The 57,671-nt window shown below is 46.3% G+C and carries 48 protein-coding genes (2 of these 48 only partly in view); 33 read left to right on the forward strand and 15 right to left on the reverse strand.

Going from position 1 to position 57,671, the window contains the following annotated elements; translation table 11 throughout:
• Nucleotides 1-1,116, forward strand: partial view of a beta-glucoside-specific PTS transporter subunit IIABC gene (locus tag ACUTVW_RS10330; protein ID WP_445645708.1) — the 3' portion only. 792 nt of this gene lie to the left of the window's left edge; only the last 1,116 of its 1,908 coding nucleotides appear in the window; its start codon lies beyond the left edge, outside the window; it ends in the stop codon at nucleotides 1,114-1,116.
• 162 nt (nucleotides 1,117-1,278) lie between these two features.
• Here ACUTVW_RS10330 and ACUTVW_RS10335 read toward each other — a convergent pair whose 3' ends face one another.
• Complete coding sequence (locus tag ACUTVW_RS10335) at nucleotides 1,279-1,656, reverse strand: PilZ domain-containing protein (RefSeq protein ID WP_445645709.1); 378 nt, start codon at nucleotides 1,654-1,656, stop codon at nucleotides 1,279-1,281.
• A 153-nt stretch (nucleotides 1,657-1,809) separates the two neighbouring features.
• Between ACUTVW_RS10335 and ACUTVW_RS10340 the strand changes: the two genes are divergently transcribed.
• From ACUTVW_RS10340 to ACUTVW_RS10385, 10 genes are all read left to right on the forward strand, one after another.
• Nucleotides 1,810-2,274, forward strand: a complete 465-nt coding sequence (locus tag ACUTVW_RS10340; protein WP_445645710.1) for a DUF6386 family protein — start codon at nucleotides 1,810-1,812, stop codon at nucleotides 2,272-2,274.
• Between the two features lie 48 nt (nucleotides 2,275-2,322).
• The gene (locus tag ACUTVW_RS10345; RefSeq protein WP_445645711.1) at nucleotides 2,323-3,015 is read left to right on the forward strand and encodes a hypothetical protein; all 693 of its coding nucleotides are present in this window, start codon (nucleotides 2,323-2,325) and stop codon (nucleotides 3,013-3,015) included.
• Between the two features lie 23 nt (nucleotides 3,016-3,038).
• Nucleotides 3,039-3,368: a hypothetical protein gene (locus tag ACUTVW_RS10350; RefSeq protein ID WP_445645712.1), complete on the forward strand. Its 330-nt coding sequence runs from the start codon at nucleotides 3,039-3,041 to the stop codon at nucleotides 3,366-3,368.
• 199 nt (nucleotides 3,369-3,567) lie between these two features.
• Nucleotides 3,568-4,041, forward strand: coding sequence for a sigma-70 family RNA polymerase sigma factor (locus ACUTVW_RS10355; protein ID WP_445645873.1), 474 nt, complete (start codon nucleotides 3,568-3,570; stop codon nucleotides 4,039-4,041).
• A complete protein-coding gene (locus ACUTVW_RS10360; RefSeq protein ID WP_445645713.1) occupies nucleotides 4,031-5,209 on the forward strand; it encodes a DUF4179 domain-containing protein in 1,179 nt (392 codons plus the stop codon). The genes ACUTVW_RS10355 and ACUTVW_RS10360 overlap by 11 nt, the downstream gene beginning before the upstream one ends.
• Nucleotides 5,210-5,404: 195 nt before the next feature.
• Nucleotides 5,405-6,448 carry a pectate lyase family protein gene (locus ACUTVW_RS10365; RefSeq protein WP_445645714.1) on the forward strand — a complete coding sequence of 348 codons (1,044 nt, stop codon included), beginning with the start codon at nucleotides 5,405-5,407 and terminating at the stop codon, nucleotides 6,446-6,448.
• A gap of 314 nt (nucleotides 6,449-6,762) precedes the next feature.
• Complete coding sequence (locus ACUTVW_RS10370; protein WP_445645715.1) at nucleotides 6,763-8,241, forward strand: methyl-accepting chemotaxis protein; 1,479 nt, start codon at nucleotides 6,763-6,765, stop codon at nucleotides 8,239-8,241.
• A 291-nt stretch (nucleotides 8,242-8,532) separates the two neighbouring features.
• Nucleotides 8,533-9,231 (forward strand): DUF4274 domain-containing protein, encoded by a 699-nt coding sequence (locus ACUTVW_RS10375; protein ID WP_445645716.1) that lies wholly within the window; start codon nucleotides 8,533-8,535, stop codon nucleotides 9,229-9,231.
• Nucleotides 9,232-9,237: 6 nt separating this feature from the next.
• The gene (locus ACUTVW_RS10380) at nucleotides 9,238-9,705 is read left to right on the forward strand and encodes a hypothetical protein (protein ID WP_445645717.1); all 468 of its coding nucleotides are present in this window, start codon (nucleotides 9,238-9,240) and stop codon (nucleotides 9,703-9,705) included.
• 35 nt (nucleotides 9,706-9,740) lie between these two features.
• Nucleotides 9,741-10,967, forward strand: coding sequence for a GNAT family N-acetyltransferase (locus tag ACUTVW_RS10385; protein WP_445645718.1), 1,227 nt, complete (start codon nucleotides 9,741-9,743; stop codon nucleotides 10,965-10,967).
• Nucleotides 10,968-10,976: 9 nt separating this feature from the next.
• Here ACUTVW_RS10385 and ACUTVW_RS10390 read toward each other — a convergent pair whose 3' ends face one another.
• On the reverse strand, nucleotides 10,977-11,351 hold the full coding sequence (locus ACUTVW_RS10390; protein ID WP_445645719.1) for a VOC family protein: 375 nt from the start codon (nucleotides 11,349-11,351) through the stop codon (nucleotides 10,977-10,979).
• Nucleotides 11,352-11,508: 157 nt separating this feature from the next.
• Between ACUTVW_RS10390 and ACUTVW_RS10395 the strand changes: the two genes are divergently transcribed.
• Nucleotides 11,509-14,196 carry an endo-1,4-beta-xylanase gene (locus ACUTVW_RS10395; protein ID WP_445645720.1) on the forward strand — a complete coding sequence of 896 codons (2,688 nt, stop codon included), beginning with the start codon at nucleotides 11,509-11,511 and terminating at the stop codon, nucleotides 14,194-14,196.
• 147 nt (nucleotides 14,197-14,343) lie between these two features.
• On the opposite strand, the gene ACUTVW_RS10400 is transcribed toward ACUTVW_RS10395, so the two are convergent.
• Nucleotides 14,344-15,963 (reverse strand): alkaline phosphatase, encoded by a 1,620-nt coding sequence (locus ACUTVW_RS10400; protein WP_445645874.1) that lies wholly within the window; start codon nucleotides 15,961-15,963, stop codon nucleotides 14,344-14,346.
• Between the two features lie 254 nt (nucleotides 15,964-16,217).
• Between ACUTVW_RS10400 and ACUTVW_RS10405 the strand changes: the two genes are divergently transcribed.
• The 5 genes from ACUTVW_RS10405 to ACUTVW_RS10425 all read left to right on the forward strand — a co-directional run bounded on the left by ACUTVW_RS10405 (nucleotide 16,218) and on the right by ACUTVW_RS10425 (nucleotide 23,840).
• On the forward strand, nucleotides 16,218-18,131 hold the full coding sequence (locus ACUTVW_RS10405) for an AraC family transcriptional regulator (protein ID WP_445645721.1): 1,914 nt from the start codon (nucleotides 16,218-16,220) through the stop codon (nucleotides 18,129-18,131).
• 589 nt (nucleotides 18,132-18,720) lie between these two features.
• A complete protein-coding gene (locus tag ACUTVW_RS10410; protein WP_445645722.1) occupies nucleotides 18,721-20,964 on the forward strand; it encodes a carboxylesterase/lipase family protein in 2,244 nt (747 codons plus the stop codon).
• A gap of 161 nt (nucleotides 20,965-21,125) precedes the next feature.
• Entirely contained in the window at nucleotides 21,126-21,947 is an 822-nt protein-coding gene (locus tag ACUTVW_RS10415; protein WP_445645723.1) for a MerR family transcriptional regulator, read from the forward strand.
• 45 nt (nucleotides 21,948-21,992) lie between these two features.
• A complete protein-coding gene (locus ACUTVW_RS10420; protein WP_445645724.1) occupies nucleotides 21,993-23,180 on the forward strand; it encodes an MFS transporter in 1,188 nt (395 codons plus the stop codon).
• Nucleotides 23,181-23,396: 216 nt separating this feature from the next.
• The gene (locus tag ACUTVW_RS10425) at nucleotides 23,397-23,840 is read left to right on the forward strand and encodes an Hsp20/alpha crystallin family protein (protein ID WP_445645725.1); all 444 of its coding nucleotides are present in this window, start codon (nucleotides 23,397-23,399) and stop codon (nucleotides 23,838-23,840) included.
• Between the two features lie 102 nt (nucleotides 23,841-23,942).
• Here ACUTVW_RS10425 and ACUTVW_RS10430 read toward each other — a convergent pair whose 3' ends face one another.
• Nucleotides 23,943-24,500: a DUF1697 domain-containing protein gene (locus ACUTVW_RS10430; protein WP_445645726.1), complete on the reverse strand. Its 558-nt coding sequence runs from the start codon at nucleotides 24,498-24,500 to the stop codon at nucleotides 23,943-23,945.
• 194 nt (nucleotides 24,501-24,694) lie between these two features.
• Here ACUTVW_RS10430 and ACUTVW_RS10435 point away from each other — a divergent pair, with 194 nt between their 5' ends.
• Complete coding sequence (locus tag ACUTVW_RS10435) at nucleotides 24,695-25,063, forward strand: VOC family protein (RefSeq protein WP_445645727.1); 369 nt, start codon at nucleotides 24,695-24,697, stop codon at nucleotides 25,061-25,063.
• Between the two features lie 106 nt (nucleotides 25,064-25,169).
• On the opposite strand, the gene ACUTVW_RS10440 is transcribed toward ACUTVW_RS10435, so the two are convergent.
• Nucleotides 25,170-25,817 carry a hypothetical protein gene (locus ACUTVW_RS10440; RefSeq protein WP_445645728.1) on the reverse strand — a complete coding sequence of 216 codons (648 nt, stop codon included), beginning with the start codon at nucleotides 25,815-25,817 and terminating at the stop codon, nucleotides 25,170-25,172.
• A 214-nt stretch (nucleotides 25,818-26,031) separates the two neighbouring features.
• Between ACUTVW_RS10440 and ACUTVW_RS10445 the strand changes: the two genes are divergently transcribed.
• Both ACUTVW_RS10445 and ACUTVW_RS10450 read left to right on the forward strand, forming a co-directional pair.
• Nucleotides 26,032-26,838 (forward strand): alpha/beta fold hydrolase, encoded by an 807-nt coding sequence (locus tag ACUTVW_RS10445; RefSeq protein ID WP_445645729.1) that lies wholly within the window; start codon nucleotides 26,032-26,034, stop codon nucleotides 26,836-26,838.
• 24 nt (nucleotides 26,839-26,862) lie between these two features.
• Nucleotides 26,863-27,846: a sensor domain-containing diguanylate cyclase gene (locus ACUTVW_RS10450; RefSeq protein WP_445645730.1), complete on the forward strand. Its 984-nt coding sequence runs from the start codon at nucleotides 26,863-26,865 to the stop codon at nucleotides 27,844-27,846.
• A 264-nt stretch (nucleotides 27,847-28,110) separates the two neighbouring features.
• Here the strand turns inward: ACUTVW_RS10450 and ACUTVW_RS10455 are convergent, their stop codons facing one another.
• On the reverse strand, nucleotides 28,111-29,604 hold the full coding sequence (locus tag ACUTVW_RS10455; protein WP_445645731.1) for a DUF5123 domain-containing protein: 1,494 nt from the start codon (nucleotides 29,602-29,604) through the stop codon (nucleotides 28,111-28,113).
• 113 nt (nucleotides 29,605-29,717) lie between these two features.
• On the opposite strand from ACUTVW_RS10455, the gene ACUTVW_RS10460 reads away from it, so the two are divergent.
• On the forward strand, nucleotides 29,718-30,374 hold the full coding sequence (locus ACUTVW_RS10460) for a DUF2625 family protein (protein WP_445645732.1): 657 nt from the start codon (nucleotides 29,718-29,720) through the stop codon (nucleotides 30,372-30,374).
• A 58-nt stretch (nucleotides 30,375-30,432) separates the two neighbouring features.
• Nucleotides 30,433-30,903, forward strand: coding sequence for an SMI1/KNR4 family protein (locus ACUTVW_RS10465; RefSeq protein ID WP_445645733.1), 471 nt, complete (start codon nucleotides 30,433-30,435; stop codon nucleotides 30,901-30,903).
• A 111-nt stretch (nucleotides 30,904-31,014) separates the two neighbouring features.
• Here ACUTVW_RS10465 and ACUTVW_RS10470 read toward each other — a convergent pair whose 3' ends face one another.
• Complete coding sequence (locus tag ACUTVW_RS10470) at nucleotides 31,015-32,364, reverse strand: MFS transporter (protein ID WP_445645734.1); 1,350 nt, start codon at nucleotides 32,362-32,364, stop codon at nucleotides 31,015-31,017.
• 253 nt (nucleotides 32,365-32,617) lie between these two features.
• Between ACUTVW_RS10470 and ACUTVW_RS10475 the strand changes: the two genes are divergently transcribed.
• Complete coding sequence (locus ACUTVW_RS10475; protein WP_445645735.1) at nucleotides 32,618-33,004, forward strand: VOC family protein; 387 nt, start codon at nucleotides 32,618-32,620, stop codon at nucleotides 33,002-33,004.
• Nucleotides 33,005-33,159: 155 nt separating this feature from the next.
• Here the strand turns inward: ACUTVW_RS10475 and ACUTVW_RS10480 are convergent, their stop codons facing one another.
• Nucleotides 33,160-35,811 (reverse strand): cation-translocating P-type ATPase, encoded by a 2,652-nt coding sequence (locus tag ACUTVW_RS10480; protein ID WP_445645736.1) that lies wholly within the window; start codon nucleotides 35,809-35,811, stop codon nucleotides 33,160-33,162.
• A gap of 379 nt (nucleotides 35,812-36,190) precedes the next feature.
• Here ACUTVW_RS10480 and hcp point away from each other — a divergent pair, with 379 nt between their 5' ends.
• The 5 genes from hcp (at nucleotide 36,191) to ACUTVW_RS10505 (ending at nucleotide 42,210) form a co-directional block, all read left to right on the forward strand.
• Nucleotides 36,191-37,483: a hydroxylamine reductase gene (gene hcp, locus ACUTVW_RS10485; RefSeq protein ID WP_434749969.1), complete on the forward strand. Its 1,293-nt coding sequence runs from the start codon at nucleotides 36,191-36,193 to the stop codon at nucleotides 37,481-37,483.
• 327 nt (nucleotides 37,484-37,810) lie between these two features.
• Nucleotides 37,811-38,260, forward strand: coding sequence for a V4R domain-containing protein (locus ACUTVW_RS10490; RefSeq protein ID WP_445645737.1), 450 nt, complete (start codon nucleotides 37,811-37,813; stop codon nucleotides 38,258-38,260).
• A 135-nt stretch (nucleotides 38,261-38,395) separates the two neighbouring features.
• The gene (locus tag ACUTVW_RS10495) at nucleotides 38,396-38,938 is read left to right on the forward strand and encodes a CueP family metal-binding protein (protein ID WP_445645738.1); all 543 of its coding nucleotides are present in this window, start codon (nucleotides 38,396-38,398) and stop codon (nucleotides 38,936-38,938) included.
• Nucleotides 38,939-39,157: 219 nt separating this feature from the next.
• Nucleotides 39,158-40,159 (forward strand): ABC transporter substrate-binding protein, encoded by a 1,002-nt coding sequence (locus tag ACUTVW_RS10500; RefSeq protein WP_445645739.1) that lies wholly within the window; start codon nucleotides 39,158-39,160, stop codon nucleotides 40,157-40,159.
• Nucleotides 40,156-42,210 (forward strand): iron ABC transporter permease, encoded by a 2,055-nt coding sequence (locus tag ACUTVW_RS10505; RefSeq protein WP_445645740.1) that lies wholly within the window; start codon nucleotides 40,156-40,158, stop codon nucleotides 42,208-42,210. Before ACUTVW_RS10500 ends, ACUTVW_RS10505 begins: the two co-directional genes overlap by 4 nt.
• A 115-nt stretch (nucleotides 42,211-42,325) precedes the next feature.
• On the opposite strand, the gene ACUTVW_RS10510 is transcribed toward ACUTVW_RS10505, so the two are convergent.
• A complete protein-coding gene (locus tag ACUTVW_RS10510; RefSeq protein ID WP_445645741.1) occupies nucleotides 42,326-43,501 on the reverse strand; it encodes an aminotransferase class I/II-fold pyridoxal phosphate-dependent enzyme in 1,176 nt (391 codons plus the stop codon).
• Between the two features lie 103 nt (nucleotides 43,502-43,604).
• A complete protein-coding gene (locus ACUTVW_RS10515) occupies nucleotides 43,605-45,677 on the reverse strand; it encodes a methyl-accepting chemotaxis protein (RefSeq protein WP_445645742.1) in 2,073 nt (690 codons plus the stop codon).
• 181 nt (nucleotides 45,678-45,858) lie between these two features.
• On the opposite strand from ACUTVW_RS10515, the gene ACUTVW_RS10520 reads away from it, so the two are divergent.
• Complete coding sequence (locus ACUTVW_RS10520) at nucleotides 45,859-46,887, forward strand: hypothetical protein (RefSeq protein WP_445645743.1); 1,029 nt, start codon at nucleotides 45,859-45,861, stop codon at nucleotides 46,885-46,887.
• Between the two features lie 46 nt (nucleotides 46,888-46,933).
• Here the strand turns inward: ACUTVW_RS10520 and ACUTVW_RS10525 are convergent, their stop codons facing one another.
• Together ACUTVW_RS10525 and ACUTVW_RS10530 are read right to left on the reverse strand one after the other, a co-directional pair.
• On the reverse strand, nucleotides 46,934-47,653 hold the full coding sequence (locus ACUTVW_RS10525) for an SDR family oxidoreductase (RefSeq protein WP_445645744.1): 720 nt from the start codon (nucleotides 47,651-47,653) through the stop codon (nucleotides 46,934-46,936).
• 238 nt (nucleotides 47,654-47,891) lie between these two features.
• Nucleotides 47,892-48,263 carry a winged helix-turn-helix transcriptional regulator gene (locus ACUTVW_RS10530; RefSeq protein ID WP_445645745.1) on the reverse strand — a complete coding sequence of 124 codons (372 nt, stop codon included), beginning with the start codon at nucleotides 48,261-48,263 and terminating at the stop codon, nucleotides 47,892-47,894.
• 202 nt (nucleotides 48,264-48,465) lie between these two features.
• On the opposite strand from ACUTVW_RS10530, the gene ACUTVW_RS10535 reads away from it, so the two are divergent.
• Nucleotides 48,466-48,996: an NAD(P)H-dependent oxidoreductase gene (locus tag ACUTVW_RS10535; RefSeq protein ID WP_445645746.1), complete on the forward strand. Its 531-nt coding sequence runs from the start codon at nucleotides 48,466-48,468 to the stop codon at nucleotides 48,994-48,996.
• A gap of 126 nt (nucleotides 48,997-49,122) precedes the next feature.
• Here the strand turns inward: ACUTVW_RS10535 and ACUTVW_RS10540 are convergent, their stop codons facing one another.
• Both ACUTVW_RS10540 and ACUTVW_RS10545 read right to left on the reverse strand, forming a co-directional pair.
• Nucleotides 49,123-50,688, reverse strand: coding sequence for a glycoside hydrolase family 43 protein (locus ACUTVW_RS10540; RefSeq protein WP_445645747.1), 1,566 nt, complete (start codon nucleotides 50,686-50,688; stop codon nucleotides 49,123-49,125).
• Nucleotides 50,689-50,734: 46 nt separating this feature from the next.
• A complete protein-coding gene (locus tag ACUTVW_RS10545; protein WP_445645748.1) occupies nucleotides 50,735-52,672 on the reverse strand; it encodes a carbohydrate-binding protein in 1,938 nt (645 codons plus the stop codon).
• Between the two features lie 865 nt (nucleotides 52,673-53,537).
• Between ACUTVW_RS10545 and ACUTVW_RS10550 the strand changes: the two genes are divergently transcribed.
• The 3 genes from ACUTVW_RS10550 to ACUTVW_RS10560 all read left to right on the forward strand — a co-directional run bounded on the left by ACUTVW_RS10550 (nucleotide 53,538) and on the right by ACUTVW_RS10560 (nucleotide 57,074).
• Nucleotides 53,538-53,897, forward strand: a complete 360-nt coding sequence (locus ACUTVW_RS10550; protein WP_445645749.1) for a hypothetical protein — start codon at nucleotides 53,538-53,540, stop codon at nucleotides 53,895-53,897.
• 114 nt (nucleotides 53,898-54,011) lie between these two features.
• A complete protein-coding gene (locus tag ACUTVW_RS10555; RefSeq protein WP_445645750.1) occupies nucleotides 54,012-55,862 on the forward strand; it encodes an exosporium glycoprotein BclB-related protein in 1,851 nt (616 codons plus the stop codon).
• A gap of 261 nt (nucleotides 55,863-56,123) precedes the next feature.
• A complete protein-coding gene (locus ACUTVW_RS10560; RefSeq protein WP_445645751.1) occupies nucleotides 56,124-57,074 on the forward strand; it encodes a DUF5050 domain-containing protein in 951 nt (316 codons plus the stop codon).
• 98 nt (nucleotides 57,075-57,172) lie between these two features.
• On the opposite strand, the gene ACUTVW_RS10565 is transcribed toward ACUTVW_RS10560, so the two are convergent.
• Nucleotides 57,173-57,671, reverse strand: the end of a protein-coding gene (locus ACUTVW_RS10565) for a discoidin domain-containing protein (RefSeq protein ID WP_445645752.1). 4,472 nt of this gene lie beyond the right edge of the window; the window shows 499 of its 4,971 coding nt (coding positions 4,473-4,971); its start codon lies beyond the right edge, outside the window; its stop codon occupies nucleotides 57,173-57,175.

Here is a 57,671-nt window from a genome sequence, read left to right on the forward strand (position 1 = left end):
CCGTTGGGTACAGTACTTGGTAATGGCTTGTCCGGTGGTATCTCATGGTTGTTCGAGAACATGTCCATCTTTGCGAGTATTCTGATTGGCGGTACAATGTCACTGTTAATCATTACGGGTATGCACTATGCTTTGTTACCAATCGTAGTTGGTTCTATGACAACATTGGGTTACGACTTTATCATTCCGCTGATGTTTGCAGCTAACCTTGCACAAGGCGGCGCAGCATTTGGTGTAGGTTTAAGATCGAAAAACAGTAAAACAAAATCTTTGGCCTATTCCACAGGTCTTACAGCAGTAATGGGTATTACAGAACCAGCCATGTACGGGATTAACATGAAGTTCAAAAAACCATTTATTGCAGCCCTTATTGGGGGAGCTGTTGCTGGTGCGTTTATGGGTATCTTTAATGTAAGATCATATGTAATTACAGGACTTGCAGGTCTACCAAGCATTGCAGCATTTATTAGTCCAGCAATCAGTACACTACTGTTTGCACTGGTGGGCGGCGTGATTGCTATCGTAGCTGCAGCGGTGCTGACTTATATCCTTGGATTCCAAGAAGAGGATGCTCCACAAGCGGCTGCAACTTCAGCTTCTACAGAAACTGCAGAGCCAGCAACAACGACGGCTCCAGTTGTAACGGAAGAAACGAAAGCACAGGACGAGCAAGTATTCAGCCCGATCACGGGTGAAGTGAGACCACTTAGTGATGTTCCTGACCCTGCGTTTTCTGAGGAAATTATGGGTAAAGGTTTTGCAATTCAGCCGACTGAAGGTCGTGCAGTATCTCCAATCAACGGTACCGTGTTCTCCCTCTCGAAGAGTGGACATGCGATCGGACTCGTAAGTGATACGGGTGCAGAAATGCTGATTCACATCGGGATTGATACGGTGAAGCTGAAAGGTCAATTCTTCTCTCCTAAAGTTCAGGCAGGAACCAAAGTTTCCGTAGGTGATGTCTTGATGGAGTTTGACCGCGAAGAGATCGAAAAAGCCGGATATACTACAATCACACCGGTAATCATAACCAATATGCATCAATATGCTTCTATTGAGTCTGCTGGTCGCACAACGGTTAAGGAACAAGAACTGTTGTTCACGGCAAAAGCATAATCAATATAAAAAAAGCAGCCGCTTTCCTGGAATGTCTCAAGGAAAGCGGCTGCTTTTTTGGTTTTTACTGAAGAATATGCATTAATTCCTGATGTACATTCTACCGGTCTGTAACAATTTTAATTAAATTATCTTCTATTCTGAGCAATATAAGATTTAGCGTTATTTGACGATAATTTTGCCTTGTCCTGCGAGCATGCGCATTTCCCGGGACAGGCGATCCTGAGCTTCTTTTTCAACTTCCAGTTGCACGCCATAACGCCATACCGTGTTATGTTCCATCCCCCAGCGAAGTGTGCCTTCAATATATAACAAGTCTTCAAACAGCTTCAGGTTGATGCCGATGCGTATATCGTTATATTCTACAGGCAGGGACAGTGGGAAAGCAAGCTGACAGCCGGAGCGGCTGATATCACGCAATTCGGCTTGAATGGGCTTAGGAGGGCCATCCATGCCATTAATGCTCAAAATGTATATTTCGAAGTGCATAGGTTCCTTCAGGGTATAACGAAAAGGTTCTTTCCTATTATTAATTGGCATAGATTCCTCCATCAAATTCAAAAAAATTCCGTTATCGTTATATCGTCAGTTATGAACCAGAAATGAAGAGTACCGCAGCGGAGATGGTTCGAGAGTTCGATTTTATGTGTGGACTGTGCTTGTTATAATGTAAGAAAGAGAGGATGGATGAGCATGCAAGGAACATTTCGAATGGATACAGATACAGCCACAATGTGCTGTTATGATCTGGCGTCACTGGAACATCGTCTTCAGGACACGCCTGACTGGTGGTCGATTCCGGAGGATGAATTGGAGGAGGTCAATGCAGGCCATTGTCTGTTTCTGAATCTGGGCGAGGACGGAACGTATGATGTGCAATGGATTGTGAGAGAAGCTGCTTACGACGAAACAGAGGCACGAGCGGAGAAAAGTATGACTTATTATCTGCAAGTCCCTTCGGGCAAAGTGTATTTGGGTGCTGCTGATAATGTCAGTGGCGGTGAACTGGAGCCGGATGAATTATCTCAAGGGATCTTTTTACAACTAAACTCTGGAAATTATGCTTGCACTGTATTTAAAAAGGAAAATCAGATATCGGTTACGATTCAGCCTGGTGATCGGGGGAAGAACAGGTTACACGATGTGATACGGATATAGTGAGATGATATGGATGAACAAACTTACATATTATTAGGAGAGATGTATATGCAACATTGGACGGGTACGCCCATCATGGATGCAGCTACTTTGCGCCAAAGAATAAGGGTACTTGCGGCACTTGATATTATGATGTCTGAAGAGGCCTGGCTCCGCGTACATCGTTATCAAAATAATGTTCTCCAGCCAGATACAGCATGGGGAACTGTGCATAACGGTGCAGGGGATCACCTGCATGTATTGTTTACGAATAGAGGTACATTAATCAAAGGATTTGATCATGAATCTCCGCTCAGTCCGCATAACCGAGAGGACGGCAAAATTTATCCTGCAATGTACGACGAGGTGCCAGAGGAGTTCAAACGTATTTTAGGTCAACAAGAGGAAGCGCTGGATCGGGAAGATGTCACCTTCTGTATCTGGCAGGAAGGGCACAATCTGGATTGGAAGGCAGGCCGTTGGATTGAGCTTGCAATGACCGAAGAGGACGAATCGGATGCTGAGGGTGGAGTGGCATTTCTGCTTGGTTATATCAAGGAAACACCAGAAGCATATATCGATTGGGCTGAAGATTACTATGATATGCAAGATATGTCTTTGACGGCTGTGACTGAAGTATACAGTGATGCACCGATTAGTGCTGACCTAATTCGAAGAATAAATCCGAAGCGTGACGTGTCGTCTGGCCTGGATGAACTGATGCAATCTGGATACACTGTGCAGCGAGGCGGAGCGGATTAAGCAACGTTTGAGGGAGGGGACGCATGATGGGCTGGGAGTACGGAATTAGAACGAAGGAGCACAACATGTTGCCTGAAATTATGCAACGACTGGCAGCTTCACTTACGTACAGCAGGATGTACAGTTTGGAGCAACACACCGATGGTTTTAGTCTTTTGCGTGACGATGCATCCTGGCCAATTGCTTTGGAGGTAGGTTTGGAGGAAGCGAAAGGTCTGGATGAAGTGGCGGATGGTGAACGATACATCTATTGCCTGTTCCATATCTGGGGGGAGGGAGGACAAATCTGGAAACAACAGATGGAGGGTGTAACGAATCAGTATCCGGGAGTATTCGAATGGTTCGAATTATGATTACGAGTGTAGGAATAGCAGCTCCTATCTATAGATAGGGAGCTTTTTTTCATTCAAAAAATAATGAAAACGGTTTGGTCGGTTCATCCGTCTTATATCACAGAGAGAGAAGGAGGGGAAAAGGGTGGATAGCGAGACAGGGATGAAGCAGATGAACTGGATCCATGTGCACGATGAATCAACGTTTATTTATACCATTATGGAGCATCAAGATACGTTGTTATCCATAGCTTATAGCTATTTGCGCAATCGGCAGGATGCGCTGGAAGCAATACAAGAGATGACCTGCAGGGCCTGGATTAAACGTCGTACGCTAAAAAATGAAAAGGCATTTAAATCATGGATTATTCGAATTTTGATTTATGTGTGTATTGACGAACAGCGCCGCCGCAAGCGAACTATACCTCAGCCGGATGAGAGCATGGAGCAAAATATCCCGTCTTCGTGGATGATTAGTGCCCGAGATAATCGTATAGCCATGCAGTCTCTTTTGCTGAAAATAAAACCGAAGTATCGGCATGTATTATTGCTCAAGTACTACAACGATATGACACTTACAGATATTGCTTCAATACTTGGCAAGCCGGAAGGCACGGTCAAGACATGGCAGCATAAGGGGCTTGAACAATTACGAAAGCTGATGAAGAACAGGAGGGATTGGCATGACCACTAGCCCGGAGGAAAAAGCATTGCTGGCCGATGCATATGAGGTTAACAAGAAACGCAGCGAATTGGATTCGGCGGATACGACTGTTGCCATACAACGCGGCTTGGCGGAAGCAAGAGCGACTAGATCAAGTAAACGTAGACGGTTAAAATGGATCACGGGGCTATGCGCTGTATCACTTGCCGTGGCGAGTATTCTGTTCTCATCACTCGGAGACCTCGGGCAGCAACGGGTGACCTCTTCCGAACCTGATGTCCATTGGGGGAAGCTGGAGCCTTTTCGTGAATTGATGCGCACAGATCAGGAGAGTGCTACCCTTACCTCAGCCTTTAACCATAATTATGTTCAGCGTGTAGATCAGACGGTGACGATGGGGAAATACACATTTACGGTGGATGCGTTGATGGCGGATGAGAATCGAATTATTCTCTTATACTCAGCCCGGACGGATACATCAAATGGTGTATATTCCATAGAGAACACGAAATTAATGGATGCATCCACAGGATACGTGATTGATAATGGTAGCATTAACGGTATACGTTTCACAGATGAGAATCATATTCTTCGAGGCCGAACCACATTTGACCGAAGTCGCAGTAAGCCGCTTCCGGAAAAATTAAATTTTGAATTTCAGCTTTCCTCTGTCGTTCCTGATCTCCCCAAGGATGGAAAAGGGAAGGGAAAAGAAAAAGAGCAGGAGCAGCAGGGGGAGAATTCGCAGGAACGAAAGTACGAATTTTCTAAAAAAATGAATGTTGTCGTTGCATTAGACCCGAAATTTTCAATCCCTAAAACGGAAATCATTCCTGTTAATCAAACGTTCAAGTTTGGAGAGTACGAAGTGTTGATTGCAGACATGGAAATTTCGCCGCTAGTTACACAGGTAAGGGTTGATTATAATCCCAAACAAAAGCTTGACTATGAGAAGGAGTCGTTCATTAGCGATATCATTCAGCCGTTTGAGATGGTAACGATCTCCAAAAAAGGGGAGAAGACAACCTTATCTAGGAATGGAGGCAGAGGAACGGGGAATGGCATGGTTTATTCGTTCAGTAGTAATTTTCTTGATAAACCCCAATCGATTATATTGAAGATGCAAGGAAAACCCGGTAAAATCTACGACACTTTAAAGGATGCTGCGAAGGATCAGTTTGAAATCAAAATTAAATAGACGTATGAAAAATAGATGAGATGTTCACGGGTTAAGTGTGAGCTAATCTCATCTTTCTGTTTTTCACTATACGTGACCTGCTGTTGCACAAAAGATAAAATTGTTGTCTTTTTGCAATGATGGTATTGTCACAATGCAGGTTACAAGCTATAATCGAGTTGTTTGAAGGGACAAATTACAAAGGATGGTGATATTTTGAAGAAGTTTTCATTACTTTTACTCGCAGTCACTTTATTGTTGTTAACGGTTTCAACAGCCCCGGCTACATATGGTGCGGCTAACTTTCCCAACACGGGCACAAATGGTTTGACTGGTTTTGCAGGTAATGCGAAGAATGAGAACGGTGTATCCAAGGCGGCGACGACAGGAGGCAGGAACGGTCAGGTCGTGTATGTCAGTAATCTGAATGATCTGAGAACACACATGGCAGGCTCTACAGCCAAAATTGTCGTCGTGGAACAAAATATTTCTTCATCCAGCTTGCAAAAAGTTGAATTCGGTTCCAACAAAACATTGGTAGGTTCTTTTGACAGACATACATTAACGAACATTCACTTCAGATCCACTTCGGGATCAAGCAATGTGATCTTTCAAAATCTGACGTTTAATCACTCTGCGAACATCAATGCCAACGATGATATTCAGATGTACATTACTTCCGGCTCCAACTACTGGATCGATCATGTTACCTTCTCGGGTCATAACTATAGTTCTGGGGGCAGTGATCTGGATAAGCTCCTGTATATCGGTGACCGCGCAGATTATATCACGATTAGTAACTCCAAATTTGCGAATCACAAATATGGCATTATTCTAGGACACCCGAATGACGGCAACAGCAGCTATAACGGTGTGCCTCATGTGACGATGTCCAACAACTATTTCGAAAACTTGTATGTACGCGGTCCTGGACTTATGCGTTATGGTTTCTTCCACATCAAAAACAATTACGCCAATAACTTCAACCAAGCGATTACTATTGGTGAGAAAGCACGGATTTATTCTGAAAACAACTACTTTGGCGCAGGGGCTGAAAAAGGTGGCATTCTGGATGACAAAGGCAAGGGAGAATTTACGGATAAAGGTAGCACACCTGCTCTGAATAGTCCGGTTTCTCCAAAAACCAACTGGAGACCAAGCAATAACTATAGTTATCAGGTCGAAAGTGCCAGCTATGCACGTGAATTTGTTACGAAATATGCCGGATCATCGAATACAACGCTGGTGTTTGGCAAGTAACAAGCGGAAGTCTGTGAATCTTTTATAACAATGAGTAGCAGAGTCTGCTTTATGCGTATCTACGCATAAGCAGGCTCTTTATTTTCTACTCACGAGTGAGGGAGATAATATTTTCTTAACATATATTAATTTTAGACATAAATTACCGATATACATAAAGTGGCGCTGACTGCACGTTTATGAAGTTAATATGTACTATGCTAAAGGGCGCAGAGGTTACAGAACTACGTATAAGCAGGACTATGGACTAAGAATAAACTTACAGCGGCCTACATATGTTAAATTTTTTAACTTACATAAAGGACGGGGTAAGCATGAATCGTATCGATGAGATCACTTGGCAGAGAAACAAATTAGTAAGCTACATGATGTGGGCCATAACGGCCATCAGTGCGGGGATCACGATTATTGTTCCTGATCTATGGTTGTCCACGCTACTCTCGGTTGTGGTTACTTTAGCGGTTACGGTATGCAATTTTATGAAAAAGGGTATTCATATTATTCCATGGTTTGTGACCGTAGCGGTCATTGCCAGTGGAATCTATGTAAGCCGTGACGCGATGAATGCAGTACAAGGTATTCTTATCGTTTCGCCGCTATTACTGTATCCGAATAGCAAGCACTATAATATTGCCTTTTCGGTGATGCTTGCCTTTTTTTCCGTTCAACTCGTTCTTGTATCATCGGCGAGCATTCAGTTGCTCTTTGCTGACTTGATTAATTTCAGTATGTATATCGTAACCGGAATTATTATGATCACCGTATCCAGGGTAAACAAACGATTGTTTATGGATAGTGAAGCACGGGGGATGCAGGTAGAGGAATCCCGTACACGAGTGGAAGTGATGCTGGAACGTGTCAAAGATGCTGTTACAGGGCTGTCCCGCTATACGGAACAATTAAAACAAAAAGTGGATGAGACGGGTGCCATCACCAATGAAGTGACGGTTGGATTCAGCGAAGTTGCCAGGGGTGTCGAATTCCAGGCAACTAGCATTGCGGATATCTCCGAATCTTTATCCCTCTCTGACCGGCATATTAAAGATGTGGCATCCTATTCCGAACAGATGAAAGAACTATCTGCAAGCATGGCTTCAAGCACACAGACCGGCAGTGCACAAATGGATCATTTGAACATACAGATGCGTGAATTGTATCAGACGATTAACATGACAGCTGATGATATGAAGAAATTCAATGATCAAAGTGAATCGATGACAATGATGCTGAACAGTATCTCCGATATCGCCACTCAAACCAATCTGCTTGCGCTAAATGCAGCTATTGAAGCAGCACGTGCGGGTGAACATGGACGTGGGTTCGCCGTCGTTTCGGAGGAAGTTCGCAAGTTGGCTGAAAGCTCAGGTCAATCGGCGAATGAGATCACCTCGATTCTCACTGGGCTGAGAGCACAAACGCAGGCATTAACAAGCAGATTCGAAGGTATTCGTCTGTTGTTGCAACGTGGAACAGAAAGTGTTCAGACGACAGAGAACGTATTCCAATCCATTAATAAAAATTCACAAAATGTGCTTATTCAGGCTACAGAAATCGAAACGAGTTCAGCAACGATGAAGGAAGCCTCGACTAGAGTGGTCAATGAGGTGTCCGAGATTTCCAGTGTGACAGAACAATCGAGTGCCGCAACCGAAGAGATTCTTGCAAGCATGGAAGAACAGCGTAATCTGACGCAAAATATGGTGGTAAGCTTTACTGAACTGGAGAAACTCATCATCAATCTGAGTGAGCTTGTATCGGATCATCATTCTTCGAGACCAGACAACGAATCTTAGGAAGATAAGACTACTCTTACTACAATGATGGACAGTTCAGACTGCGGTCATATCTGCCTAGCCTAAGTCATGATGTTCTTTTCGCAGGCAGTATAACCTTTCAGATGAAGTTGATCCAAATAGGTCCGTCCGTGCATAATTATGCGCTGCACGGGCCTTTTTTGACGTTCATAGGTCCCTTGTAGCTCCACATTTTTTTAGATAGAGTAGAGGTATAGAAGATGTCGGTGAAACGCCTCTGAAGTGTGGGGCCAAGGGCCGGAATAGCAAAAAAGTCAAGGAGAGATCAACTTGAATTGGACAGAGATCAGTAAAATCAAAGAAATAGAGCACCTATGTGAAGTTATTGCTTCATCGTCATTGGATGTTAATGAACGGGATGACCGCGGACGAACACCGCTTATGATTTTTTTGACCAATCGTACCCCGCTTGAAGGCATTCGCTGTTTGCTCAAAGCCGGGCCGGATCTGGAATTGGAAGATAAACGGGGAGATACGGCTTTGAAAAAAGCGGTAAGGTTCAAGCAGCCCCAAGCGATCAGTCTATTACTTGAACAGGGTGCAAAACTGGATTCCCCGAAGGGTATCATGGCAACAGCCTGGAACCTGGCAAGAGAGCACAACCCGAACATGGCCGATATGCTGCTGGATACACCTGGAGCCATACGTTTGATATTGACAACTGAGGAGCAGCAGATTGTTGATGATATTATTTACGAGGAGTCTTCCGGCGCAGCCTGTGAGAAAGTTCGAATGTTGGATTCAGAAGTGTTGGTACACGCAGTGGTGAATGGTTTTAATTGGGATGATAGTCCCGAACCGATGGTTGCAGCAGCTGAGCATCCGAAATGTGCCGAGATTACAAGGCTGGATATGGTTGAATTGATGGAGGCGAATTACTGGCTGGAGATGGATCTGGAAGAAGTGAACAGAAGAGTAGATGGGCCTAAGTATCGACAACTCGCAGCATTTTTGACTAGAAAGGACTGATTCGGAATGGTGCATGACTCCCTCCATGAGCAGAATACCAAGCTGGAGCAGCTGCAACAGGAACTGAAGGCGGGAAATATCGAGCATTTTTACATGACTGAGCCTGTACAAAAGCAGAGGCAGCAGTTGGTACTGGCAGGCAGTTTTGATTTTTCATATTATCACAATGTGGAGATTACGTTTACTGAGGTAGAATTTCTCCTTTGTCCCGGGACGATATTTAACGTGGAGTTGTTTCGGCTTGCCACTGAAGAAGAGATCGCTCAGTTAAATTCCGTTATGTACGGCTATGAACGAAATGGCACAGTCTTTTGCCTGGAAAATGAATTCGAACAACAGCGATTTTATATCGTTGCGAAGCAAATGACGTATCATTTCGGCACGGTATATTACTATAATCGACCAAATCTGCAGCCGGGAGAGCGGATTGCTGAATTCGTAACCCAATCAGAGAACGTTCATGAGCAAAGTTAATGTGAATATGATGCACACCGTGGAGGAATCGGAGATTGAAGAAACATGATGGGGAAGACGAATTTGATAGCAACGCGTACCAGATGAAAGAGGAAGGGGTTAAAGATGTCGGTGGGCAAGTCCGGTTGTATGATCGACATTCAATTCATAACATGGATTGGCCTGATACCGAGGATGCAAGATACGCACAGGCTTACCTGGAGCCGATGATGACGCTCGGGACGACAGAATACATGACTAACGTGAACACCACGTTGCTCCTTGCCCGGATTGACAATCTTGTGTTGCCAGTGACCGTGAATGAAGAGGAATATAATAACGCTTATGTCTGTTCGCCGTATACCCATTATGTGCGGTATGCGAAGCAGGAACTGACTATGCTACAGAAGCCGGTGTTGGAAAAAGGACTTTCCCTGTTGCTCACTTTCATTGGCTGGGGTATGAAAAAATCCCGGATCAACAAAGTTGTACATGTGAACAACTGGCTGTTTTCAACTAACCTGTATCCTGCCATGACTAGCGAGCAGGCAATACATATCTTGACAGCAATAAGGGAGCGTTATCCGCAACATACGGTGATCTTCCGTTCTTTGAGTTCCAAACTTCACACGAACCTGATAACAGGGCTTCAGGAAGCGGAATGCCGCTGTATACCGAGCAGGCAGATTTATCTCTATCAGGCGGATGATCCGAATTTCGGCAATGCCAAGTCGCGCTGGTTGCTCAAACGGGATCAGGTACTACTGGGTAAGCATGGTTATGAGCTGGTGTCTGGTGCAGATATTACGGAAGCGGATATCCCGCGAATTGTGGAACTGTACCGGATGTTGTATCTGGAAAAGTACTCCTATGACAATCCGCAATTCAGTGAGCATTTTATTGCTACAGCTAGAGCGAACGGCATATTAAGTCTGCATGGCTTGCGCAAGGAAGGGCGATTGGATGCAGTGATGGGTTACTTCTGCCGCAATGGGGTGATGACCACGCCGTTGTTCGGCTATGATACAGATGTTCCCCAGTCTGTCGGTCTGTATCGCATGTTGTCCGCTTGTCTGATTGAACAAGCCCGTAACAACGGCATGTTGTTGCATGAGAGTGCTGGTGCAGCGCAGTTCAAACGGAATCGCGGCGCGATAGCGGATTTTGAATACTCCGCAGTATATGACCGGCATCTCTCATTCCGCAGACGGTGGTGCTGGGCATTACTAGACCGATTGTTGAACAGCATAGGCGTGCCACTTATGCGCCGCATGAAGCTGTAATGTAAAGTTCTATTCCAGATGCTCAGCAAGCTGCACTTCAAAACCATCTGGGTCTGCAATGTACATAAAACGCAGACGTGGGTTCGGCTGCACAGGTTCGCGTAGGATGGGAATGTTCATCTTGGCCAGACGCTCCATAGCTGCTTCAAGTGACGTTACTTCGTAACCAATGGAGATACCAGCCTCAGGCTGTAGTACCTGCTCACTACCTTCGATTAGTTCTAGTGAGGTCTCGCTCTTCTCACCCAGACCGAGCATAGCAATCTGCCGTCCACGGCTTTCGAATCTGCGCTGCACGGTAAGCCCGAGCACATGGTGGTAGAAATGAACTGAGGCTTCCAGATTACGCACGCGCAATGTAATCCAATTTAGTTTGATTAACATACTTATTCTCTCCTTCTGTTTTGCTCCATGTCGGTTTATGTTTATTATACAAGAAGAAAGCCGCTTTACCTGATTTTATTGAAAAAATTTACAAAAATATATATGTAAGCGTTATTTCGAAGTGTATAATACAAGTTAAATTGAGAGGAGGAATGAAATGAAGACGAAGACAATAAAAAAAATGAGTTCAACCCTGCTGGCAACGATGATGGTAATGACGATGGTCCCTTTCCAGCAGGCCGCTTTTGCGCAAGAGCAGCAGATCGAGCAGGGGGTAAGCCCTGGAGCTACAGCGGTTTCGCAGCAGAACCTTAAAGTGCTCAATACCGATTTTGAGGATGGAACACTTCAAGGCTGGCTTCCGCGTGTTGGCAGCGAGAATATGACGGTTTCACAGCAGGCAGCGCATCAAGGAACTCGGAGTATGCTGGTAACAAACCGTCAGCGCTCCTTTCATGGGCCGATGCTGAAAATGAAAAGTCTGTTGAAGCCTAATTCTACGTATAACATCTCGTTTTATGTCAAGCTAACGGAGAAACCTACTACAGATCAGACGATTCAGCTAACAGCTTACAAGAAGAATGGGGCAGAGAGCTGGAACATGCTGGACAAGGTCACGATTCCCAAAGATGACTGGCAACAATGGCATAAGGTTACGGCCACGTACCAATACAGCGATAACCCTGAGGAGCTGAACTTTTTTATTGAAACACCTTATATCTCCGATGATACGGTAGATACTTTATCATTTTATGTGGATGATGTAACGATTGAGGAAGCTGCACCACTCGCTATTGAGACCGATATTCCTTCCTTGCAGGATCTGTACCAGAGCGAGTTCCCTATAGGCGCCGCTGTGTATCGCTGGCAGCTTGAAGGGGCTTATGGTCAACTGTTATCCAAACATTTCAACAGCTTGACGGCAACATATGAGATGAAACCGAAGTTTGTCTCCCCATCCAAAGATGTGTATGATTTTAAAGCTTCAGATGAATATGTGGACTTTGCACAGCAACACCAGATGGGTTTACGTGGACATGCCTTGCTCTGGCATGTTGATGCAGCGGAGTGGATGTTCAAGGATGATCAGGGCAATCCGGCAAGCCGAGACCTGCTGCTTAGTCGGGTTCAGAACTACGTGGATACGGTCATGAAACGATATAAAGGCAAAATCTACGCTTGGGATGTCGTGAACGAAGCGATTGCGGACAGTAACGGGGATGCGAACGGCATGCGCAAAAGCCCGTTCTACGAGCTGATCGGCCCGGATTATGTCGAGAAAACGTTTGAATTCGCCCGGGCAGCTGACCCGGATGCGAAATTATACTATAACGAGTATTACACGGAAATTCCTGAAAAAAGAGAGCATATGTATCAGCTGGTTAAACGGTTGAAGGAAAAAGGACTGATTGATGGTGTGGGCCTGCAATCCCACTATAATCTCGAATCTCCGCCAATTGACGAAATTGAGAAAACAATTAATCTGTTTGCCGGTCTAGGACTGGATATCCAGATTACCGAGCTGGATGTGGACAGTGGTATTCCTTATGGCGAGGAGCTGCCTCAGGACGTGGCGGTGAAGCAGGCCTATCGTTACAAAGAGCTGTTTGACCTGTATCAAAAGCATAGCGATGTCATCTCATCTGTGACCTTATGGGGTCTTCAAGATGAGAAATCCTATAACAATCAGGCATTTTTGTTTGACTCAAATCTGCAATCCAAACCGGCCTATTGGGGGTTAGCTGACGAATCAAGTCTGCCTGTACTGACGCAGCGTGCGGTTACCTTGTCCGGTACACCGAATACGAAGGCAGCTACCCAAGATCCTCTATGGAACAAGGCTGTTTCTACAGCATTAAAAGGCAATTCAGGCACAGCGTCCTTCCGTACGCTATGGGATAACAATAATCTGTATGTCCTGGTTGATGTGAAGGATACAACGAAACACTCGAAGGACAAGGTGGAGCTGTTCGTTGATTTGAACAATGGCAAAACCCCCGTCTATGAGGCAGATGATCGACATATCACGATAACCCGTGCAGGCAAAGTAACTGGAGCGAAGAACTATCGCGTTCGTGAAGCGGCCGGCGGATATCAGGTTGAAGTATCCATACCATTAACGAATGCACAAGGGGCACTTGCACGTGAAGTTGGCCTCGATGTGCGGGTGACGGACGGTGGGAATAACAGTTCAGAAGGGCAGCAGGTTCTGTATTGGAATGATCGCACATTATCCCAAGATCAAGACACAAGCAAATATGGCGTTATTCAGTTTGCAGGTATGCCTAAGTCTGCAAAAGCGCTGCAAGGAACAGTAACGATAGATGGTGAGAAAGATGCAAAATGGAATAAGGTTACTCCATTCCGTATTACACCACTGAATCAGAGCGGGGGAGCATCAGCTGAGGCTCGTGCGATGTGGTCTGGTCAGGATCTATATCTGTTCATTGATGTCACAGATCCGCAAATTATAACCAACGCCACCGATCCGTGGGATCAGGACTCGGTCGAGATTTTCCTGGATGAAAATCATCAGCGCACGCCTTTCTTTCAGTATGATGATGCCCAGTTCCGAATCAGTGCAGATAACGTGGCTACGTTTGCAGGCAGTGCCTCACCCGCGCGTCTTGAAAGTGCTGTGAAGAAAACGGCCAAGGGGTACCAGGTGGAGGCCAAGATCAGATTCCAATCCCTCGTGCCGAAGGCAGGTCAAGTGATGGGATTTGAGCTTCAAATTAATGATAATCAAGGAAATAACAACAAGAGCACAGCGAAATGGAATGATCGCACCAATGATAGTTGGAAGAACACTTCCCAGTATGGCATTCTGACGTTTTCAAAATAAACCAGTGAATGACCATGGACTAGGCTAAGAATGATAGGCAACAAGGAGTAGTCATTCATTAATCAACACAGCAACCCCCAAACTTTGCGAGATGATCTCGCGAGTGTTTGGGGGTTTTGGTCTTTGGATTTTTGGGATAAGCCGATTTTATTGGATCAGATTCACAGCGCCTTGTGGTACAAAAGCCTCTACGCCGTTATACACAATTACGCCTTCAAGTGCTGTCTTTTTGCCGTTCACAAGTGCGATATTTTTGTAGATTTGCAATTCAAGTTTGGTGTTGCCTTTCGCTACGAGAATCTTCGGATTTTTAACATCCGTCAGGTCCAGTTTGTACGTTGCACCTTTAGCTGTAAACGCCTGCTTGGCAGGTACGAACAATTGCTTGCTAACACTGTCCAGATCAAGATTGAGTACGCGTGCCATGTATTTGGCTACATCCGTGTTGTCAATAACACCGAATGGACGATCATTGTTAGGGGCATACGTATAAAGTACAACGTCTCCGCCCGTGTGTCCACCTGTTGTCCAGCCGATACCGGCACGCTTACTGATCATTGGGCCTACCACATAGTTCAGGCTACCTGGCTCGGCGGCTTTAATGGCAGCAACCTCTTCGGAAGTCAGATCCGAAATACCATAATATTGTTTCATCACTGCTTTGATGTTGGTACGTTTCGCATCCAGCTTTGCCTCGACGCCTTCACCTGTCAGCTTGGCCTTCTTCAGTGGCCCGATAAACGTGGACAAAGGTTCTTTGTCATACGTGCTTGTTGTAGCTGCATTACCGATCGTAAGTCCACCGTTCTGATGGTCAGTTACAGCAACAACGGCGGTTTGTCCGTCCGCTTTAGCGAAATCCATTGCTACTTTTACAGCATCATCAAAAGCAAGCACGTCGCTGATAATCCCAATCGGATCATTGGCATGAGCAGCCCAGTCTACCTTGCTGCCTTCGACCATCAGGAAGAAGCCGTCCTCGTTTTTGGAGAGCACTTCAATCGCTTTGGATGTCATCTGCGCCAGACTTGGCTGCTTGGCAGGATTACGATCCATGTTGTATGACATTCCTGCTGGAGAGAACATGCCCCACAGTTTGTTGGAAGTAGATGCTTTCATCGCCGCAGGTGTAGTTACATAATCGTAGCCGAGTGCTTTGATGGAGGCAATGAGATTGTTACCATCTTTGCGACCAGCGGGTTCCAGATATTTACTGCCGCCGCCCAGTACAACATCGATGCCGTTGAAGACCTGTTGTTTGCTGAGTGCGTCGTAGTTTTTACGGTCAGGATAATGGGCAGAGAAGTCTGCCGGTGTAGCATGCATAATTTCGGATGTAGCTACAATCCCCGTTGCTTTACCCGCAAGTTTGGAAGCTTCCAATATGGAAGCAACAGGTTTTCTTTCGTCCCCTTTTGCAATCGGTTTTTGTCCAGGCATGGTGGCCTTATCCGGCAATACACCGACAAAACCGGTATGAGATTTATGTCCTGTGGCAAAGGCTGTTCCTGCAGGAGCCGAGTCCGCAATCGGCGCATCCGCGGAGTGTGTACGCACCATACCGCTTGCCATGGAATCAATGGTCAGGGACGAGCCTTTGTACCAACGAGCCAGTGCAGTGGCATCATTAGCCATACCGTCAGGAATAATAATGATTACATTTTTGATCGGTGAAGCAGAAGTTGTTGAAGTACCGTCTTCCACAGCCCAGGCTGCGCTAGTGCCTCCCAGCGTAGCCGTAACAATGGTGGTGACCGCGAGCATCATTTTGGCTGCACGAGCATTAAAGCGATTTAACATGAACATCCTCCTAATAAATATGTATAGTTTATCTAGAACCCAGTGTATAGGGCAATTGCTAAAAGAACGTCTGCTTTAGGTTAATTAATTGTAAAAATTACGATTATAAGTCAAAGCTTACATAATAGACGAACTGGACAAAACGATGAGCACTCTTGTATGGTAGGATGAAATCGGACATGCGGAACAAAAGTCCAATGGTCATTTTGAGGTGGTTCATAATGAGAGAATGGTCAGAGGCCATTCGGTGGTGGAATGATAAACAAGTGAAGCTTATCGATATCCGCCATAATGTAATGCATCCGGGGCAGGAGCTTACGACAACGATTTTGCCGGCACGGGCTTTTTTAATCATGAATAAGGGTGAAGCAGACATCCAGTTCGGGAAGGACAGGTTTACATCGGATCAGACAGTCATTTTACATGGCGAAAAAGGTACGTCACTGCGTATTCGCTGTATGCAGCAACCGCTGGATTATTACTTGCTTCTATATAAAGCGGGGCCGCCTGCGGTTAGCCTTGATCTGCCGGAAGATCAAAGTATACGAGGAGTACATACCTCTCCGGAAAATAGATATTATTTTACAGCAACCTACCCATTAACACTTCTTGCTATCGTTGAAAAAATGGCCGACTCTTGGTCGAGTCGAGAGGAACTGGATCGGCTGCAGGTTACGGGACTGTTCTATCAGTTTGTACATGAGCAATTTCGCCAGTGGAAGATGGCGCGTGAGCAGCACGTTGAATCGCTGGAGCTTGCGGAGCAGATTAAAGCTTATATTCAGGAGCACTATGCACAGTCAATCTCCATGGAGAATATGGCTGTACATTTCCACTACAGCACGCATTATCTGGCCCGGGTGTTCAAACGTAAGTTCGGCTGCAGCCCGATGGATTATGTGGTCCAGACCCGAATCAAGCGAGCGAAAACGTTGCTCACCGAGACGGAAGCGCAGATTCGCGAGGTCGCTGAAAGTGTCGGATATAAGGATCTGTACTATTTTAGCCGCATTTTCAAAAGAACGACTGGAGAGACCCCGGCTCAATATAAGCTGCATAGTCATCGAATCAAAGGTTCAAATCGTACGAACAAAAGGTCGGAATCGTTCATTGCTGACAGGCACAAGCATGGTTATATTGGTAATAACGATAATCATTATCAATACAACACATGGAGCGTGGACGATTTGAACCTTCGTTTGAAGCCTACATTGGCGGTTAGTTTATTATTTAGTTTATCGCTGTTGCTTGCAGCATGCGGGGCAGCAACAGAGCAGCAGCCTGCAACGAGTACAGATCCGGTACAGCCATCCACTCGAATGTACACAGATGCTACAGGAAGAAAGGTTGAGATTCCAGCGCAGCCTTCCAAACCCGTTATCATAACCTATGGCGGATATTTGCTTCCGCTTGGGATGAAACCCGCAGGAGCGAATGCGGAAACGCTGGAACAATATCCGAAAGAACTGGCAGGAGTAACGGACATCGGATCAGGCAATGGTAACGTTGAGATGATCTCAGGCCTGGAACCAGACGTGATCATTGTACCGGACTACACGAATAAGGAGATCGTAGATACGTACGCGAAGATCGCACCAACGATTACCGTTGCCTGGGGTGGTGACCCGGATGTCATCAATACGCTAAGAACGATGGGCGATATTATGGATCGCAAGGATGAAGCGGAGCAATGGATTACGAAGTTTGAAGAGAAACTGAAGAGTATTCGCAGTGGATTGAAGATGAATATCAAGCCGGGTACAACCGCCATGTCCTTTGTAATCTACAATAAAGAGGTATTGCTTGGGGGCGAAGGCGGTACGTTGGGCAAGCTGATCTATGAGGATTTTGGATTTTCGATGCCTGAGCAGTATAAAGCCTATTCGGATGGCGGAACGGTGCTTTCCTTGGAAAAGCTGGCAGACAAACCAGCCGACTACTTCTTCACCCAGATGGATGATGAAGAGATGGATCAGATGATGGAACTGTTTGAGGAACCGGTGTATCAGAGCATTCCCGCGATCAAACATAATCGAATTATCAACGTATCCCGGAACTATTGGAACTATGGGCCATATCTGGCGGATAAGGGTCTGGACAGTTTGATTGAGCAAGTGAAGAAACTGCAAGAGTAATATGATGGATAATCAGCCACAACGGCTTAATCTCCAAGTTAAACCATGAATGAATCCAAGCCGATTCGTTCATGGTTTTTTGGGGGGGGGGAACTAGAATGGGGGATGTCACAATATTGTTCATCGCATGATATAAAAACATTGCTAGCGCTTTCATTTTGTGTTAATATCACGATAATAACAGGATTGTAACCGAATTCAGGGCAAGACCTGTTCCAGTTCATTCGCTTCATTTTGGAAAATTAGGCGATTGATTGCGTTTTGCTAGAGTAACCATAATTCAATACCATACCTCATTATTCTCAGGATTGTTACGTATCGCAGGCAAAACCTGAATTGAGGGCGACAGACCATGTGCTCCTAACGTCTGTTTGCCTTTGATTCAGGTTTTTTTATATAAAAAATCTGCCTGAAAGCCATAACCAAAGGGTTGCAGCAATTCATGTCAGTAGAAGGGAGGACAGCTCTTCCATTCATCCACGATCAAGAAATAGAATGTTCCAAACCTTGGAATACTGTATTCAAAGATGCGATATTCTTAAACTATTTTTCCTATCATACACGACTAGACAGCGAGGAGATTAAACCAATGAAAAAAATGAAACGTTCTATTGCAGTAGCAGCGATTCTCAGCTTGTGTCTATCGGGTCTACCCGCATATGCAGCAGGAAATACAAGTGCGTCTTTGTCCCCGGCGATGGACAAGCTCGTTCAAGCAGAGCTTATTCGCGGGAATGGACAGGGTGTGAACGCAGCTTATCTGAGTAAACATGCGACACGCATTCAGGCCGCAGTGCTTTACTTGCGTTTGTCGGGTCTGGAAAAGGAAGCACTTGCCTATCAGGGAACCGAAACGTATACGGATGCCGCTCAGGCAGGTAAAGTGTTGCAACCCGTCGTTGCATATTTAAAACAACATCCTTATCTGGCTGGCGTAGTCACGGAAACAGAACGTTTTGCACCTAATGCACCGCTGACGGCAGAGGAATATGCAGCCCTGATGCTCAAGCTTCTTGGTTATGAAGCAGGCACGGATTATAAATCAGGAGAAGCTTCCGCGTTTGCGGCAAGCCAAGGCATCAAAGCCCTCCAAGGTAAAGGGACGGCACAGCTGACTAACCGTCTGATGGCAGAAGCCACGGCACAGGCATTGCAGGCTCAGCTCAAAAATGGCACAGGCACGTTGGAACAATTCTGGTCAAAACATAAACAGGCGGGGGCGTTTAAACCGCAAACGTTACAGCAAACAAAATATGGAGCCATCGATGGTAAAGCCTATGACCAATACGGAACACTTGGCTGGCTTGGCGTTCCCTATGCAGCACCTCCGGTAGGTGAACTGCGCTGGAAAGCGCCACAAGAACCGAAGGCTTGGACGGGCACAAGAGAAGCCAAAGAGTTCGCGGCAAACAGCCTGCAAATTTCCGGTAAAACGACAGCAGGGAGTGAGGATTCCTTATATCTGAACATCTGGCGCCCGAATACAACAAGCACAAAACTGCCGGTGATGGTATTCCTGCACGGCGGCGGTAATATGACCGGTTCAGGCAAGGACTTTCAGGGGGAACAGTTAGCACGCAATACCAATAGCATCATTATCTCGGTGAACTATCGTCTGGGGGCGCTTGGTTTCTTCCAGAATACTGCACTGAAAACAGGTAATGCTCTTGATGATTCCGGTAACTATGGATTGCTTGATGCATTCCGTGCATTAGAGTGGGTTCAGGATAATATCGCAGGTTTTGGTGGGGACAGCGGAAACGTGACACTCGCGGGTCAATCTGCCGGGGCACGTGATGTTCTGGCAACACTAATCTCTCCGCTTAGTAAGGGACTGTATCAAAAGGCGATTGCATTCAGTGGTGGTTTGACGACAGCTTCACCTGAAGCAGGGCAACAAAAATCCGAGGATGCCATCGTGAAGCTGCTTGTGCAAGAGGGCAAAGCGGCAAATGCAGACGAAGCCAAAGCCTGGATTGGCAAGCAAACGCCAGCACAGCTCGAAACCTATCTGCGTGCATTGCCTGCGGACAAACTGGTGACTGTATTTGGCGCAACGGCCATCCGTATGCAGCCATTCCCTCATTTGTTCCGTGATGGTACGGTGATTCCAAAAGAAGGTTTTGATGCGATCAACCATGGAAAACATGCCAAAGTCCCTGTGCTGCTCGGCAGCCTGGAAACCGAATTCTCGGCTTTTGCTTTTGGTGATCCAAACTTTGCTCCATCCATCGGGGATGGAACATTGCTCACAGATCAGACGAAAGCAGCTCAATATGCTGCTGCGATTAAATACGGCAGCGAGGCATACGCGGGCTTTAATGCGGAACGTGTAGCCGAAAAGTTAACCAGTGCAGCGGGTCAGCCGCCAGTATATGCATATCGTTTTGCATGGGGGACCCAGCCTGGAGTCATCTCGGAATATCTGCAGACGATACTGGGCGCTCCGCATGGTGCTGATATGGACTTCTACACAGGGAAAGCAGCGGGTATTGCAGCTTACTTCCCTGAAGGTTACTTCAGTGATGTCAACAAACCAGGCCGGGAGCAGTTGTCTGCTGCGATGGCAGCTTACCTGAAGCAGTTCCTGTACACGGGCAATCCAGGCACGGGTGGAACGTCTGCGCTTGCTGCATGGACACCATGGACGAAAGATGCCAAGGCACCGATTATGCGTCTGGATGCCAATAATACAACCGCCGAGATCGGCATGTCCTCTCAGTTTAATCAGGGCAAAGAAGCGGTGATGGCCAAGATGAAGAAAGAATTGCCCGAAGAGACATACAAACTGTTGACGGAGAAAGTGTTTGCAGGTCGTTTCTTCTGGGAGTAATGAAATTGTTCACGAATTAATCTAAAATGAGAATGAAGGACAGGAGATCGTTGCTCCTGTCCTTTTTCTGTTTCTTTTATACGAGTAGATAAATACCCTTGACTTTCCCCTGCACGGGAGACTGTATACTCACGATAAGTTAATGGATTGGAGATGATAACTTGTTCAAAATCAGTACATTTGCCAAGCTAAGCAAGCTTTCTCTGAAAACGCTGCGCTATTACGACCAGATCGGTATCCTCAAGCCGCGTAAAGTAGACGAGGATACGGGCTACCGATATTATTCTGCAGATCAGTTGCTCGAACTTAACCGAATTCTGATTTACAAGGAATTGGGCTTTACATTACCGCAGATTGCACAATTGCTTCAGGAAGACATTTCATCTGACCACATTCAAGGCATGTTCAGACTGAAAAGAAGTGAAATACAGCAAATGATTGATGTAGAGCAAGCCAAACTTGCCCGCATTGAGGAGCGTATCCAGCTTATGGAGAGGGAAGGGCAGCTAGAGACGGGGCAGGAGATCAGAATCAAGGCCGAGGTTGCACAGACATTCTTGTTCTATAGAGCAAATGGGGGAGAAGGACGCATTCCGGAGCTGCTTCATCATCTGGATTCACTGTTGACCAAAGACATGCATCAATGGATACAAGGCCCACAGGTCGTTTTGTGGCGAGAGGTAGATGGAAAAGAAGACGAGTTCGAGTTTGAAGTCGGTTACTTCTTAACGGGTGAGCCTGCGGCTGTTCCCGAACCGTTTCAGCTGAGAAATCTGCCGCCGGAACCGATGGTTGCTTCCATGGCGTTTCATTCGCATTCGAATTTTGATGTGGCAGCCTGTGTACATTTAGCGCGATGGATTGAGAAAAACAACTATCAGATCAAAGAGAACGAACCGGGGAGAGAATACTATTTGCCCTTATCCCCCGAACAGGATGCACAATACATTGAGATCCAGATTCCGATTACCGCAGGTAACTAAAAGGCATAAATGGAAATGAACATATAGAAGATGGAGTGAGAAGGATTGAAAAATAAAGGAACGATCTATATTCTGGCACTGGCCGTGTTTCTGATCGGCACCATTGAATACATTATCACCGGAATCATTGAGATGATGGCTACGGATCTTGGCGTATCTACGGCAGAAGCGGGCTTGTTGGTGACCGTATTTGCCCTTGCGGCTGCCATTTTGGCTCCAATTCTAATTGCTGTAACAATCAATACCGATCGCAGGAAACTGCTGCTGCTGACCTTTGGGGTGTTTATTGCCAGCAATGGCCTCATGATGTTTGATCTTTCATACGAAACGATGCTCTGGATACGGATTATTCAAGGGGCAAGCGGAGGCATGACAACCGTTGTTGCCATGGCTGCAGCGACAAGGCTTGTGGAAAAGGAGAAGCGAGGCAATGCGATCGGCATCATTCTGATGGGGCTTAGTAGCTCATTGGTGCTAGGCGTGCCGATCGGTACATTTTTTAGTGAAATGTTTGGCTGGAGAGTCCTGTTTATGGTCATTGGTATCCTGAGTATTGTTCCATTTGTGATCATCTATCGAAGGGTTCCAGGAATCAAAGAGGAAGAGAAAGTGACGATTGGCATGCAGCTCTCCATGCTAAAAAATAAAGCGGTTCTAATCGCGCTGATGGTGACCTTGTTATATGTGGGCGGCTACGCTACGTTGTTCACGTATATTACGCCATTTTTGCAAACGACTTCGTCCCTTTCCATGACCGAAATTAGTCTCATCTTATTCCTGGCGGGCATTTGCAGCTTTATGGGTTCCAAACTGGGCGGACAATTGGCTGATACCAAGGGATCAAAATTCACGATTTTGCTCGGACTGGTGCTGCAAGGCGTAACTCTTCTTTTATTTGCTCTGACAGGAGCACATCTGATCTTGCTGATCCTGGTTCTGATGATATTTATGTTAGCGACGTGGAGTATTTCCCCTGCTCAGCAATTATATCTGGTTACATTGGCACCTCGTAGCCCGGACATTGCATTAAGTGTGAATACATCCTTTATTCAATTTGGCTTTGCCATGGGCTCCGGGTTAGGTGGGCTTGTCATTAACAAGGCCTCTGTTCTGAATTTAAATTGGGCAGGCTTTGTTGCGGTAGGTATAGCATTGGTGTTAGCCGTGTTTCAGTTTAGGGGAGCAAGCAAGAGGAAGGAAAATATCTCTGGACAGAACCTCAATACGCAGTAAGCTAAGGGCGGAGCATCGGGGATTAGTCAGACAAAGTCAGAAGGTCAGAAATAGTCAAAATAAATGAAAAAACGATCTATTTTTATATATTGAACCAAGATGACAGATCATCGCTTTATATCACCTAAAATCGGCTTTGAGCCTTTAGGCCATCCTGAATACAATAATAGATGTAAGCAACAACTAAACCCAACCACATTTAAGGAGATGATGTTCATGTTTGATCTGATTCCATTTCGCAGAAGAAATGAAGACCCGTTCGGACAGATGCTGAAATCCTTCCATGACATGGTTGACACCTCATTCTTCTCTTCGTTTGGGAACGGTATGCAGCCATTTCGCACCGACATTCGGGAGGAAGAAGGCAAGTATCTGGTTGAGGCCGAGCTTCCGGGCATCGCCAAAGAAGATATTGATATTCAGGTGCAAGGCAATGAACTCGTCATTCGCGCCAAACGTAATGAACTGGTCGAACAGAAGGATGACGAAGGCCGAATGATTCGCCAAGAACGTCGTGCCGGGGATTTTGTGCGCCGCTTCTACGTGGATCGCATTGATGAGGAACATATCAAGGCACGGCTGGAAAACGGGGTGTTGAAGCTGGATATTCCCAAACGCCCAGGCGATGAGCAGACACACAGACGCATCCAGATTGACTGATAGTGAACAGAGTTATCGGGTGAAAAGTATAATAAAGGTCGTAAGAAAAGGACTTAACATTCTTTAACGGATGTTAAGTCCTTCGTTTATTTTGTATAGATCTTATTCCTCGGCAGCGGCTTGCATAAGAGCATAAATTTTACGCGTTGTATTCACATTTCTAACGGTCATGTAGGAGTAAATCTTAGAGCCTGCTAATTTATTCATGCCGCTTCGAGTTGCTTCCTCTCTGCTAACCGAATACAGGAGGGCACCAGGCACATAAATGAGCGTTCCGATCCCTGGCTTAAGAGGCAGTTTTTCCAAAATATCAACGTTGTTCATTTCATCCCACAAAAAGAGAACATCACTTTTGGCCTGATCATCATTCGTCCAATCGGAGGGCAGAGCCTGCATGACAGAGGTCATCTCATTCATATCCCGCACCAGCACTTTAATTTGCAAGCCGAAATCCGCGGCAATGGCCTGTTCAAGAATTTCGGATAATTCGGCATGGGCATCGGTTCGTTCCTGATTATCGGCGAAGATGATGTTACCGGAATTGATGTAAGTGACCACCTTGTGCATACCCGCCTGTTCAAACGTTTCCTTGAGCTGTTTCATGCCGATTTTGTTATTGCCGCCTACATTAATGCCCCGAAGTAAAGCTACATAGATCATCTATACATCCTCCTAAGACTAAGGCGTGTCTTGAAACACACCCTAGAAAATAAAATTTTAAAAATGAAAAACGCTACTGACATACTGTTGGCAAGAGAGAGGTTCTATAATCAAGATACACATTAAGAAAGCGAGGTTATTTATAAGATTTTAGTAATCTTGAATTAACCCATATTAAGGAGGATTTTATTCGTATGTCAGTCATTGGACCCGATTTCATTTCTCTTCAGGTGAGCAATCTTGAAAGCTCGGCCGAATTTTACCAGAACAATCTCGGATTGGTACGCTCACTAGCCGGACCGCCCCATGCAGTGGTCTTTGAAACAAAGCCCATCGCGTTTGCTCTTCGTGATCTTATGCCAGGGGTAGAACTTGGTTCAGGCAATCAGCCGGGCCTTGGTGTGGCTCTGTGGCTGCATGCGCCTGATGCGCAGGAAATCCACGACAAGCTTCTCGCAGCAGGTGTCAAGATTACATCCGCGCCAATCGATGGACCCTTCGGGCGTACCTTCACATTCGCTGACCCAGATGGTTATTTCGTTACGCTTCACAGTAAAGCCTGATATGCTCCCCAAGTAGTACACAGCCGGAATGTAAATGCTGTTACTGTGAGGGGAGTTTTTTAGTCCCCGATTGTTGATTCAAACTTCCCCGATTACCTCAAAATGATCATAAAGATAGATATTCGAAAAGGTGTTTCGTATGTTCCTGTCCGAGCACCTTCTCTAATTTTGGTCCCACCTCGGTAAGGTATTCCGGTTTCGTTTCATAGGTCTCTTCGTCCTTTACTTCTCCTGCCAACAAACGTGAAGCTTCAATCAGAATGGCAAGAGCATTAAAAAAATTGGCGAGAGAATCCGCAATAGGTTTCGGTTCTCCACGCTCAAACGAGGCATAGACAGGAGAATTAGGAGCTTCCGTGTCTACAATAACGGGATCATCATTCACATTGGCGATGACGATATGATTGGGTGACCACGAAGCGGATTCCTCGTAAGGTTCCTGCAAACCGATCCAGCGAAACCCCAGCTGCTGACGATGCAGATGCTCGGGGGCAACGAAAAAGAACAGAGCGGCATCGCCGATTTCCACAGCGGCGCTCTTCATTTTCAGTGTTCCTTCGGCTTGAGCATCTACCATCCCGTAGTGACTATAGAGATACTCAAGCTCCGGCGAAAGAGAAATACGCTTATCTATTTCAGGCTGAACCGGAAGTGCCCGAGGCCGGAGATCGTGATTTTGAAAAAGCCCGTAGGCTTCATTATATAAGTCTTGTTGTTCTACAACACGGGTTAAGGCTGCATTCAGTGATTGCATGATATTTCGTTCCTCCTGATTGGTGGTTATAAACCTTATTTTATATCAAGATGGCAGAAGATTACATCTTCATATCAGCCAATATATAAGTCCCAACAAGATCGTTTGTCATTCTCATGAGCGTAAATGTTAATATTTTTAACCCTAATCCCAACATTTTCCGATATAATATTCTGATAAACTAAAATTATAATCTCTCTGAGAGGTGAGTGAGATGAACGTTGACGTCCTTGTACGCAACAATGTAAATATTATGGGAACGGGCAGTCAGACAATTGTGTTTGCACATGGTTTCGGATGTGATCAGGATATGTGGCGACATATCGTGCCTGCTTTTTTTGAACAGTACCGCATTGTTCTCTTTGATTATGTAGGCTCGGGACAGTCGCAAATTAAATATTATGATGCTCTAAAATATAATGATCTCCATGGGTATGCTCAGGATGTGCTGGAGATCATGGAAGTGCTGGGACTTCGGGACGTGATCTTTGTTGGTCATTCTGTTAGCAGCATGATTGGTATGCTTGCCTCCATTCAGGCACCGCATCTTTTTAAAAATATTGTCATGCTGGGGCCTTCTCCGCGATATCTGAACGATATGCCTCATTATTTCGGTGGATTTGAGAGGCGGGATATTGATGAGCTGCTGGAGATGATGCAATTGAACTTTATCGGCTGGGCAAGTTATTTGGCGCCTATTGTGATGCAGAACCCGGAACGTAAAGAACTGACCGAGGAGTTGGAAAAGAGCTTTTGTTCCCGTGATCCGCACATCGCCCGGCAATTTGCTGAAGTAACGTTTCTGTCCGATTGCCGGGTCGAACTGGATTTGGTGTCCGTGCCCTCCTTGATTCTGCAGTGCTCAGATGATAGTATCGCTCCTGTGGAAGTGGGAGATTATCTGCATTCCCATCTGAAGAACAGCAGGTTACAGCAGATGAATGCCAAAGGGCATTACCCTCACCTGAGTGAGCCGGAAGAGACGATTCGATTGATCAAAGATTATCTGGCGAGCGCATAACAAGCAGAAGAAAGGTTATTCATTATGGACATTCAATTAGATACGGCACCTTGTGGATATTTTTCGATATCGGATTCAGGCGTGATTCTGTCAGTAAATCAAACTTTATTAAATATGATTGGGCGCGAACGGAATGAGTTGGTGGGCAAACATATTGAATCGATCATGTCCGTTACCAATAAAGTGTTTTTCCATACCTATTTCTATCCGTATATTCAGTTGTACGGTCATGTGGACGAGATGTATTTTTCGTTTCGCAATGGCGAGCAGGAAGATGTTCCGGTATTGCTGAACGGGGTGCGTCAGATGCGGGACGGGCAACAAGTGGTGGATTGTGTTGTGGTGATTATGCGCAAACGGATTGAGCATGAAAAGGACATTTTGAATACAAAAACCAAGCTGCAGGAGTTATATCAGGCAACACATGAAGCGAATAAGGAGCTGGAACGTCTGCACGAGGAATATAAAATTAAAGAGCAGGCACTGATTAAAGTGAATGAACAATTGGAGACAATGGCCTCCACAGACTTGTTGACAGGTCTCAAGAACCGGCGGTTTTTCCAGGAAAAAATGGCTCATCGTCTATCACTCTATCATAAAGAAGAGCAGGAGTTCTCCCTGCTTGTGATGGACATCGATCATTTTAAGAGTATTAACGACACGTACGGGCATCCCATCGGTGATCTGGTCCTGGGTAATTTGGCTGGACTGCTGTTATCTATCTCGCGGGAGATCGATGTGGTGGCACGTTACGGCGGTGAGGAATTTGTTATCATTCTCGCGAATTGCGGAGAGGAGCAAGCCATCAGCATTGCTGAACGTTATCGTGCACAAGTTGCTTCGGCGGATTGGGGGGAATATCACGTTACGGTGAGCATCGGTGCGGCAACGATCTCGGCAGCAGACACGGAGTTATCCTTGTTTCAAAAAGCAGATGATGCGCTCTACGCGTCCAAGACAGGCGGACGAAATCGGGTAACGCACTCCGCTAATTTGATTCAGCGTTAAACGGCTCAAGCAGTCAAAGGTTAAATTTCGGTGGAGTCGGTTGCTTACGTCCCTCGATGATTCAACAGCTTGACAGCAATTTTCTTCCAAAAAACGGATCAGCAGGCAGAGAACTTTTGCTTGCTTGATCCGTTTTTTTATTGTTGTTGATTCACCCTTGTTTTGGAGGCAGGAGATTGGCCGATATTGAACGTGCAGTCTCTCGTTGTATCTTCATGGGTGAAAGGAGAGCTGATGAAGTTTAGGCGTTATGGAAGGCAATGTCTATCTCGGGGCCAGGTAGCCGTAGGATATGGCCGGAGAGCCTGCCCGCAGGCGATAATCCTCCTTAGCACTGTTCACAAACGCCGGGTTCATGTAGCGTGAGTGTGTGTCTTTGCCTGTTCCTTGTTGGTACGCAGGCAAGCCGGAATAAGTTTTATTTTTCCAAACCCAAAGGGCATCTTCCGCTTCACCGGCAATGTAATAGGCATTGTGATCAAATACATTACTCTTGTTGCTTGTAAACTCGTTGTACATCAGTACGCCGGATTGGCCAGCAGCAACGATGTTGTGTGTAAAGGTATTGTTTCTGGTATGAGATTGGATCAGAAGCTGTCCGTTGCCCGCGTTTAACGTATCATTGTCCGCGAGTGTATTGTACATAATTTTGCTGTTTTCCGTTGCCCCCCGATCTTCATCGTAACCGCCCATAGCGATACCGGTTAGTCGATTGGCATAGATCAGGTTATCTCGAACGGTGATGTTACTGGTGGAACGACCGGCGTGCTCCGAGGCTATCTCGATTCCGATATCATTCCGGTATACTTTGTTGCGATCTATGATATGCTGGGTGCCGCCGTCCACGTAGATCCCTCCGGCCGAATTACTTTTATTTGGAAGTGGAAGACCGTAAGATGGATTGTGGGTTGATGTGATGTTGAAAATGGTGTTGCCGCGAACGATACCGTTTCTCGCCCGATCATACGTGTCATCCTCTGAAATGCCCTCATATCCAATCAGATCAATGCCGATGTTGTCCGTATCATGGATGGTATTGTTTATAATGGCGAAGGTATCGACATTACCATTAACCGCAAGTGATTCGCTGGAACCTAACACGAGGTCATACAATTCGTTATCTTTAATCACGATATTGCGTAGGGCCTGAGGATGCTCAGTGCCATATACGGCAATCCCGTGTGCATCTCTGCCTTGTAAGTCAGCGCCTTTTGGTGTGGCCCGGTTAGCTATAGCATGTATTTTGTTGCCGAGCAGCTGCACGTTCTCACCCTCTCCATGAACATAGATTCCTACAGGAACCTGTCCCGTTTGAGTGGTGGAAAAGCTGCGAATCTCTAGGTTTTGGATCGTCACATGGCTGACGTGTGCCAGTTCAACCATGCCTTCTACGCCGTGGACGGGAAGCCCTTTACCCTCCAGGATGGCTTTCTCTCCGGGATAACTGGAAAATAGAGTAGGCTTGTCTGAAGTGAGCCCGCTGCGGGTTATTTTTACTTTCTGCGGATACACGCCCTTGCGTAAATAGATGGTACTACCGGGAGGGGCATGATCTGCAGCGTATTGAATCGTTTTCCAGGGAGAGTGAATCGTACCGGGATTCTTATCGTTTCCCCGTGGTGAAATATAATAGATGCTCTGATGATCAGGTGTTGTCTCGGCAGCGATTGGCTGTGGGATGGAGAAGGTCTGATCCTGGCAGCCCGAAGAAGGGATCCATGTCAGAATCAGGGCAAAGAGCAGGACTGAACGAAACAAGGATGTTCCCCCTTAGATACAATATGAAAGCTAATTATACCAGATTTGAATGGAAGAATAAGCCATGGTATGCTGTGAAAAGTCATGAAATGGAGAGGAGTTGTCGTTGAAAGATGAACAAGCTGTCTGCGAATGAATTAGTTGATCGCGAAAATCATGCCTGGAAAGAACTTAAAGAGCTTCTGGAGCAGGGAGAAAATACATATACCTATGTTCCGGCGCAACTGGAAACGGGCGAGGATACCCTATATCAGCTCCAAGTGAGCACTCGTTCCTATCTGGGAGCTGTCGCATATGAGACACAGGGCATTGTGGTGGATCATGGATGGATCACCCTGCTGGGTGCAGGTGGGGAGAGTGTGCATGGTAGTTTGACCAGCTGGAATGGATTAAGTGCTCAACCTGCAGTACAAGCATTGCCGGGTATGATGGTTGTTGCGTACGATGTGGCCGGGGGCTTTTTTGCACTGGATACCGGCAAGTTCGGTGGTACAGGACAGATTCATTATTTTGCACCGGATGCACTTGAGTGGGAATCCACAGAGCTTTCATATTCCGAGTTCATGACTTGGCTGGCTGAGGGGGATCTGCAACTATTTTACGAAACGTTTCGTTGGAACGGCTGGCAGGAGGAAATGGCACAGTTGGAAACGGGTCATGTGTTGGCCTATTATCCTCCGTTATGGACGAAAGAAGGCGGAGGAAAGAGCAGCAGTAAAACGCCAGTTCACATCACTGAAGCCTGGAAGACGGCGCTGGAAGCGAAATGACGTGAAGGCGGAGTGAGTTGAAGGGACATGGAGCAAGCTCAGAGGAGGGTGTATGTATATGAGTCACCAGAATGGCAGTATGAGTGTGACGCGTATTCAGGCTCATTATAGCATTGTTTTTCCACAGGACTATCTGAACTTTATACAGCTGCATGGCGATGATTCTTTTGATCTGATGCAGGGGAATGAGACGGAAGATTGGGAGATTCGTTTTCATGTACTGGATGACCAGTTTATCGCGAATAATGCTGCGCTTGTCGACGAAGTTAACCCTGATCCGCGGCGAGTTATTCCTATCGCGTGGAGTGTGAGCAGTGGTAACAACTATTTACTCGATTATCGGGAGAACGAAGAGACGCCCTCCGTGCTCGTCATGGAGCATGAACTGGCGATGGTGCGTGAGGATGCCGAGAGCGAAGCAGAGACGGATGAAGAAGCACAGCAGTTAATGGAGGAAAATGTGAAGCTGCTGGCTGCCAATTTCCGTTCATTTGCTTCGCTTCTCCAGGTGCGGTCATCGCATATTTAACGCAATATGGGTAGCAAAAAGGCTCGCGACAGGTGCGGGCCTTTTTGAATAAGTCAAACTTTGAACTTTAATAGTTGTATACGGACAATTGCATGAGAGAACTACGCTTTATTAGCCATCAGAGGTTACAGAGGTTAGATCACGATTAGCAAGTGAAGCGGCTTTGCTGTGCCATAAGGTCAGTCCGAGAGAGACTAGACATACCAACAGCAGGCAGCCATATACTACGTGATAGGCCTCTTTTACAGATACACCCGGTATGGCGTGAAGAAGTAGACCACACACGGCTACAGATACCGAACCACCGAAAAATTGGATCAGCTGCAACAAACCCATACCTGAACCGATCTGGTTTCTAGGCAGTACCCGCGAGGCTTCGTTGTTCAAGGAGGCCATGGATGCAGACAATGCTGGCGAGAAGAACACATAACCGCCTGTGATAATTAGAGCCGATTGGTCGAGTCCAAGCATGAACAGCACAAGAACGGCAGCCAGCATACACTGTCCAATCAGCATAAATCGCATATTGCCATACTGATCAATCCAGCGTCCGACATAGCGGGTACAGAAGGCCGAGATGATCGCTCCGGGAGCGATTAACAAGCCAATAGCAAGGGGAGAACGATGATACAGATCCGCAAGCACTAACGGCATGAGGAACAGGTTCCCGAGATTGACTACCAACACGCAGAAGCCAATGATAATAAGCCGGGTGAATCCCGGTGTTCGAAACACATTTGGGTTAACAAATGGCAACCTTGCTCTACGAATATATAGAATATGTGCAACCAGAGAGGTGATGCCGATGACAAGCCATATCCATGAACGCTGTGTAATAGCTACCAGCAGGGTAGTTGCATTAATGATGGTAAGCAGTGCGCCAGTCAGGTCAAACGGCTGCTCTTTATTCGCAGTTTCCCGTGGTAAAAAATAGACCAATACCGGCAGGGCAAGCAGCACCAGCACCGTAATCGCAAACAACCCGTTCCAGCCCATGTACTCACTGATCAGTCCGCCGACAATGGGACCAAGACCAAAGGCCATTGCACTGCCTGACGAGATGAGTGCCAGAGCCGCACCACGTCGTTCCACCGGAATATAACGACTCGCAATGACCAGACCGAGACCAGCCATAACCCCTGCTCCTGCCGATTGCAGAATACGTGTCATCAGCAACAAGGCAAAATTATGTGCGAACAAACCGAGTAAGGACGAGCATCCGAGAATCAGTAGCCCAACCGTGACCAGTTTACGTACCGGAATTCGATCGGACAAGCGGCTGTAAATCACGGTAGACAGGGCATATCCGATGGAGTAGCTGGAGATCACCCAGGAGCCGAGGTCAGAAGTGATCTGTAGATCACGAATAATGACCGGCAGCGAAACGTTAAACATGGTCGTATTCATCACTACGATGAAGAGGCAGCATGTCCAGAGCGGCATCACAATTTTTTCTTTCACGTAACCATTCCTGTCTTGTATAGAGTTATCGTATGATATGAATAAGCCTTAGCGTTATACATATTGAAGACAAAACAATATTCTATTTTACTCCTCATATGCTAATATGGCAATAGTGTCATAGTTTGCGAGGTCGCTACATAACAAGCAAAGCAGGGCTTGACCAGAATCTTGACCAGAATCAAAACAGTAGCACAGCGCAATGCGCAAAATAAAGTAACACAGGACAATTTACATGAAGGAGATTAGTTCTATGAAGCCAGAATTATTGCAGTCCCACAGTGTGTTCCCAACCCTAGATATGAAGAAAACTGCTGCATTTTATGAAGAAAAATTAAAGTTTCGGGTGGTTGAATATTTGGATGCCTTGGAGCCTCATGTCTGCCTGTACCGTGATTCTACCGAGATTATTTTAACCCAAAGCAATGGACAGAAGGTTATCCCCAACAGAGAGTTATACGGCTATGGATATGATGCCTATTTTATTACCAAACAGCAGGAAGAGCTTGAGCAGGAATTCATTGAAGCAGGTGTGACGATTGTACGTTCCTTCCATCATTCCGACTATAATAACAAAGAATTTGTGATTGAGGATATGGATGGACGCTGGATTGCTTTTGGGATCAAGCAGCAGAATTAGGAGCAGGAAGCACGTACGGTCTGATCTACTTTATCTGAAAATAGCCCTGATAAACAACCAGCGCCCTCTGAAAGGGGCGCTGGTTGTGCATCTATTCCAGGCTGTAACGCTGCAAAACATGCATAAAACGGTGTGCATCGTCACAGCCTGTAACACTAAGCCGCCGCGGTTGGTTTGCCGCGATTGCGAATCCACTTGATGATATCCATCAGGATGACGGCGCCAAGTGCGAGTCCACCTGCAATCAGGAACTCATCCCAGCCGAAGGTGTCAGGAATGGCAAAGATGCTGCGAACACCCGGAATCAGTGTAACGCCGTAAAGGCAGAGACAGACCACAATCGAACCAAGTACCAGTTTGTTGGTCAGGAAACCGACCTGGAAAATCGTCTGGGTGTTGGAGCGTGCCGCAAAGGTTTGCAGACTACGGGCCAGAATCAGTGTCGTAAACGCCATCGCAACACTGATCTCTGCGGAGATACCAAGTCCGATATACTGTGACACAATCACGGCGATACCGATCAGCACCCCGCGTGTAATAACAGCCTGTAGCGTCCCACCTGCAAAAATACCCTCGTTGATGTCTCGTGGCTTGCGCCGCATCACATCCGGTTCAGCCTTCTCCGTGCCGAGCGCAATAGCTGGTAGCGAGTCGTTGACCAGATTGATAAACAGCAGTTGCAGCGCTGTGAACGGATTGACCCAGCCGACAACCAGTGCGAAGAGGATGGCGATAATGGCGCCGAGGTTCCCGGCGAACAGGTAGGCGATAGCCTTTTTAATATTATCAAACACCATCCGTCCAACGCTGACCGCATTCACGATAGATACAAAGTTATCATCCGTCAAAATCATGGCTGCCGCATCTTTGGCGACATCGGTTCCACTTCCCATGGCTACGCCGATGTCGGCCTGTTTCAGTGCAGGTGCATCGTTGACACCGTCTCCAGTCATGGCTGCAACTTTACCTTTGCGCTGCCACGCACGCACGATGCGGATTTTATTTTCAGGGGATACCCTGGCGTAGACCGAGATATGTTCAAGCTGTTGATCCAGCTCTTCATCCGACATTTTGTCCAGCTCAGCACCGGTGATGGCAAGATCATCTTTGTCAGCGAGCCCAATGTCAATACCGATGGCCTGTGCTGTTGTTTTGTGGTCACCTGTAATCATAATGGTGCGAATGCCTGCTTTTTTCGACTCTTCAATGGAGCCGTAGACCGCCTCACGCGGCGGATCAATCATGGCGGTCAGGCCGACCAATATAAGATCGGATTCGTCTTCGGGAGCGACCTCTTTTTTGTCATCAAAACGTTTGTATGCATAAGCGAGAACCCGGAAGGCACGTTTGGAAAATGCTTCATTCTTCTCTTCAAACTGCGTCCGAATTTCAGGAGTTAACGGTTGTACTTCACCATGTATAAATACATGGCTACAGCGGCTGAACAACACATCCGGGCCGCCTTTGGTCAGCAAAGCAGTCTGTCCCTCGAACGTATGCACCGTGCTCATCAGCTTGCGATCCGAGTCAAAAGGAAGTTCGGCTTCCCGCGGAAACTGATCCCGGATTTCGTTGTAATCCTTGTTCACACTGTTGCTGAATGCAATGAGTGCAACTTCGGTGGGATCCCCAAGTTCCTTGCCCTCTTGGTTAATATTCGAATCATTGCAGAGTACGGCAATGTGTAACAACCGCCGTTCCTCTTCCGACCATGCGGCAGGATCATCAGGGAATTCGTCTTTGGTGCCGTGAGGGATGTAATAATCCACAACGGTCATTTTGTTTTGAGTAAGTGTCCCTGTTTTGTCCGTACAGATAATGCTGGCTGACCCCAAAGCTTCCACCGCAGGTAATCTGCGAATAATCGCATGTTGCTTGGCCATCTTGCTGGTACCCAGAGACAGTACAATGGTAACGATAGAGGAGAGCGCTTCAGGGATGGCAGCAACAGCAACAGCTACCGCAAACATCAGTGCATTGATCAGCGATGGGCCGATATTTTCGGTTCCTTCCGTCAGCCATACCCGTCCAGCTTCAATGGCAAAAATAAGAATCGACAGGCCGAGGATGAAAAAGCCCAGCTTTTTGCTGAATGATTCCAGTTTGCGCTGCAGTGGTGTTTCCTTGGCTTCCGCATTTTCAATCAACTCGGCAATTTTACCGATTTCTGTTTTCAATGCCGTACCTGTAATCACAATTGTGCCGCGACCGTACACAACCAGCGAACCGCTGAACGCCATGTTGCGCCGATCCCCAATGCCGGCTACTTCCTGAATGATATCGGCATGTTTCTCTGCTGCCTCGGATTCCCCGGTCAACATGCCTTCATTGATTTTCAGACTGCCGGATTCCAAAATGCGTCCGTCTGCAGGTACATAATCTCCAGCGTCCAGTAGCACGATATCGCCGGGAACGAGTTCCCGTGCGGGGAGTGACTGCTTCTGTCCATCTCGAATCACTTTAGCTTCTGGCGCAGACATCTGCCTGAGTGCATCAAGTGAGCTTTCCGCTTTTTTGGTCTGCACCACGCTAATGATTGCGTTCAGCAGAATGACGAGGAAGATGATCAGGGATTCAATCAGATGTCCAAGCACAACCTGTACAGCGGCTGCGATCAGCAGCACGATGACCATCGGGTCTTTAAAGTTTTCGAGGAACAGTCTCCAGATTGGTGTAGCGTCTTTTCCTTTTAACTCGTTATAACCTACAGATTCTAATCTCTTTGTTGCTTCGGATGTGGATATTCCATTTTCGGAACTCTGTACCTCCTGCAATACTTCCTCTGCACTGTGCCTGTAATGTTGCAATCGACCAGCTCCTCGGTACGTGATTTATATGTGTATTACCCGAACGGACAAAAATTAGAATCGCCAAGTGATGTTGTTTTTCAACATTTCATATGTAATTTGACGATAGGCTTGGACAGCATCAGCTGTCTACGTCATTATTCATAATTCCAGTGATACTTATGCGTAGCACCATTGGAATGAAAGATTTGATTTTACAGCAGGAGCCTTCGTTATGTCGTGATGCTGGTAATTGGTTGGATGATCGTCATATATAAGTTCAAAAAGGGATAATATGGGTGTTAGTTTGCAAAACTGTGTGTAATATCACAATTGTCTGCCTCCAGCTCTGTTAGGCTATTTTATAACAAGGAGTTAATTTGGTTTGGAGGGAATTTATATGTTTTGTTATCAATGTGAACAGACGCCGAGCGGTGGATGTAAAGTGATCGGGGTTTGTGGTAAAAATGAAACAATTGCCAGCTTGCAGGATACGATGATCTTTGCACTGAAAGGGATTGCAGCTTACGCAACACACGCACGTCAGCTGGGTTACACCGATCCTGAGGTGGATCGGATTACACACGAAGCTTTATATATGACGCTTACCAACTCGAACTTTAATCAACAGGAACATCTGGAGATGGCGATGAAAGTTGGTAATGCCGCTATTCGAATCATGGATGTACTGGATCGTGCCCATACGGATCGATTTGGTATCCCGCAGCCAATCACAGTGAGTCAGAACCAGATTGAAGGTCAATGTATCGTTGTAACAGGTCACAATCTGTATGCGCTGGAGGAATTGCTACGCCAGACAGAAGGCAAAGGCATCAACATCTACACCCACTCCGAAATGCTGCCAGCGCACGGTTATCCGGCATTGAAGAAGTATGCTCATCTCAAAGGAAATATCGGTAAAGCCTGGTACGATCAACGCAGACTGTTCGAGGAATTCCCTGGTGCCATTCTGGCAACAACCAACTGTGTTATGCCGATCAAAGGCACGTATGCGGATCGTTTCTTCTCTTACGAAGTGGCTGGCCTAGAGGGAGTAGCTAAGATTACAGGAGAGGATTTCTCACCTCTTATTGAGCGCGCGCTGTCCTTACCTGCGGCGAACGTACAATCCGAGCAGGTGTTAACGACAGGTTATCACCATGAAACGGTGATTGGACTCGCACCGGAGATCATCCAAGCTGTTAAAGATGGACATATTCGCCGTTTCTTCGTCATCGCAGGCTGCGACGCACCAGGCAAGGGTGGTAACTACTATCGGGAACTCGCAACATCCCTGCCAAATGATACGGTTATTCTCACCACGTCTTGTGGTAAGTTCCGTTTCAATGATGTGGACTACGGTACTGTGGGAGACACGGGTATTCCGCGGTATATTGACTTGGGTCAATGCAACAACTCTGGTTCAACCGTGAAAATTGCGATGGCTTTGGCCGATGCTTTTGGCTGTACGGTGAATGAGCTTCCTGTGAGTATCGTGCTGTCATGGTTTGAGCAAAAAGCGGTAGCTATTCTACTTGGTTTGTTCAGCCTCGGCATTCAAGATATCCGGATTGGGCCTAAACCGCCTGAATTTATTTCGGAAGGTGTTCTGGATGTGCTTGTAGATCTGTTTGGCTTGAAACTGATCACGACAGCAGAAGAAGATATGAACGCAATGCTGGCGTTGTCTTAATTAAACCTAGCTACATGAGTAGATTGGATAAAAGAGTCGTGCTTCCAGCGCGGCTTTTTTTGACGTTGAGATACATTCCGTCACAGGATTGCGCAGAGCATATGATTCAGGTGGTATCAGCCGCGGAGCGGCATTACCCCGTGGCACTATCCCCGAGGGTGCCAATCGATATGAACTGACCAATCTGTATTACATGGTTATATTGAGCAAGTTAGACGGGATTTCGCAATTTTAGGTGAATCGCTTGTTTTATTGATTGGAATCAAGGAAAGGGAAATATTCTTCTGTCATTATGAAAATATAAATCAGCCATGGGAGGTCACAACGATGTTGGAATATACATTTGAGGATATGAGACAGATGAATCGTGAAAAGCTGGGAAATATGGTGCCGCTGGAACTGTTCCGCACGATCCGGTTAATTGGATTAAATCAGGGTTTACCGATGGGCGGCAAAGGCACCACACTTACCATTGGACGTAAAATTGGAGAGAATCTGCCTGTACATACGGTCGAAGAATTATTGCAAATGTTTGAAGAACTGCGGATTGGTATTCCCCGGGTAATAGAAAGAAATGAGCATAAGATCATTGTTGCTGTGGATGACTGTTTCTGTAAAGGACTGCCTACACTTGAAGATGAGAAAATGGTATGTGATCTGGAAGGAGCGATTCTAGAGGGGGCATTGACCAAGATGATGAAACGAAGGGTGAGTGTAAAAGAAACCAAATGTAATGTGAGTGGTCATGAACATTGCGAATACGAGATCAAGCTGTAATTACATGCTATAATTATTTCAATAATGGTTTATATATTTTCATTAAATATGAATATATGGTGAAATGCACCATCGAATCGTCCAGTCTAACTCTTTTTCTTATATAATCAGAAGAAATAGGAAGGGAGTTTTCGGATGAAAAAATCGTTATGGATTATCGCCAGTGTGGTATTTGTAATCGTACTTGGAACATATTTGATTGCGAATACGTCAGGACAAAATAAGACCGAACAAGCGGATGCACCGGATATTCGAAAGCTGGTTGAAGATATCAGTACAGGCCGAGAAACACCGCAGTCTGCTTCGATCAGTGCTACAACGTTAACCGTGAAAGATGCGAGAAACCAGGAAACAACCTACGACTTGCCTGAAGATGAATTTTTTCTTTCCATTGCTCCTTATGTAGAGCAGACGCATCCTTGTGAGATTCACAGTTTAACCGGCTGTCAAGGCGAGATGGCGAATGAAGAATTCAGTGTGACGATTCATGATTCCGAAGGCAACACCTTGATGAAGGACGAAGTGTTAAAGTCCGGTGCCAACGGGTTTATGGATTTCTGGGTGCCACGAGACCGAACGTATCTAATCCGAATGGTTCAAGACGGAAAGGTAGCTGAGACACAGTTGTCTACATACCAAACGGATCAGACCTGCATCACCACAATGCAGTTAATGTAAACTCAGTGCCAGACAAGCAATCATGAAGTATAGTACGAGTAGATGATTAAAAGATGCGATAAAGACAAGGAAAGACTGGCCTCAGCGGCGTGTCTTTCCTTTTTTGTAATGGGAATACAAATGTGAAAATTATAAGGCAACGTTGACAAAAAAGAATTCAATGAGTGATAATGATAATTGTTATCATATAAATACATACAAACAGAGGAGATAAGGGATATGAAAAAAGGGTTACATGCGCTGTTAATCATGATGGCATTTGTTTTCGTGCTGGCAGGATGCGGTAAGGCTGCTACAACGACAGAACCAAGTAAAAATACGGTTACGGGCGGTGCTCCTGCTGAAGAGTCTGCTGGCCCGGTTACCGTGCAGCATAAACGCGGGGAATTGACACTGGACAAGCCCGCTAAACGTGTCGTGACACTGGAATGGACTTACACAGAAGACGTTGTTGCTTTAGGCGTTCAGCCTGTAGGTAACGCAGATAATGCCAACTATAAAGTGTATGTAACGGGCGAAGCGGCTCTGGATGATAGCGTTACGGATATCGGAACACGCAGTGAGCCAAATATGGAGGCTATTGCAGCATTGAAGCCGGATCTGATCATCGCCAATGCAGACAACAATTCGAACGTGTATGACCAGTTGAAAGCTATTGCTCCAACGCTGGAGTTTGATCCATATGAAGGCGATGGTTATAACTATGATAAAATGACGACCATTTTTAATACAATTGCAACAGCTCTGGGTAAAGAAGATAAAGCAAAAGAAGTGCTGAGCAACCTGGATCAGCATTATGTGGAAGCCAAAGAAAAGCTGACTGCAGCTGGAAAAGGAAATTTCCACTACGTACTGACACAGGCATTCACCTATCAAAATGCAGCTTCCCTGCGTATGTTCAGCGACAATTCGGTTGTAGCGGGTACCTTGAACAAAATTGGGTTGGTGAATGATTGGCAGCCGGACAAACTTGAAAACTACGGTTTCTCCACGGTAGGTATTGAATCTTTATCCACAGTACAGGACAGCAATTTTATCTATATTACGCAACCGGACGATGAAGTCTTTGGTACAGCGATGAAAAACAATTCGGTGTGGAACGGTCTGAACTTTGTGAAGGAAAAGCGTACGTATCCATTGGGAAGTACGACATGGACATTTGGCGGCCCGATTTCTTCCAAAGTACTGGTTGACGGTGTAGTTGGGGCGATTACCAAATGAGTCCGACTCAACAAGGAATGAAGCCAGCCATAAACTGGCGAATGATAAGCATCTATGGGGGCGGCCTGACCGCCCTTATCGTGCTTTTTTTTGTAAGTTTATGTTATGGGGAAGCGGCTATTTCGTTGCATGACGTTTGGGGCGCCCTTACAAACAGACAGAATACCCTCGAACATAATATGGTACGAGATTTGCGTATGCCACGTACCGTAATCGGCATCCTTGCAGGAGGTGCACTGGCTGTGGCGGGTGCGCTGTTACAGACCATTACCCGGAACCCGCTGGCAGCCTCGGACACGCTTGGGATTAATGCGGGTGCATATTTTGTCGTGGTGCTCGGTGCCATTCTATTTCCAAATATACTCAGTCAGTCCCCGTTTCTTTTTGCCGCCATGGGCGGTCTGCTTGCAGCGTTCGCGGCTTATTTTATGGGCGGCGGGCGTACGTCAACGCCTGTACGGCTGGCGTTATCCGGTATGATTGTGTCGATGGTGCTTGGTTCGTTTACAAGTGCCTTGCATATTTTTTTCTCAATGGAAACACAAGGGTTGTTCCTGTGGGGTTCTGGCACGCTCGTGCAGAACGACTGGACAGGTGTAAGTTATGTCTGGCCTTGGGTTACGGGAATAACGCTACTTGCGCTAATCCTGTCCAAACAGTGGGATATGCTGGAATTGGATGAATCAACCGCATCCTCTTTGGGGCAAAGGGTTGGACTTGCTCGAACAGGCGGACTGATTATTGCCGTTATTCTAGCTGCAGTGATTGTCAGCGTCATTGGACCGATCGGCTTTGTCGGTCTGGTCGCTCCACATTTGGTTCGCCTAAGCGGAGTTCGCTCTAATCGTCTCCTGATTCCCGGTGTATTCATCTGGGGAGCAGCGTTGCTGGTGGGCGCAGATGTACTTGCCAAAATGATACGCAATTCCAGTATGGAGCTGCCTACGGGTGCAGTTATGGCGATTATAGGTGCGCCTTGGCTAATATGGCTGGTGCTTACCCGAATGAAAGCCGGGAATGGAGCTGGAATGACAACATCCATGAGCACAGGTGGGCGTGTACGCCGATTTGCCTTTATGCCTGTAGCTATTCTTTTTTCCGTCATTACCATTGGGCTAGTTCTGCTCAGTACGATGTTTGGTGGAATGCGTATTCCGTTAGCTGAGTTGTTGCCAAGTTTGTTCCAGTCGGATGGGATGTTCTCGGGAATTGTTCAGCTTCGAATCCCGCGTACCTTGGTGGCTGCTGGAGCAGGAGCGGCTCTCGCCATCAGCGGGGTGCTTATCCAGATGGCTGTGCGGAACCCACTTGCCGATGCATCAATTGTGGGTGTATCTTCCGGTGCGGGACTTGGTGCTATGATGGTGTTTATCCTATGGCCTGGACTGCCGATGTTCATCTTGCCTATCGCAGCCATCACGGGTGCCGCCATTGCCGCTGTGGTTGTATTCTCGCTCTCTTGGAAAAAAGGCTTGAATCCATCTGCGGTCGTATTGCTGGGGATTGCGATGTCAGCTATTGCCGGCGCAGGCATACAGATTCTGATCGTACGCGGAGCCGTGTATGGCAGCAGTGGGTATATATGGCTGACGGGTAGCACGTATGCCCGCACTTGGGATCAAGTCAAAGTTATTGGCCTATTCCTGCTTATTCTGGTGCCAGTGGCCTGGTGGCTTGCTCGCAGATTTGAATTGCTTGTATTTGACGACAACAGTGCTTCCGGGCTTGGCCTGAATGTCCGCCGCACTCGCCTGCTGGCGATGGCTGTGGGAGTATTGCTCGCGGCCGGGGCTGTTGCTTGTGTCGGGACGGTTGGATTTATCGGTCTGATTGCACCACATATGGTTCGCCTGCTGACGGGACACAAACTGAGACAGTCTATGTTTCTGTCCGCGCTGGCCGGAGCCGTTATGCTAGTGCTCGCAGATACGATTGGCAGAACGGTGATGGCTCCAACCGAAATTCCGTCAGGTATTCTCATTGCGATTATCGGTACACCGTACTTCCTGTACCTGATGTACCGTTCTAATTGGCGCAAAGCGATAAAGTGAAAAGTGAAGTAAAAAGAGCACCAAACCCTGATGAGACGGGTTTGGTGCTTTTTAATTTGGTCTTAAAGTGGGTCTATATTTGTATTGTATTACAAATGTACTACACCCTGTCAGACTATTTTTCAGGAACGAGCATACCGCTTGCTTCAACATAGTGAAGGGCTTGTTGCAGTTGCTCTAGATCCTGTACCAGCGCAATTCGGACGTATCCTTCACCTGAAGGTCCGAAGGCACTGCCTGGTGTCACAATGACCCCTGCCCGTGTAACGAGATCCGTGGCGAATTGCTCTGATGTGTCGTAGTGCGCGGGAATCCGTGTCCAGATGAACATTGTAGCTTCCGGTTTGCTGATCAGCCATCCCAGTTTGGCGAAACCTTCACACAGCATATCCCGACGTTCTTCATAGATGGATCTTACCCGCTCTACATCTCTTTGGTCACCTGTAATGGCGGCAATTGCAGCCTTCTGGATGGGGATAAACATGCCGTAATCCATATTGGATTTCAGCTTTTTCAACATCGAGACAATCGCCCTGTTTCCCAGACAAAAACCGATTCGTGCTCCAGCCAGTCCGTACGTTTTGGACAGGGAGTTGAATTCAATTCCCACATCCATGGCACCAGGATACGACAGAAAGCTGCCGCATGTTATTTGGTCAAACACTAGCTCACTGTAGGCATTATCATGCAGCACGATAATATCGTATTTTTTGGCGAAAGCGATCAAATCCTCATAAAAGGAGTCCGGAGCCATCGCTGTTGTTGGATTGTTCGGATACGATACGAGCATGAATTTAGCTCGTTCGGCTACAGCTTCAGGAATATCGTCCAACTGGATAACATAGTTGTGTTCCTCTTTTTGCGGCATGTAATACAGCTCAGCTCCGGCCAGAAGGGGCCCATCTGCAAACACTGGATAACAGGGGTCGGGCACCAGAACAAGATCACCTTCATCTATAATCGAGAGGGAGATGTGTGCAAGTCCTTCCTGCGAACCGAGCAGCGAGCAGATTTCTGTTTGTGGGTCCAGTTCGACTTCATACCGTTGCCTGTACCAGTCACTTGCCGCCTGAAGCAGTTCCTTCTGATCGTTCACGGCGTAGATATAATTGGCTGGATCAGCAGCGGCTTCACCAAGTGTTTTCATGATGTGCGGAGCCGGCGGGATGTTCGGGGTACCGACACTGAGATCAATGACGGGCTGTCCGTTCTCCAGCCGGCGACGCTTGATGTCCAGCAACTTGGTGAAGATGCCTTCACTAAAGTGATCCATTCGTTTTGCAAATCTCATGATATATCCATCAGCCTCCATTGCTCTTCGTACGCATATGCTTTAATAATAAATGCATCGCGGACAAAAGAGAAGGGTAAGGAGAACAGTAGATCTGTAGTGCTTACTCCACCTTGAAGTGGCTCAGTTCATCCTGCAGTTTGGTGGAAAGTTGATTCAACTGATTCGACAGATCCGCCACTTGTTGAATGCTTTCCAGTTGTTCCTGTGTACTCGCACTGACTTCTTCCGTTGAGGCCGAGTTCTCTTCCGTGGTAGAGGAGATAATCTCCAGCGCCTGGAAAATCTCATCTTTGTGCTGATGCACACTGGCAGTGCTATTGGTGATTTGCGCCATACGCAGCTTAAGTTCTATCAAATCTTGATTGATGCTGTAGAACACTTGCTTGGTGTCTTCTACAGACTTCGTGTTCTCTTCCGCAATCTTCATTCCTCGCATCGTGTGTTCCACCGAAAGGGAAGTTTTCTCTTCAATGACACTTACTTTTTTGTTGATTTCCTCTGTAGCCAGAGCGGTTTGTTCTGCCAGCTTGCGAACTTCTTCTGCAACGACAGCGAATCCTCTGCCATGTTCCCCGGCGCGGGCAGCTTCAATAGAAGCATTAAGCGCAAGCAGATTGGTCTGAGAAGCAATTTGCTTCACCGTATCCACAAAACTGGAAATTTCATTCCGGCTCTGGTCAATCTCTTGAATAATGGAAGAGATGGATTGAGTAGAACTGTGGTTCTCCGCTGACCATTTGGACAGTTGCTCCACAACCGCAAGTCCTTGGCCGCTTTGGTCAACAGAGGTCTGCACCATAGATCCCATCGCTTGTGCATCAGCAGCAATTTCATCAATTTGGCTCGATAATGAACCTGTTTTACGTAAAATATTTTCCGTTTCAATCGATTGATAATTGGTTGCATTCGCAATCTCATTGATCGCCGTAGATGTATCGTTCATGGTTACAGCGGTTCTGGATGATATCGACTGCAAGTCATTGGATGAATGATTCAGCACTTGAGCTGAATTGCCAACGATTTGCAACATGCCTTGAATTTTCTGCACCATGGAATTCAGGCCAGTGGCAATCTGACCAATTTCATTATTGGATTTGATATCCAGTGTAACTGTCAAATCACCTTGTTCAATCTGCTTGATTTTACTCAATAGCTGCGGAATGGTGCGCAATAGACGACGCAGAGTAATGTAGCTGATAATGACCAGAAGAATTGCAGCTGCAGCAAACCCGCCAAGTGTAATCCAGGTGAATGTTCTGAGCTCTGCTAAAACTTCCTTCTCTGTAATCGTCAGACCTACGGACCATCCCGTGTCTTTGCTGGTTGCATACCCGATGTAACGACGCTCCCCATTGTCGTTTATAAGCTGGATGCCAGATTCACCAGCCATCATTTTTTTACCAACTTCACCCATATCGCCGGTAGCTTTCAGGATGTTCTCCTTCAACACTTTACTCTCATCGGGATGATACAGAATATCTCCATTTTTGGATAACAATATGGAATAACCTGTGTCCCCCAACGAGTAGCTCTTCATAATACTCGGGATATTACTAAACAGAATATCTGCTGCGGCAAAGCCAATCATATTGTTGTGATCATCCTTGATTGGATAAAAAATACCCATCAGTACTTTACCTGCCGAGATGTCAATGTACGGATCGGAAAAATAAAGCCCATCAGCGTCTTTTACTGGCTGGTAGTAAGGACGTGCCTGAATATCGAAATCCGGTGCGGAAACAACCCCGTCATTTTGTAGCCAGAAGCCTTTACCATCCATGCCGGCAATCCAGGCATCGTTGAATGAAGGTTCTGCTTCCACAATTTTAGCCAGTGTTTCCCTTGTTTCTGCAGCATAAGTGGAAGTGGCTGCTTCTGATGCTGATTTCGTTGTTTCTATGTATTCCCTGAATAATTTGTTAGTGGACATTTGTTTTACCAATGAGCCTTTTTCTTTGAATAGTGCGTCGAACTCACTGACAATGGCTTGTGTTTTGGTCTGGAGCATGGATTCCTGCTGTTTAACCAGAATGTTTCTTGTGCTTGTGAACATGAATGTTCCGAGTACAGCGAATACGACAACAATGATAACGAGCAGTACAGCAGCCAGAGTATTGGCCATACTGGAAGTGCGTGCTCCTCTGTTCCCCCGCTTTTTAAAAATGTTTAACATATTCCATCTCCCCAGATTCTTAATACGAAGTTCAAAACTTCTGAGTTATATGTCGGCATATAATATAGATTTGTGTATATTTTTGTCGAATTAAAAAATAATTAAGAAAACTCCGGGTCACGGATGAGAGATTGCTTTGGTATAATATGTTTATGGACTGAACGGGACAGGGGGAAGGGTAATGACACAGTTTTGGCATGCTTCGATACAGGGAATGCCCTGGAATGAAGAAAAAATGAACCAGGCGGTGCAGCATTTACGCCGGAGGGCAACGGTTCATTTTCGTGTTGGCGTGGATACGTATGAGGATTTGACCGAATTGGATATGAACGTTTTCGCAGTCAGGCCTGATCTGATTCTTCACATATCGAATGCCGATCTCAAAGCGAAGTATACATCCATTTTTCTCGGGCGATTAGCACAGTTGAAACATGTATCTGCCTTACAGCTAGATTGTTCGCAAGTGCAGGATTTGACGATTCTGGGGGCGTTGAAGCAACTCGTCTTCCTAAGATTGAATTCAACCGCAAAAGCAACGGATCTGAGTTTTATTGAATATTATAGAGATTTAACCTATCTTGAACTACATGGAAAATTCAAAAACTTGATCTCCATAGAAAAATGTAAAAGTCTGGAGACCCTTACCCTGAACTGTTCGGTAGATTGTCTTGAGTTTTTAACAGAACTACCAAAGCTCCAGTATCTGTCCCTTGATCAGTGTGAGTTAAAATGTGAGCTGGATGTACTGGCACAGTCAACCATCCGGATGCTCAAGCTTAGCTCGGTGCGGAAACTGATGAGTATCAAGGGACTGGAGCAGATGCACGGGCTTGAGTATCTGCATGTATCCTTGTCAAAGCTGGAACAGTTATGTGATTTTTCGCAGCTGCCTCGGCTCAGACAACTTGAACTGGTCTATATGAAATCACTTCAAGATATCGAGGGTTTATGGACGGCCAGTGCACTGGAAGTTTTGGAACTGAAAGAGATCAACACGGCCCTCAAAGCAACATCTTTTGCTAGATTGGCGGAGCTTAAGCAGCTTAGGCAGGTGGATTTCCGTTTTATTGATTTTAATAAAGGACGCATTGCAGCTATGCGGGAACAGCTCATCCAACAGGAGAAGTCACATGTCATCTATGAACATATTCCTGAACAACAACGAATCCAGTCGATGGCGATTGAGCATATATCCCGATATTTAACGTAAAGATACAGCAACCAGATTCAATAGATCAGCTCTTTCTACTACGCTATTACGTATTCATATCTGTAAGAGCGGGAACGTTAATTTCTTTCACACAAGCCGCTTTGGACAGGCTGACGATGCATCGGACGATGGATACCATATCTTGAACAGGAATGCGCGTCCCGTCATACTCAGACAGTGCGCGTTCTATTCCTTCTTCGTACGGGATCTCTGCTGCCAGCTCTCCCGGATTAATACAAGTTACCGCAATGCGATCCTGTCTTGTATGTTCTCTTAGAGCTTCTGTAATTCCACGGATCGCAAACTTGGAGGCAACAAAAGAAACCTGAGTGCTGCCCGCATTGTTTAAACCTGCTGTAGAGCCGATGAGAATAATCTTGCCCGCTGCAGACTTGCGAAGCTGGGGCAGTAGAGCTTGAATGCATACAATTGTAGAAGTTATATTCACATGGATCAGCTCTTGAATATCGGAAGGCTCATCCTGATCAAAGGTGTAGTGTTCCTCAAATCCGTTCTTTTCCCAAATACCTACGTTATAAATAAGCACATCCAATGTTTCGTCGCGTAGCTGCTTTGCAATTTGTTTGGCGGCTTGAAGCTCCGAGAGATCGGCCTGAATCCATATTCGCTGAACACCATCTTCCAGTTTCAGGCTCTCTGGCTTGCTGCGGGATACAACCCAGACTTTATCTCCTGCCTGTGGTACACCTCTGACAAATGCATCGCCCAATCCTTTACTGGCACCAAACACAATATAATTCTTCAATCGTAAAAACCTCCTCGCGATACAGATTGGATTCCATTACTCCATCGTCCTGTTTGCTATGGCAAAGGAGTTACTACTTCAAATGAGTGTAGTATATGAGGAATCCAACCTACATCAAAATTAATAATTATAATTATATTTTACTATATAGGTGGGATATGGAGGGTGAAGGTTGGATGAGATATGTTTCATTCTTCGAGCTCCGTTTGTTCATCTATAGAAGGGCAGGGCTACGGGGCTATACAATAACTTCATCATTATTATCATCGGATAACAAAACAATGTCTTCTCCGCGTTGTTGCCTTAGCGCAATATTATTCCTTCCCCAAGTACACATCACATCCACGATCGTATTCGCTGTTACCCCATATGCCGTAAGGCTATACTCGACCTTAGGCGGCATTTGCTGATAAACATGTCTTGTGACCAAGCCGTCACGTTCCAGTTCACGTAATTGTTGAATCAGTACTTTCTGTGATATGCCGGGCATGCTGCGCTCCAATTCTCCGGTTCTTTTGACACCCGATATTAATAAACAGATGATAATCGCTTTCCACTTGCCACCAATGATTTCGAGCGTAGCTTCAATGCCTAAACGGTATTGTTTCATATATGTCACCTCGGTTTATATTTACGTTTTTACAGGGATAACTATTTATTTTCTCATAACTGTAAAGCCAAAGTCCATACACACCTTGAGGTAAGTATCTTACTTCATTGTGTGTATTTTCTTTTGGGGTGACGGGGGGGATAATGATCCGTAATCGCAAAAAATGAAATTTCAATCTGTTTTGGAGAGGGGAATGGATGGCATGAAAACACTGGTTATTCTGGCACATCCGAATATGACAACTTCAAGAGTAAATCGCCGCTGGAAAAAGGAGCTGGAGCAGTACAAAGAGCAGGTACGTATTCACGAATTATACGAAGCTTATCCCGATTGGAACATCGACATTGCTCGCGAACAGGAGCTGCTGGAGGCACATGATCATATTATTTTGCAGTTTCCGTTCTATTGGTACAGTTACCCGCCGCTGCTCAAAAAATGGCTGGATGACGTATTCACGCATGGATGGGCTTATGGATCAAAGGGGAATCGATTGCACGGAAAGCAGATGGGGCTGGCCATGACAATCGGGGATAATCGGGAGAATTACGGAAAAGGACGGCCGGTAGGATTCGGCGTCGAAGAGCTGATCGCACCATTCCAAGCGAGCATGAATCATGTGGGTGTTACGGCACTGCCGCATTATGCTGTCTTTGGTGCCTCATCCATGGCAAGTGATGAAGAGATTGATCAAAGTGCTGAAGCGTATGTTCGATATATCCAAGCTTTCAAGTGAGATGTTTTCGAAAAAAATGAAAATGACCTGGCTCCGCATATAGCGGAATTCCAGGCCACAGTTGTACTTCAAGTGTACTTCAATTCGTAGTACTGATCCTAAGATTCAGCAGTACGTTCATCACGCTTACTCCATACGGAAGAAGTCAAAATCAGCATAGCCTCCGGTAGATTTGGTTGCGTAGTTGAACAACGCAAAGCGATAACCCATGAAGTGTGGCAACGTATACGACATCTGTAGCGTATTGCCAATGGTTGTCCAGTTCGTTCCATTCAGACTGTAGGCGAAATAGGCTTTATCTGTCTGGTTGGTGAAGTCACAGATGACCCGCAGATAAATTTTGTTCTGGTTCAGGGGCACACTTGCCACTTCGGTCATCGTGCCGGAACTGGCATTGGTCATTACAATAGACTTGGTATTGCCCGTCATCTTGACACCAACAAAGCCATATTTGGCCTGAAAAGCAGCCAGACCGGCATAATCACCATCCTTCATACCTGCCGTTTCCAAAGCGGTAATGCCTGTACTTTTTGGCCCGAACGTACGTTGTGTCAGCGTATTGCGAGCCTCCAATATATTTTTGCTGAGCTTGCCTGTGGTCAGCCGCATGAAACCTGGACGCTGGCTCAAGGACCATTTTGACGGGTCAGGATTATGATTCCACTGCCAGATCTTTGAGAGCGTGGATGTGCCCGAAGCCGCATTAAACTCATCTGAACCGAAGATTTTAGCAGACGGCTGTCCCTCCACAGGCATGTTCATCGTCAATGGAACTTTTCCATTCACCCCGAATACAGGCCAGTTATCCGACCAGGTCACTGGTACAAGATATGGTATGCGTCCAACGGCTCCTCGATCGCGAAACAGGAAACCATACCATGCACCTGAGGCGGTATCCACGATACCGCCTTGTGCGATGCCGGAATCTCTTAATACCACTTTACCAGTGTATGGCCCTGTCAATGAATTTGCACGATAGGCAAGCTGGATTCGTCCATCCCCTGAGGGCCAGGCGATCAGAAAGACGTAATACATGCCATTGATTTTCTGAATGTGTGCACCTTCTGCCTTTACAATCATATTGGAGCCAGCAATATTGCTGGCATTGGAGATCAGTACCTGATTCAAACCGCCAGACTTCACAGCCTTGGCATCAGGTGTCAACTCGACGATGCTGATGTTATCGCTACCATGTACAAGAAATGTGCGGTTCCCGTCAAAGAGAAGGGATGGATCATGATAATAGCTGTTCAAGGTATATGGCGTCCACGGCCCGTTCTCGATATTGCTGGTCTGATAGATGTATGTTTTTCCCGTTGAAAGCGAGCCGAAGGCGACATAATAGATGCCATTGTTGTAGCGGAGACTGCTGGCCCAAGAACCGCGACCATATTCGTTCTGGCCATTATTCAGATTCTGGACATCACCGTTGCCAAGCGTGTTATATACATAGTTCACAATGCTCCAGTTGACCAGATCGGTTGACTTCATGACAGGAACCCCTGGGTTCATATGCATGGTTGTACTGGTCATGTAAAAGGTATTGCCCACTCGAATGACATCGCTGTCCGGCACATCTGCATAAATGGCCGGGTTGTTAAAGGTTGCCGCAGAGACCGTCTGATGGCCCGATGGTAGTGATGTTAACAGCAGAGGAAGTGTAAGCAGGAGCAAACCGATTTTTTTCCACATAACTAATCCTCCTGAAATATCAGAAATAACAGATCATTATAAATGATTACGAAATTTCAAGATAATCGATGTAAGCATCCCAAGTTCCATTATCCGTTGTTACAACCAGCTTGATTTCCTGATTACCTGTGGCGTGTGTGATATTTGGCAAAGTTTGCACCGTCGGCTGTGTTCCGGTAAAAAAGAATGAACCGGCAGTTACACCACCAATCACCAGATCCACACGGGCTGTACTATTGTTGTTGGAAGCCCCCCGAAGAGAGAACTGATGTGTAGGGTTAGCAAAGAATTGATTGTAAGACGCTGAATCATTGTTCGCATAGAGTGCCACACCGTTAAAAGGAGAACTGATCAGTCCGGCATATTGACCGGCAAGGGTCATGCTCTCCGTTTCAACTCGAGTAACGTTTGGATTGGGATTCGGGTTAGGATTCGGATTTGGGTTACCTCCGGAACCGGAGGTGAACTGCCAATAATCCAGATTGAACAGATTTCCGCTCCCTGAACCTGTAAACACCAGATACAGATGATGACGTCCTGTTGTATTGGTGATATTGGTTTCGAGCTCACGCCAGTTCTGCATGCCACCCGTTGAAGTGACGTTAAGTGTGCCGATTAACGTACCTGTCGGACTGCCAAGGCGGAGTTCAATGTTACCATTTCCGGTAGAAGCTACGTTTGCCTTGAATTTTGAAGCACCGGTTGAACCGAAATCGACATTGCTTACAGCAACCCAGTCGCCATTATTGATATTGGTTACATTTTGGTTGGCCGTCGGCCCGCCGTTTGCTTGAGTAGGTTGTGTATTAATACCAGCTTGCCAAGCAATTGTCTCGGCTTCCACTCTGTTATACGGATTAAGGTTAGCTGTTTGAGACACACCGGTCATGTTACCCTGCACTTCCTGAATCGATCCGTCTGCATTATGCGTCAGCCTGTTGATGTGGGTGGAACGGTATCCTTTGCCATCCCCGAGGAAGGCTTTACTTACCGTTTGTGCATGGTACGCGACATACCATTGGTTATTGAACTGGAACACGGCATGGTGGTTGTTGCCACCTACACCGAAGAATGTACCCGGATTTTTGAGGAAATGCCCCTTATACGTAAAAGGTCCCATCGGGCTGTCACTCACCATATATCCGATTTCACCTTTCGGATAAGCTGCTGGATGGTTTCCTGCGAAATTGATGCAATACGAGTAGTAATATTTGCCGTTGTATTTATGGATACCCGAATCTTCAAACAGATAAGGTGCATCAATCGTTGTAGCACTGCCAACTACACTGGTCATATCGGCACCAAGACGGATAACACGCGCTGTTTTTGGATTTGCAATAGAAGCTGCATTATTTTCATTCGGAATACCGCCGCCTGCATACAGATAAGCGGAGCCGTCGTCATCAACAAGTACAGCTGGGTCAAAGAGCCAAGTTACACCCGACATCCCAGGAGTTCCGTGGGTAACAAGTGCCCGCCCGATTGGATCAGACCAAGGGCCAATGGGTGAATCAGCTGTCAGAACACCGATTCCTGCACCGGAGTTGGCAAAATACAGGAAAAATTTATCTTTGCCTGCAATTGTTTTCTTGGCCATTGCTGGCGCCCAAGACTGGCTTGCCCATCTGGCGATGCCTTGTCCATTGTTAGCATTGTTTGCACCGGCTACCGGAATGTAGCCATGGTCTGTCCAGTTCACCATGTCAGCCGAGGAGATCACGCTAATTCTGCCGATGGTGCCGTAGTTATTTTCGCGGACAGATCCGTCGTTGTTGTATAGGTAAGTATCACCTGTCATGTAGACGTAGACCCGATTGTTATGGACAAGCACGTAAGGGTCGGCCCCCAATTTGTGATCGACAAGCGGATTGGCATTCACAGGCGTTTTGGCAACGGCGTTATTAGCTGCATGACTGGACTCGGCCGGTAGAATGGAAAAAACCAGAATTAGTGACATCAGCAGGGCTATTGGTTTACGAATCATACGTTCGCCTCCATTGAATTGGTGTGTAATCGAATTAACATAAATGGTTGGACCCGAGATGTTTGGATGAGAAAGCAGAGATGAGAAATGAAGTATGAAGCAAGAAAAATGAAGAATTTAAAGTTCTTTATGACACCTCCTTCCAGAGAAGAAATGACTGTCCGTTCAGGATGAGGAATATATGGTTTAAACCATACAACATGCAGCGTGTATACTTGTTTACCGATGCACGTTGATAGTTATCACCCGAGGATAGGGATGGAGATACTTTTGCGAGAAAACGAATATAAATTGCCCGGTTGTGCTTTGTAATCGCTTTCAATAGAATGGTTTTAAAGGGAATGAATGAAGAATGGGACTTGTTACAATGTAATTATTTTTCATTTATGTTTTAAATTGTTTGTATATTTGACGATATCATATCACATTTCCGCGACAATACAATCACTTTCTATCAAAAATTGTAAAAAAAAGTTGGGTAGCACGTTAATTGCTTCATATGCAGCACAAAAAGGGAGATTCTTCACGCAGCTTTGTAATTCGTCTGGTCAGGTTATAGATACACAGAAGTATATTCCGAGGTAAGAACGATCAAGTTGGCAAGAAATAAGATGTTTCACGTGATGGCCGTGTCCTCTTCACTGATCGAGGAACGGTCATTTTGTCTTTGTTTCAGGTTAAACTTATTTTCAAGGTTTTTTGGATGAAACTCTAAGCGCAGATGGGAGTTGTTGATCGATAATGGTGAACTGTCCCCTGTCTTATGTCCACACCTCCGGATGAGTGGTCGAATATTACTATTAAGTGATCCAGGAAGCCAAATATTGATAGAGTGAGAGGTTCACAAAAAGGTGGGATGGGATATATGGCTATATTATCAACCGGGCCGATCGAAAATAATGTCGTTGCCGGGGTTAGACCAACGCAGCAGGTAACGATTAGATTGGTAAGTCGGGCTGCTGTGGATGCGACCACGGTATCTGTCCAAGGTTATGTACTAAGTACGACAAGAACGTTGTATGTGAATGAACTGATTAGTATTGCACCTAATGAAGAAGTGACCCGAAATTATTTTGCAGATTTAGATGCCTTTGAGTTTGTTTTTGGAACAAGTGAGGAAAGTGTGGGAGCAGTCGGGATTTCAGTATGGGGCAAACAAGCGTCAGGACAATTGGTGGATGCACATCGGGTAGTGGAGCATGAAAAAACAGTTACGAACATCTAGGACGTGTTTTGAAAACTAATGAAGTGCAACAAAATTCAGAAAAATGGGCTTCCTTCAGCGTTTTCAGACACGCCCTAGAAACACAGACTTTTTTCGAAAGAAGGGAATGTAGCGATGAGCTTTTTATCGACAGGGCCAATTGAAAACAATGCGGTTAGTGGTGTACGACCGACTCAGACTGTAACAGTCAGAATAGATAACCGCAGTGATGTTACCGCCTCAACTGTGCAAATACAAGGTTATTACATGAGTGCCGGGTTGAGGGTTCTGTATGTCAGTGAATCTTTCGACATTGCACCCAATCAAGTGATCACTAACAACTACTTTGCCAATTTGGATGCGTTCGAGTTTACTTTCACGACATCAGTGACGATTAATGATCCTGTTCAAGTGTCTGTATGGGGGAAAAGTAGCACAGGCTCTCTGGTAACAGCACATCGTTTAGTTTCTTCTGAGTTGCTGGGGGAAACTCCAAGTATGACAGGAGTCACAGGTGCCACGGGTGCTACGGGAGCGACGGGTGTGACTGGAGCTCAGGGATTAACCGGGGCGATAGGTCCGACTGGTGCAACCGGGGCGACGGGTCCAGCAGGAGAAACCGGGGGAGCTACGGGAGCAACTGGGGCGACCGGAGTAACGGGGACAACGGGTGTGACCGGAGCAACTGGAGTCGCCGGAACAACAGGCGTGACTGGAGCAACCGGAGTCGCCGGAACAACGGGTGAGACAGGAGCGACAGGATTGGCCGGAACAACGGGCGAGACCGGAGCAACCGGAGTAGCGGGAACAACGGGCGTAACCGGGGCAACCGGAGTAGCGGGAACAACGGGTGTAACCGGGGCAACCGGAGTAGCGGGAACAACGGGCGTAACTGGTGCGACCGGAGTCGCCGGGACAACGGGTGTGACTGGAGCGACCGGAGTAGCCGGAACAACAGGTGCAACTGGGGCAACCGGAGTCGCCGGAACAACAGGTGCAACTGGGGCGACCGGAGTAGCGGGAACAACGGGTGAGACAGGAGCGACGGGAGTAACCGGGGCAACCGGAGTAGCCGGAACAACAGGCGCAACTGGGGCGACCGGAGTAGCGGGAACAACGGGCGTGACTGGAGCAACCGGAGTCGCCGGAACGACGGGCGTGACTGGGGCGACCGGAGTAGCGGGAACAACGGGCGAGACTGGAGCAACCGGAGTCGCCGGAACAACAGGTGCAACTGGGGCGACCGGAGTAGCGGGAACAACGGGCGAGACTGGAGCAACCGGAGTCGCCGGAACGACGGGCGTGACTGGGGCGACCGGAGTAGCGGGAACAACGGGCGTAACCGGGGCAACAGGAGTCGCCGGAACAACAGGTGCAACTGGAGCGACCGGAGTCGCGGGGACAACGGGCGTGACTGGAGCAACAGGAGTAGCCGGGACAACGGGTGTGACTGGAGCAACCGGTTCTGGAGCGATTATCCCTTATGCATCAGGGCTACCAGCTTCGTTGACTACGGTGCTGGGCGGACTTTTGAATACCTCCAGCTTGGTTGGCTTTGGTAATAATGCGTCTGGTGTGACGATTAATGGAGGAATTATCGATCTCACAGGCGCCGCAGGTACCTTGCTTAACTTTGCTTTCTCGGCATCTCGTGCGGGAACGATTACCTCACTGGCTGCTTATTTTAGTACGACAGCTGCACTTAACCTGGCTCTGTCTACAGTAACGATAACTGCACAATTATTCCGTTCGACTACACCAAATAATACCTTTACGGCTGTACCAGGGGCACTGGTCACCTTGGCACCAGCGTTGACTGGCGCATTGTCATTAGGCACAATCGCCAGCGGATTGACCTCAGGTCTGAGTATTCCGGTAGCCGCAGGTGACCGTCTGCTTATGGTCTTCTCAGCATCAGTAACCGCCGGAGCTGATCTGGCTTCAACCATTGCGGGATATGCAAGTGGCGGTCTTACCATCACGTAGTGGGATTTTACAAGATATCAATTTTAGAACACTAAAAAGAGCCTCTTGCCAATGTTGGCGAGAGGTTCTTTATATACATTGACTTATACATATGCTCACCTTATTTGCATGTGGAGGATGTAGTTATTTTGTAACGTGAAGGATAACTGAAGTTGACTTAACAGACAGTAACCCAGAATTAAAAGAATAATGATTGTTCTATTTATGAATCCAATTTACAATAGCAAATGTAGGAAAAATACATATTTTAGGGAGAGAAAGATGAGAAGAAAATGGTTGATAGCGTTATTAAGCGTGATCATGTTGTTTGGCATTGTACCTGCATACGGGGCTGAAGATTCAGGAGAATCTTTAGTTTGGGATGGATATGAAGATAATGGAGCTTTAATGGGCATCAATGTTACAACATTCACGGGTAATAAAAGCAAAACAGAATCTATTTTGCCTAAGCGAGTTTCCGATATACAACGGGTGGGAGAGTGGATCTATTTTCTAATTGAAGAGGAGACAGAGTCTTGGGCTCGTCATATGGCGAAAATTAAGAAAGATGGTTCTGCATTTAATTATCTGAACAATGAGGGGAATTTTGGTAGATTTACTGTGGTGCGCGATACGATTTATTTTGTTAAAGATGAAGGTACTGAGGAAACACCGGATGCGTTGTCTTTCGGCTCAATGAGAACGGATGGTTCAAACGAACAGACAATATTGTCTAAATCTCCTTTTTATAATTTTAAAATATACAGCGGCTATATCTATTTTACAAACAGGGATAATGGCAAGTTTTATCGTATGAATTTAGATGGTACAGGAAAGAAGTTATTATCTTCAAAAGAAGTTTGGCCATATGAATTTTATGGAAATGTTTTGTTTTTTTCGGAGAACATGGGCGGACGCGATAATTATAGTTCTATCGGTGTCTTTTCGGATAAAAACGGAACTAGAAAGAAAACGTTCACCACAAAAGGTTCGATTACACCTCTAACTTACATAAATAATAAGTTTTATTACCTTAATAATTCGATAGGCAAGAATGGCTATAACCAGAGTGACTTATATGTTTTTAATCGTTACACAAGCAAGAAGAGCAAGCTACGTTCTTTAGATGCATATGATCGATTTGTAGGTACAGTAGGCGATGGGCTTGCATTCCTATCTTTTGAGAAAGGCACTGTTTATAAGCTTGGATATGATGGTAAAATCAAAAAGTAATTAATGGCGGTTACCATATATCACAAAAAGAAACAGGGATCTCTTGCCGATCATGGCTTGAGGTCCCTGTTTATGTGTAAGTGAATCAGTGATGAAAATTAACGGTACAGCTTGAGCTCAGCAGTAGACCACCACCACTCGGGTGTATCCGCAGTCAAAGCAATTTTGACATATCGTGCCTGCTGGTTCGTGAACATCACGGAGATGACAGGATCGATTCCCGAAGCATCTGAGACGGAATTCCATTGCTCGCCATCCGTTGAAGTAGCGATTTTAAAACTGCGGGCATAGTCATTGGTACTGCTGCCTGAGTCCATAGTTAATCTGCTGAAATTTTGGATGCTTCCCAGATCGATCTGAATCCACTGGTCTGTTTGTTGTCCAGATGCAGAGGTCCAGCGTGAGTTCAGATCATCATCCATCAGTGCTTCAACATTTTCAGACGTGGAAGCTGTAGCTGTCCAAGACGTCCGATCCAGTTCGGTAGGTAGCAAATCATCCTGTTCACCCGGTGTCCATGGTGTCTGGTCGGCGGTATAAACCGCGATTTCTGCTACAGACCACCAGTGAAAATCCGTTCCGGACTGAACTATCTTG

It is taken from the genome of Paenibacillus sp. TSA_86.1 (genome assembly GCF_052691815.1).

Bases quoted from the DNA above. Each gene is read 5' to 3' on its own strand.
- ACUTVW_RS10335 (WP_445645709.1), bottom strand. From the start codon at position 1,656: ATGCCAATTAATAATAGGAAAGAACCTTTTCGTTATACCCTGAAGGAA.
- ACUTVW_RS10390 (WP_445645719.1), bottom strand. From the start codon at position 11,351: ATGTTAATCAAACTAAATTGGATTACATTGCGCGTGCGTAATCTGGAA.
- ACUTVW_RS10360 (WP_445645713.1), top strand. From the start codon at position 4,031: ATGACCACTAGCCCGGAGGAAAAAGCATTGCTGGCCGATGCATATGAG.
- ACUTVW_RS10465 (WP_445645733.1), top strand. From the start codon at position 30,433: ATGAGTCACCAGAATGGCAGTATGAGTGTGACGCGTATTCAGGCTCAT.
- ACUTVW_RS10395 (WP_445645720.1), top strand. From the start codon at position 11,509: ATGAAGACGAAGACAATAAAAAAAATGAGTTCAACCCTGCTGGCAACG.
- ACUTVW_RS10510 (WP_445645741.1), bottom strand. From the start codon at position 43,501: ATGAGATTTGCAAAACGAATGGATCACTTTAGTGAAGGCATCTTCACC.
- ACUTVW_RS10540 (WP_445645747.1), bottom strand. From the start codon at position 50,688: ATGTGGAAAAAAATCGGTTTGCTCCTGCTTACACTTCCTCTGCTGTTA.
- ACUTVW_RS10560 (WP_445645751.1), top strand. From the start codon at position 56,124: ATGAGAAGAAAATGGTTGATAGCGTTATTAAGCGTGATCATGTTGTTT.
- ACUTVW_RS10450 (WP_445645730.1), top strand. From the start codon at position 26,863: ATGGACATTCAATTAGATACGGCACCTTGTGGATATTTTTCGATATCG.
- ACUTVW_RS10400 (WP_445645874.1), bottom strand. From the start codon at position 15,963: ATGATGCTCGCGGTCACCACCATTGTTACGGCTACGCTGGGAGGCACT.
- ACUTVW_RS10350 (WP_445645712.1), top strand. From the start codon at position 3,039: ATGATGGGCTGGGAGTACGGAATTAGAACGAAGGAGCACAACATGTTG.
- ACUTVW_RS10405 (WP_445645721.1), top strand. From the start codon at position 16,218: ATGAGAGAATGGTCAGAGGCCATTCGGTGGTGGAATGATAAACAAGTG.
- ACUTVW_RS10555 (WP_445645750.1), top strand. From the start codon at position 54,012: ATGAGCTTTTTATCGACAGGGCCAATTGAAAACAATGCGGTTAGTGGT.
- ACUTVW_RS10515 (WP_445645742.1), bottom strand. From the start codon at position 45,677: ATGTTAAACATTTTTAAAAAGCGGGGGAACAGAGGAGCACGCACTTCC.
- ACUTVW_RS10500 (WP_445645739.1), top strand. From the start codon at position 39,158: ATGAAAAAAGGGTTACATGCGCTGTTAATCATGATGGCATTTGTTTTC.
- ACUTVW_RS10440 (WP_445645728.1), bottom strand. From the start codon at position 25,817: ATGCAATCACTGAATGCAGCCTTAACCCGTGTTGTAGAACAACAAGAC.
- ACUTVW_RS10340 (WP_445645710.1), top strand. From the start codon at position 1,810: ATGCAAGGAACATTTCGAATGGATACAGATACAGCCACAATGTGCTGT.
- ACUTVW_RS10520 (WP_445645743.1), top strand. From the start codon at position 45,859: ATGACACAGTTTTGGCATGCTTCGATACAGGGAATGCCCTGGAATGAA.
- ACUTVW_RS10430 (WP_445645726.1), bottom strand. From the start codon at position 24,500: ATGATCTATGTAGCTTTACTTCGGGGCATTAATGTAGGCGGCAATAAC.
- ACUTVW_RS10495 (WP_445645738.1), top strand. From the start codon at position 38,396: ATGAAAAAATCGTTATGGATTATCGCCAGTGTGGTATTTGTAATCGTA.
- ACUTVW_RS10550 (WP_445645749.1), top strand. From the start codon at position 53,538: ATGGCTATATTATCAACCGGGCCGATCGAAAATAATGTCGTTGCCGGG.
- ACUTVW_RS10410 (WP_445645722.1), top strand. From the start codon at position 18,721: ATGAAAAAAATGAAACGTTCTATTGCAGTAGCAGCGATTCTCAGCTTG.
- ACUTVW_RS10435 (WP_445645727.1), top strand. From the start codon at position 24,695: ATGTCAGTCATTGGACCCGATTTCATTTCTCTTCAGGTGAGCAATCTT.
- ACUTVW_RS10445 (WP_445645729.1), top strand. From the start codon at position 26,032: ATGAACGTTGACGTCCTTGTACGCAACAATGTAAATATTATGGGAACG.
- ACUTVW_RS10345 (WP_445645711.1), top strand. From the start codon at position 2,323: ATGCAACATTGGACGGGTACGCCCATCATGGATGCAGCTACTTTGCGC.
- ACUTVW_RS10380 (WP_445645717.1), top strand. From the start codon at position 9,238: ATGGTGCATGACTCCCTCCATGAGCAGAATACCAAGCTGGAGCAGCTG.
- ACUTVW_RS10535 (WP_445645746.1), top strand. From the start codon at position 48,466: ATGAAAACACTGGTTATTCTGGCACATCCGAATATGACAACTTCAAGA.
- ACUTVW_RS10475 (WP_445645735.1), top strand. From the start codon at position 32,618: ATGAAGCCAGAATTATTGCAGTCCCACAGTGTGTTCCCAACCCTAGAT.
- ACUTVW_RS10545 (WP_445645748.1), bottom strand. From the start codon at position 52,672: ATGATTCGTAAACCAATAGCCCTGCTGATGTCACTAATTCTGGTTTTT.
- ACUTVW_RS10370 (WP_445645715.1), top strand. From the start codon at position 6,763: ATGAATCGTATCGATGAGATCACTTGGCAGAGAAACAAATTAGTAAGC.
- ACUTVW_RS10425 (WP_445645725.1), top strand. From the start codon at position 23,397: ATGTTTGATCTGATTCCATTTCGCAGAAGAAATGAAGACCCGTTCGGA.
- hcp (WP_434749969.1), top strand. From the start codon at position 36,191: ATGTTTTGTTATCAATGTGAACAGACGCCGAGCGGTGGATGTAAAGTG.
- ACUTVW_RS10355 (WP_445645873.1), top strand. From the start codon at position 3,568: ATGGAGCATCAAGATACGTTGTTATCCATAGCTTATAGCTATTTGCGC.
- ACUTVW_RS10530 (WP_445645745.1), bottom strand. From the start codon at position 48,263: ATGAAACAATACCGTTTAGGCATTGAAGCTACGCTCGAAATCATTGGT.
- ACUTVW_RS10490 (WP_445645737.1), top strand. From the start codon at position 37,811: ATGTTGGAATATACATTTGAGGATATGAGACAGATGAATCGTGAAAAG.
- ACUTVW_RS10460 (WP_445645732.1), top strand. From the start codon at position 29,718: ATGAACAAGCTGTCTGCGAATGAATTAGTTGATCGCGAAAATCATGCC.
- ACUTVW_RS10505 (WP_445645740.1), top strand. From the start codon at position 40,156: ATGAGTCCGACTCAACAAGGAATGAAGCCAGCCATAAACTGGCGAATG.